This window comes from Streptomyces sp. NPDC004542, assembly GCF_040610035.1.
Classification (GTDB): domain Bacteria; phylum Actinomycetota; class Actinomycetes; order Streptomycetales; family Streptomycetaceae; genus Streptomyces.
This window is the reverse complement of sequence record NZ_JBEXLP010000012.1, coordinates 79,807-137,348: the sequence shown is the minus strand read 5'-3', so window position 1 is coordinate 137,348 and position 57,542 is coordinate 79,807. Positions and strand designations below refer to the sequence as shown.

The 57,542-nt window shown below is 72.5% G+C and carries 44 protein-coding genes, 1 tRNA gene and 2 pseudogenes; 15 read left to right on the top strand and 32 right to left on the bottom strand.

Features of this window, described 5'->3' with window-relative positions:
* Positions 1 to 79, bottom strand: a pseudogene (locus tag ABZX30_RS10385) (YbjN domain-containing protein); the annotation flags it as partial.
* Here ABZX30_RS10385 and ABZX30_RS10380 point away from each other — a divergent pair.
* Positions 51 to 2,867 carry an SbcC/MukB-like Walker B domain-containing protein gene (locus ABZX30_RS10380; RefSeq protein ID WP_355931303.1) on the top strand — a complete coding sequence of 939 codons (2,817 nt, stop codon included), beginning with the start codon at positions 51 to 53 and terminating at the stop codon, positions 2,865 to 2,867. The pseudogene ABZX30_RS10385 and the gene ABZX30_RS10380 sit on opposite strands and share 29 nt — an antisense overlap.
* The gene (locus ABZX30_RS10375; RefSeq protein WP_355931300.1) at positions 2,857 to 4,143 is read left to right on the top strand and encodes a TIGR02679 family protein; all 1,287 of its coding nucleotides are present in this window, start codon (positions 2,857 to 2,859) and stop codon (positions 4,141 to 4,143) included. The genes ABZX30_RS10380 and ABZX30_RS10375 overlap by 11 nt, the downstream gene beginning before the upstream one ends.
* A 219-nt stretch (positions 4,144 to 4,362) precedes the next feature.
* On the opposite strand, the gene ABZX30_RS10370 is transcribed toward ABZX30_RS10375, so the two are convergent.
* The 5 genes from ABZX30_RS10370 to ABZX30_RS10350 all read right to left on the bottom strand — a co-directional run bounded on the left by ABZX30_RS10370 (position 4,363) and on the right by ABZX30_RS10350 (position 8,995).
* The gene (locus ABZX30_RS10370) at positions 4,363 to 5,706 is read right to left on the bottom strand and encodes an endonuclease domain-containing protein (RefSeq protein ID WP_355931298.1); all 1,344 of its coding nucleotides are present in this window, start codon (positions 5,704 to 5,706) and stop codon (positions 4,363 to 4,365) included.
* Between the two features lie 344 nt (positions 5,707 to 6,050).
* Positions 6,051 to 6,123, bottom strand: a tRNA-His gene (locus ABZX30_RS10365).
* A 117-nt stretch (positions 6,124 to 6,240) separates the two neighbouring features.
* Complete coding sequence (orn, locus tag ABZX30_RS10360; protein WP_132851455.1) at positions 6,241 to 6,843, bottom strand: oligoribonuclease; 603 nt, start codon at positions 6,841 to 6,843, stop codon at positions 6,241 to 6,243.
* Positions 6,844 to 7,177: 334 nt separating this feature from the next.
* Entirely contained in the window at positions 7,178 to 8,347 is a 1,170-nt protein-coding gene (locus tag ABZX30_RS10355) for a helix-turn-helix domain-containing protein (protein ID WP_355931295.1), read from the bottom strand.
* Between the two features lie 378 nt (positions 8,348 to 8,725).
* A complete protein-coding gene (locus ABZX30_RS10350; RefSeq protein ID WP_355931293.1) occupies positions 8,726 to 8,995 on the bottom strand; it encodes a hypothetical protein in 270 nt (89 codons plus the stop codon).
* 363 nt (positions 8,996 to 9,358) lie between these two features.
* Between ABZX30_RS10350 and ABZX30_RS10345 the strand changes: the two genes are divergently transcribed.
* Both ABZX30_RS10345 and ABZX30_RS10340 read left to right on the top strand, forming a co-directional pair.
* Positions 9,359 to 9,886, top strand: coding sequence for a universal stress protein (locus tag ABZX30_RS10345; protein ID WP_355931291.1), 528 nt, complete (start codon positions 9,359 to 9,361; stop codon positions 9,884 to 9,886).
* A gap of 127 nt (positions 9,887 to 10,013) precedes the next feature.
* Entirely contained in the window at positions 10,014 to 10,580 is a 567-nt protein-coding gene (locus tag ABZX30_RS10340) for a GPR1/FUN34/YaaH family transporter (RefSeq protein WP_355931289.1), read from the top strand.
* 109 nt (positions 10,581 to 10,689) lie between these two features.
* Here the strand turns inward: ABZX30_RS10340 and glmS are convergent, their stop codons facing one another.
* The 12 genes from glmS to ABZX30_RS10280 form a co-directional block, all read right to left on the bottom strand.
* Positions 10,690 to 12,507, bottom strand: a complete 1,818-nt coding sequence (gene glmS / locus ABZX30_RS10335) for a glutamine--fructose-6-phosphate transaminase (isomerizing) (RefSeq protein WP_355931288.1) — start codon at positions 12,505 to 12,507, stop codon at positions 10,690 to 10,692.
* Positions 12,508 to 12,531: 24 nt separating this feature from the next.
* Positions 12,532 to 12,789, bottom strand: coding sequence for a hypothetical protein (locus ABZX30_RS10330; RefSeq protein WP_355931321.1), 258 nt, complete (start codon positions 12,787 to 12,789; stop codon positions 12,532 to 12,534).
* A gap of 113 nt (positions 12,790 to 12,902) precedes the next feature.
* Positions 12,903 to 14,672, bottom strand: coding sequence for an IucA/IucC family siderophore biosynthesis protein (locus ABZX30_RS10325; RefSeq protein WP_355931285.1), 1,770 nt, complete (start codon positions 14,670 to 14,672; stop codon positions 12,903 to 12,905).
* Positions 14,669 to 15,202: a GNAT family N-acetyltransferase gene (locus ABZX30_RS10320; RefSeq protein WP_355931282.1), complete on the bottom strand. Its 534-nt coding sequence runs from the start codon at positions 15,200 to 15,202 to the stop codon at positions 14,669 to 14,671. Before ABZX30_RS10320 ends, ABZX30_RS10325 begins: the two co-directional genes overlap by 4 nt.
* A complete protein-coding gene (locus ABZX30_RS10315; protein ID WP_355931279.1) occupies positions 15,199 to 16,476 on the bottom strand; it encodes a lysine N(6)-hydroxylase/L-ornithine N(5)-oxygenase family protein in 1,278 nt (425 codons plus the stop codon). The genes ABZX30_RS10320 and ABZX30_RS10315 overlap by 4 nt, the downstream gene beginning before the upstream one ends.
* Positions 16,460 to 17,902, bottom strand: a complete 1,443-nt coding sequence (desA, locus tag ABZX30_RS10310) for a lysine decarboxylase DesA (protein ID WP_355931276.1) — start codon at positions 17,900 to 17,902, stop codon at positions 16,460 to 16,462. The genes ABZX30_RS10315 and desA overlap by 17 nt, the downstream gene beginning before the upstream one ends.
* 139 nt (positions 17,903 to 18,041) lie before the next feature.
* Entirely contained in the window at positions 18,042 to 18,875 is an 834-nt protein-coding gene (locus tag ABZX30_RS10305) for a siderophore-interacting protein (RefSeq protein ID WP_355931274.1), read from the bottom strand.
* Between the two features lie 35 nt (positions 18,876 to 18,910).
* Positions 18,911 to 19,960, bottom strand: coding sequence for an ABC transporter substrate-binding protein (locus ABZX30_RS10300; RefSeq protein WP_355931271.1), 1,050 nt, complete (start codon positions 19,958 to 19,960; stop codon positions 18,911 to 18,913).
* Positions 19,961 to 20,101: 141 nt separating this feature from the next.
* Positions 20,102 to 21,262, bottom strand: coding sequence for an acyl-CoA dehydrogenase family protein (locus tag ABZX30_RS10295; protein WP_355931269.1), 1,161 nt, complete (start codon positions 21,260 to 21,262; stop codon positions 20,102 to 20,104).
* 5 nt (positions 21,263 to 21,267) lie between these two features.
* Entirely contained in the window at positions 21,268 to 22,209 is a 942-nt protein-coding gene (locus ABZX30_RS10290) for a hydroxymethylglutaryl-CoA lyase (RefSeq protein WP_355931267.1), read from the bottom strand.
* Positions 22,206 to 24,179, bottom strand: a complete 1,974-nt coding sequence (locus tag ABZX30_RS10285; protein ID WP_355931265.1) for a biotin carboxylase N-terminal domain-containing protein — start codon at positions 24,177 to 24,179, stop codon at positions 22,206 to 22,208. Before ABZX30_RS10285 ends, ABZX30_RS10290 begins: the two co-directional genes overlap by 4 nt.
* A 17-nt stretch (positions 24,180 to 24,196) precedes the next feature.
* On the bottom strand, positions 24,197 to 25,813 hold the full coding sequence (locus tag ABZX30_RS10280) for a carboxyl transferase domain-containing protein (protein ID WP_355931262.1): 1,617 nt from the start codon (positions 25,811 to 25,813) through the stop codon (positions 24,197 to 24,199).
* A gap of 95 nt (positions 25,814 to 25,908) precedes the next feature.
* On the opposite strand from ABZX30_RS10280, the gene ABZX30_RS10275 reads away from it, so the two are divergent.
* From ABZX30_RS10275 to ABZX30_RS10260, 4 genes are all read left to right on the top strand, one after another.
* Positions 25,909 to 26,523: a TetR/AcrR family transcriptional regulator gene (locus ABZX30_RS10275; protein WP_355931260.1), complete on the top strand. Its 615-nt coding sequence runs from the start codon at positions 25,909 to 25,911 to the stop codon at positions 26,521 to 26,523.
* A gap of 94 nt (positions 26,524 to 26,617) precedes the next feature.
* Positions 26,618 to 27,775 carry an acyl-CoA dehydrogenase family protein gene (locus tag ABZX30_RS10270; RefSeq protein WP_355931257.1) on the top strand — a complete coding sequence of 386 codons (1,158 nt, stop codon included), beginning with the start codon at positions 26,618 to 26,620 and terminating at the stop codon, positions 27,773 to 27,775.
* Between the two features lie 35 nt (positions 27,776 to 27,810).
* Positions 27,811 to 28,692: an acyl-CoA thioesterase II gene (locus tag ABZX30_RS10265; RefSeq protein WP_355931255.1), complete on the top strand. Its 882-nt coding sequence runs from the start codon at positions 27,811 to 27,813 to the stop codon at positions 28,690 to 28,692.
* A 306-nt stretch (positions 28,693 to 28,998) separates the two neighbouring features.
* Positions 28,999 to 29,415: a hypothetical protein gene (locus tag ABZX30_RS10260; protein ID WP_355931253.1), complete on the top strand. Its 417-nt coding sequence runs from the start codon at positions 28,999 to 29,001 to the stop codon at positions 29,413 to 29,415.
* 74 nt (positions 29,416 to 29,489) lie between these two features.
* Here ABZX30_RS10260 and ABZX30_RS10255 read toward each other — a convergent pair whose 3' ends face one another.
* Positions 29,490 to 30,278 (bottom strand): phosphatase, encoded by a 789-nt coding sequence (locus tag ABZX30_RS10255; RefSeq protein WP_355931251.1) that lies wholly within the window; start codon positions 30,276 to 30,278, stop codon positions 29,490 to 29,492.
* An 88-nt stretch (positions 30,279 to 30,366) separates the two neighbouring features.
* Positions 30,367 to 31,869 carry a helix-turn-helix domain-containing protein gene (locus ABZX30_RS10250; protein ID WP_355931248.1) on the bottom strand — a complete coding sequence of 501 codons (1,503 nt, stop codon included), beginning with the start codon at positions 31,867 to 31,869 and terminating at the stop codon, positions 30,367 to 30,369.
* Between the two features lie 141 nt (positions 31,870 to 32,010).
* Between ABZX30_RS10250 and speB the strand changes: the two genes are divergently transcribed.
* On the top strand, positions 32,011 to 32,991 hold the full coding sequence (speB, locus tag ABZX30_RS10245; RefSeq protein WP_355931246.1) for an agmatinase: 981 nt from the start codon (positions 32,011 to 32,013) through the stop codon (positions 32,989 to 32,991).
* A 403-nt stretch (positions 32,992 to 33,394) separates the two neighbouring features.
* Here the strand turns inward: speB and ABZX30_RS10240 are convergent, their stop codons facing one another.
* A complete protein-coding gene (locus tag ABZX30_RS10240) occupies positions 33,395 to 34,198 on the bottom strand; it encodes an endonuclease (RefSeq protein ID WP_355931244.1) in 804 nt (267 codons plus the stop codon).
* Between the two features lie 207 nt (positions 34,199 to 34,405).
* On the bottom strand, positions 34,406 to 36,664 hold the full coding sequence (locus ABZX30_RS10235; protein ID WP_355931242.1) for a glycosyltransferase family 39 protein: 2,259 nt from the start codon (positions 36,662 to 36,664) through the stop codon (positions 34,406 to 34,408).
* Between the two features lie 356 nt (positions 36,665 to 37,020).
* Here ABZX30_RS10235 and ABZX30_RS10230 point away from each other — a divergent pair, with 356 nt between their 5' ends.
* Positions 37,021 to 40,758: an ABC transporter ATP-binding protein gene (locus ABZX30_RS10230; RefSeq protein ID WP_355931239.1), complete on the top strand. Its 3,738-nt coding sequence runs from the start codon at positions 37,021 to 37,023 to the stop codon at positions 40,756 to 40,758.
* A 189-nt stretch (positions 40,759 to 40,947) separates the two neighbouring features.
* Positions 40,948 to 41,340: a hypothetical protein gene (locus tag ABZX30_RS10225; protein ID WP_355931236.1), complete on the top strand. Its 393-nt coding sequence runs from the start codon at positions 40,948 to 40,950 to the stop codon at positions 41,338 to 41,340.
* 37 nt (positions 41,341 to 41,377) lie between these two features.
* Here the strand turns inward: ABZX30_RS10225 and ABZX30_RS10220 are convergent.
* Positions 41,378 to 41,997 (bottom strand): annotated as a pseudogene (locus ABZX30_RS10220) (hypothetical protein).
* 89 nt (positions 41,998 to 42,086) lie between these two features.
* Positions 42,087 to 43,970, bottom strand: a complete 1,884-nt coding sequence (locus tag ABZX30_RS10215; protein WP_355931234.1) for a glycoside hydrolase family 3 protein — start codon at positions 43,968 to 43,970, stop codon at positions 42,087 to 42,089.
* 195 nt (positions 43,971 to 44,165) lie between these two features.
* Between ABZX30_RS10215 and ABZX30_RS10210 the strand changes: the two genes are divergently transcribed.
* Entirely contained in the window at positions 44,166 to 44,315 is a 150-nt protein-coding gene (locus ABZX30_RS10210; RefSeq protein ID WP_355931232.1) for a hypothetical protein, read from the top strand.
* A gap of 29 nt (positions 44,316 to 44,344) precedes the next feature.
* Here the strand turns inward: ABZX30_RS10210 and ABZX30_RS10205 are convergent, their stop codons facing one another.
* From ABZX30_RS10205 to ABZX30_RS10195, 3 genes are all read right to left on the bottom strand, one after another.
* Positions 44,345 to 45,145, bottom strand: a complete 801-nt coding sequence (locus tag ABZX30_RS10205; protein WP_355931229.1) for a sugar phosphate isomerase/epimerase family protein — start codon at positions 45,143 to 45,145, stop codon at positions 44,345 to 44,347.
* Positions 45,146 to 45,218: 73 nt separating this feature from the next.
* On the bottom strand, positions 45,219 to 45,812 hold the full coding sequence (locus ABZX30_RS10200; RefSeq protein WP_355931228.1) for a dihydrofolate reductase family protein: 594 nt from the start codon (positions 45,810 to 45,812) through the stop codon (positions 45,219 to 45,221).
* Positions 45,813 to 46,231: 419 nt separating this feature from the next.
* On the bottom strand, positions 46,232 to 47,278 hold the full coding sequence (locus ABZX30_RS10195; RefSeq protein WP_355931225.1) for a LacI family DNA-binding transcriptional regulator: 1,047 nt from the start codon (positions 47,276 to 47,278) through the stop codon (positions 46,232 to 46,234).
* Positions 47,279 to 47,532: 254 nt separating this feature from the next.
* On the opposite strand from ABZX30_RS10195, the gene ABZX30_RS10190 reads away from it, so the two are divergent.
* Genes ABZX30_RS10190 through ABZX30_RS10180 form a run of 3 tightly spaced genes read left to right on the top strand, consistent with a single transcriptional unit; the run spans position 47,533 to position 50,671 of the window.
* The gene (locus ABZX30_RS10190) at positions 47,533 to 48,684 is read left to right on the top strand and encodes a Gfo/Idh/MocA family oxidoreductase (RefSeq protein WP_355931222.1); all 1,152 of its coding nucleotides are present in this window, start codon (positions 47,533 to 47,535) and stop codon (positions 48,682 to 48,684) included.
* Positions 48,681 to 49,832, top strand: coding sequence for a dihydrodipicolinate synthase family protein (locus ABZX30_RS10185; RefSeq protein WP_355931219.1), 1,152 nt, complete (start codon positions 48,681 to 48,683; stop codon positions 49,830 to 49,832). Before ABZX30_RS10190 ends, ABZX30_RS10185 begins: the two co-directional genes overlap by 4 nt.
* 38 nt (positions 49,833 to 49,870) lie before the next feature.
* A complete protein-coding gene (locus ABZX30_RS10180) occupies positions 49,871 to 50,671 on the top strand; it encodes a sugar phosphate isomerase/epimerase family protein (protein WP_355931320.1) in 801 nt (266 codons plus the stop codon).
* A gap of 175 nt (positions 50,672 to 50,846) precedes the next feature.
* On the opposite strand, the gene rbsD is transcribed toward ABZX30_RS10180, so the two are convergent.
* The 5 genes from rbsD to ABZX30_RS10155 are packed head-to-tail and all read right to left on the bottom strand — an operon-like array spanning position 50,847 to position 56,864.
* Positions 50,847 to 51,236 (bottom strand): D-ribose pyranase, encoded by a 390-nt coding sequence (rbsD, locus tag ABZX30_RS10175; protein WP_355931216.1) that lies wholly within the window; start codon positions 51,234 to 51,236, stop codon positions 50,847 to 50,849.
* A complete protein-coding gene (locus ABZX30_RS10170) occupies positions 51,233 to 52,222 on the bottom strand; it encodes a ribokinase (RefSeq protein ID WP_355931213.1) in 990 nt (329 codons plus the stop codon). Before ABZX30_RS10170 ends, rbsD begins: the two co-directional genes overlap by 4 nt.
* 46 nt (positions 52,223 to 52,268) lie before the next feature.
* Positions 52,269 to 54,218 (bottom strand): substrate-binding domain-containing protein, encoded by a 1,950-nt coding sequence (locus ABZX30_RS10165; RefSeq protein WP_355931211.1) that lies wholly within the window; start codon positions 54,216 to 54,218, stop codon positions 52,269 to 52,271.
* The gene (locus ABZX30_RS10160) at positions 54,208 to 55,830 is read right to left on the bottom strand and encodes a sugar ABC transporter ATP-binding protein (protein WP_355931209.1); all 1,623 of its coding nucleotides are present in this window, start codon (positions 55,828 to 55,830) and stop codon (positions 54,208 to 54,210) included. Before ABZX30_RS10160 ends, ABZX30_RS10165 begins: the two co-directional genes overlap by 11 nt.
* Positions 55,827 to 56,864, bottom strand: a complete 1,038-nt coding sequence (locus ABZX30_RS10155; RefSeq protein WP_355931206.1) for a LacI family DNA-binding transcriptional regulator — start codon at positions 56,862 to 56,864, stop codon at positions 55,827 to 55,829. Before ABZX30_RS10155 ends, ABZX30_RS10160 begins: the two co-directional genes overlap by 4 nt.
* Positions 56,865 to 57,542: the final 678 nt, after the last annotated feature.

The following is a 57,542-nucleotide window of genomic DNA, read 5'->3' as shown; positions in this document are numbered from 1 at the left end:
GGGAGACGGTGGTCGACAGCTTGCGGGTGCCGGGGAGCCGCACGACGTAGTTGCCGGGCTCCGGACTCTCCCATTCCAGCTCGGACCTCGCCCGGGTATCCCTCGACCGCGCGCAGGAGGCCGTCACCGCGGCGGAGAGCGCGGAGACCGCCGCCGAGTCGGCCCTCGAATCCGCCCGCGAGCAGGCCCGTACGGCACTCGGCCAGTGGACGCAGGCGCACGGCGCGTTGCTGACCGAGGAGGGGTCCGGCCGACTCGCCGGAGCCCTCGAACGCACCGGCGAGGCCGAGGCGGTCACGCTCGCCGACGCCTTCACCGAGGCCACCGCCCCCGCCGTGCAGGAACTGCGCGACACCCTCGCCTCCCTGCGCGCCCGGCGTACCGACGTCGAGCGCCGCCGCGCCGAGACGGAGGCCGAACGCGACCGGATCGCCGCCGAACACGACGACGCCCCGCCCCCGGCCCGTGGCCGTGGCGCCGACCGGGCGGCTGGGGGCGGCGTCCCGTTGTGGCAACTCGTCGACTTCGAAGAGCATCTGACGGAACGTCAACGAGCCGGCCTGGAAGCGGCCCTGGAGGCGTCGGGCCTCCTCGACGCACTCGTCACCGCAGAGGACACCCCCGTGGCGGCCGGGCGCAGCGAAGGCCACCTGCAGGCCGGCGCGCCGGTGAACGGACCGAGCCTCGCCGATCTGCTGCGCCCCCAGAGCCCCGAGAGCCCCCAGAGCCCCGAGAGCCCTGGGGTCGGCATCGCGATCCCGACCGCCGCCCGGATCACCGCCGTGCTGCGCTCCGTCGCCGTCGCCGGCGACCTCGACACCGGCATCCCGCACATCGGCCCCGACGGCCGGTACGCGGCCGGTGTCCTGGTCGGCGCCCACACCAAGGAGCACGCCGAGTACGTCGGCGCGCCCGCCCGCGCCCGCCGGCGCGCCGCCCGGATCGCCGCCTGCGAGGCGCTGCTGGCCGAGCTCTCCGCCCAGCTCGACGCGTTGGCGCGCCTCGGGGCCCGTACGGACGCCGCCCTGGAGGCGTACGCCGCCGCCCGCGCCGCCCTGCCCCGCACCACCGGCATCACGCAGGCGCTGCGCGAACTCGACCGGGCCGCGGCGCGGCTGCGCGCCACCCGGGACGCCGCCGAGGCCGCCCAGGGCTCGTACGACGAGTCGGTGGCCGCCTGCTCGGTCGCCGAACGCGCTCTGCGCCGCACCGCGGCCGAGCACGCCATCGAGATCGAACGCGTCGACGCCGTCGAGACCGCCACCCGCGCCTTCGAGACGGCGGTCCGCGAACTCGCCGCCCGCCGCCGCGAACACGCCCGCCAGCGCGAGGCGGCCGAGGCCGCCGCCGACCGGCTCGGCGCCGCCGCCGAGGACGAGGAGGCCGCGGCGGACACCGAGCGCGCGGCGCGCCGCCGGCACACCGAGGAGGCCGCGGGACTCGAAGCCCTCCAGACGGCCGTCGGGGCCGAGGCGCAGGAGGTGATGCGCCAGGTGCAGGAGACCGAGGACGGGATCGACGCCCTGGTGGGGGAGTCCGAGGCGGCTCGTACGGCCCAGCACGCCGCCATCGCCGGCACCGCGGCGGCCGAGGCCCGCCGTACGGCCGCCGCCGAGGCCGGGGCGGTCGCCGCGGCGGAGGAGAAGGACACCGCCCGCGGGCTGCGCCCGTACGCCGCCCGTGAACTCCTCGACATCCTGCGCTGCCCGCCCGGCCTCGCCTGGCCCGCCCAGGAGGCCGACTGGACCGGAGAGACACTCCCGCCGGCCGTGGTCGCCGTGCACGAGTCGATCCTGTCCGCCACCCGCGACCTCACCCCCACCGAGACCAGCCTCAAGCAGTCCGTCACCCGTCTCACCAAGGCGTTGGACGACCTGCAGGCCCAGCTCGCCGCCGCGGGACAGGACTACCGGCCCGAATGGGACGGCTCCGACGGCGTCATCCTCGTCCGTGTGGCCGACGAGGAGGGCCCGCTGCCCGTGGCGGCATTCGCCGAGAAGATCGCTTCCCACCGCCGTGACCAGGCCGAACTGCTCTCCGAGTCCGAGCAGCGCATCCTGGAGGACGCCCTGCTGACCCGGCTCGCTCAGCAGATCCACGACCGCACGGTCGACGCCCGCGACCTGATCAGGCGGATGAACACCGACATGCGTCGGCGCACCATGTCCTCGGGGACCACGGTCGGGGTGAGCTGGCTGCTCGCCGATCACCTCGACGACGAGCAGCGCGCCGTCTGCGCCCTCCTCGACGCCGACGCGGCCCGCCTCGGCCCCGGCGGCCTCGCTCGGGTGCGCACCCACTTCGCCGCCCAGATCAAGACCGCCCGTGCCCGCCACCGCGACCAGCCCTACCGCGAACTGCTCGGCGAGGTCCTCGACTACCGGAGCTGGCGGCAGTTCGCGTTCCAGCTGGTACGCCCCGACAAGACGGAGGAGCGGCTCACCCGCGCCCGGCACAGCCGCCTGTCGGGCGGTGAGCAGTCCGTGTCGCTGCACCTGCCGCTGTTCGCCGCCGCGCACGCCATGCTCAACTCCGCCGCCCCGCACGCCCCGCGCCTGCTCGCCCTCGACGAGGCCTTCGCCGGCGTGGACGACACCGGGCGCGGCGAACTCATGTCGTTGGCCGCCCAGTTCGACCTCGACCTGTTCATGACCGGCTACGACCTGTGGGCCGCCCACGCCTCCGTGTCCGCCGCCGCCCACTACGACCTCGCCCACACCGCCGTCGACCACACCGTCTCCGCGCTGCTGCTCGTCTGGGACGGCGACCGGCTCCTCGCCGACGACACCGGCGACCTCACCACCGCCCTCGGCTCGCCCGGCACCCGGCGCGTCCCGACGCCCGAGGAGCCCGCGGTTGTCGGCTGAGCAGCATGAAAGCCATGGGTACAACGAGCTGCGGGGCGAGGGATGGACCCGCCTGCTCGCCGCTGCCCGCCGCAGACTGGAGCGCACCGGCGGCGCGCTCGACGGCGACATCGGGCTCACGGGGCCCAGCGAGGCCGAGCGCCGCACCGTCATCGGCATCACCGGCCGCTACCGGCCCGAGACCGTCAAGCGCCTTGCCGTACCCCTGCATGACCTGGACGGGTATCTGTACGACCGTTATGGCACCGGTCTCCTCCAGACCCTCGGCCGGCTCCACGGTCCGCTGCGCGACCGGCCGGCCGAACGGGCCGACGAACAGGCCCGCCGGGAGCAGGCCCTGAGGTCGGCCCACTCCAGTCGGCTCGCCGGGCAGGGATGGTTCGCCGCCTGGCTCGACCGCATTGCCGCCGACGGCACTCTCACCCGTCTCGTACGCCGGGGGGACGCGCCGCTCCTCGACGCGGCGGTACGCGTGGTGGAAAGACTGCTCGGTGACGGGGAACCCGGTACGGGCTCCCCGTACCGGGTCCCCGCTGTCCTGCCGCTTCCGGTGCTCGCCGAGTGGGCCACCGGAGACACCAAGGCCCTCGTGCCGGGCGCCCCGCTCGAACAGCTCGTCCTGCGGGCTCTCGCCCAGCGCGCCGGCGACGGCCACGTCGTCCCGCGTGAGCGGGCCGGGCGACGAGCTCTGTGGGAGAGCGCCGGGGCCATCGCAGACGACCTCGCCAGCCAGGTACTCGTCCTCAACATCGGGGCCGAGGGCGACACCGTGGTCTGCGACTGGCTGCGCGATGCCGCCGACTTCGGCATCCCCTTCCGGCTCACCCTCCACCAACTCGCCACCGACCCCGTCGTCCCCGCCGCCCGCACCATCTACGTCTGCGAGAATCCGGCCGTACTGCGCGCCGCCGCCGGCGAACTCCAGGACGCCGGTGCCGCCCTCGTGTGCACCGAGGGCGTCCCGTCCGCCGCCTGCCACAAACTGCTCGGCGACGCCGTGCGAGCGGGAGCCCGGCTGCACTGGCGCGCCGACTTCGACCGGGCCGGACTGCGCATCACCGCGGACGCCGTGGCCCGCCACGGTGCCCGCCCCTGGCGGATGACCGCCGCCGACTACACGGCGGCCCTCGGCGAAGGCGGGTCCACCCCGCTCGCGGGACCGCCCGCGGCCAGCCCCTGGGACCCCGGACTGGCCCTCGCGATGGAGGAATCGGGCTGTGCGGTCATGGAGGAACGCCTCCTGCCCGCGCTCCTGTCCGACCTCACCCGCGCCTGAACCGGTGTCCGGTGCCGGCCGGACCGATCCGGCCACCACGGTGTGCCGGCCGGACCGATCCGGCCACCGCGGTGTGCCGGCCGGCATCCACCGGCCAGTCGGCGTCAGTGTCCGAGCCCCCTGGGGCCGACTGGAACGGTGCTGTCATCTCAGGGAACGGGCGACGGCGACGTCTCCCGCTGCGCCGCCCCGTAGATCCTCGACGGCTCCAGCACCCGGTCAGAACAGTTCCAGGTCCTCGCCGCTGGTGTCCGCGATGACCGGCCGAGGCTGGGCGGGGAGGCCGTCCAGGCGGTCGGGGCCGGCCGCGGCGGCCACGGCGGGCGCCGTCTCGGCCAGCCAGACGCGAAACCGCTCGGCGGCTTCGCGGTAGGGGACGCGTGCCAGGACGCGGTGCTCGCCGGAAGGGCAGAAGTCCACGGTGACAGTGAGCAGGCAGGACCGGGGGGTGTTCTGACTGCCCGTCCAGGACACGCGCAGGACACCGCAGGGTGTGCGCCCGCGGGGGGCGCGGTGGGTCGGGCGCAGCGGTCGGCAGGCTGTGTGGGCGGTCCATGCGGCGAGGTGCGGCAGGGGAAGGGTGGTGCGTGCGCGGCAGCCGGGGCAGCGGTGCCAGTGGCGGAGCCAGTCGTCGGCGTCGGTGTGGAACAGGCGTGTGTAGCGGTTCGCCACGCGGATGTCGTTGCGGTACAGGTGGTCGGGGCGTTCCAGTGTGTTGCAGGACTGGCAGACGGGGGCGCGGACGTAGCCGTGTTCGTGGCAGTGGTCGAGCACGGTGGCGGGCGCGGTGCGGCAGACGGCGCACGCCCACCCGGCCACCCTGCGAGGGGTACCGGGCTTCCTGCTGAGTACCGAGTACAGCTGGCCTTCCAGCTCCTTGGTGTACGGGCGCGGTGAGGCGGGCGGGCCCTCGGGGCTCGTCGTCCGCCGACCGTCGGCGTCCCGGGCCCGCCGGGGGCGGGAGGACGGCTCGGTGGCGGCTGCGCTTGCCCGGCGGGTCCGCGCGGCGTGCACCCACCGCCTTTCGGCGTGCTCGGCCGCGTCGAGCAGCCTGACCACGGCGCGCGGCAGCCACCACGTGCGCTGCGCCCCGTCGCGGGTCCGCTCCACGAGTATCTGCCGCCAGTCGATCCCCGCCAGGTGGTGCGGCCGGCCGTCCTCACGTCGTGCTGCCCGCTCGGGGCAGCCCGGCTCCCGCAGTTCCCCGGTGATGCGCCGGCGCCAGCGCAGCGGCGCTTCCTCGTCGTGCTCCTGCCGCGGCGCCCAGCGAAACGGGCCGATGTGGACCAGGTCCTGCCGGTCCACCTCCACCGCGTTCAGTTCCGCGGCTGCCCGGCGCACCTCAGCCTCCGGGACACTCCACCGACCGCCGCTCGCCCGCACCGTCGCCACCACATGGCCGCCGAGCAGGACGTACCCCACCCCGGCACGGGCAGGAGAACAGGTGAATGCCCCGGGACCCGTCGGCACAGCACTGTCGGCCGTCAGATCGACCCACAGAGCGTCCGCGGTGCCCAAGGTGATCAGACCGTCCGTGCGACCGGGCGTGACACGCGCTGGCATACCGACAGGCTAACGGCCTGCGACGAGCCGACGGGCCTGTGTGCGGGGAGTTCCTCGCGTTCGGGCGCCGGCGCGTCACGGCGGCACTTCTCAACTGTGCGCGGACGCGCACGGACCCGAACTGACGGGGGCACAGACGAGCATCGCCTGGCGCGGTCACCTGTTGACGGACAGACCCATGGCTCTGATCAGGACCCGTCGCCCAGCGGCGGACCGATCCACGAGAACTGCACAGCGTGCGACGGGGCGCACACTGTGAGCGATAATCCCTCCGGCTCGGCCACGGCCAAACGACAGATAGGCCCGTGACCTGCGTTTCCGCAGGTCACGGGCCTATCTCGTCGGGTGAGTGACGGGACTCGAACCCGCGGCATCCTGGACCACAACCAGGTGCTCTACCAGCTGAGCTACACCCACCATGACCGGCTTCTCGAGAAGCGTTCTCCCCGACCGGCCGAGAAAAAGTGTACAGGGTCCGAAGGGGTGCTCGCGCCAGGGTTTCGCGCGGTCCCCCGCGTGCCGCCGGCCGGTCGCCTACTGGGCGGGCAGTACGTGCTTCGCGGCGATCGCCTTCGCCGTGTCGGAGTCCGGGCCGGGCTGCGGCACGAAGACGGCCTCGCGGTAGTAGCGCAGCTCGGCGATCGACTCGCGGATGTCGGCGAGGGCGCGGTGGTTGCCGTTCTTCTCCGGGCTGTTGAAGTAGGCGCGCGGATACCAGCGGCGGGCGAGCTCCTTGATGCTCGACACGTCGACGATGCGGTAGTGGAGGTAGTCCTCCAGGGTCGGCATGTCCCGGAGCAGGAAGCCGCGGTCGGTGCCGACGGAGTTCCCGCACAGGGGGGCCTTGCCGGGCTCCTTCACGTGCTCCCGCACATAGGCCAGCACCTGCTCCTCGGCGTCCGCGAGGGTGGTCCCGCCGGGAAGCTCCGCGAGCAGCCCGGACGCGGTGTGCATCCGACGCACCACCTCCGGCATCGTCTCCAGCGCCTGGTCCGGCGGACGGATGACGATGTCGACTCCCTCGCCGAGTACGTTCAGCTCGGAGTCGGTGACGAGGGCGGCAACCTCGATGAGCGCGTCGTCGGACAGCGAGAGGCCGGTCATCTCGCAGTCGATCCACACCATGCGGTCGTTCATGTGTCTAACCTTACGGTGCGTTGCCGCTCCGCGGGTCGGGCGTGCGTGGGGTGATCGTGCCCCGTCCGCTGGGGGCTGCCGCCCCCGGACCCCCGCGTCGGCCCTGAACGGGCCTCGTCCTCAAACGCCGGACGGGCTGAATGATGCCGGCCGGGGCTGGGAGGGGAGGGGAGGGGAGCGCCGGTGTACGGGCCCCTGGAGAGCGCACGAGCAAGCGCAGGGCGCGGGGGACGCAGTCCCCGCCGGGGTCTGGGGCGGGGCCCCAGGGGCGTGGCCGTCACGGGTGGGGGCCCTGGGCGAAGGGGCCCGGGGTGGATACCCCGGGCCCTTCCTGTCACACGCCGCTGCGCGGCCCCGGCACGCTGACCGACAGGCTGCGGCGGGCCTGGATCGGGACTCCGGCCTCGGGGTGGAGGACGGGTACCGGGCCCACCGGGCCGGCCGGCGCGGACATGGCGGGCTCGGTGTCGGCGGGCTTGTCACCCTGGGGGCGACGGGCGCGGTACGCGGCCCGGTAGGCGGCCGGCGAGGAGCCCAGCTGGCGCCGGAAGTGCCCGCGCAGGGCCACGGGCGACCGGAACCCGCAGCGGCCCGCGACCTCGTCCACGGAGTAGTCCGACGTCTCCAGCAGCCGCTGCGCCTGCAGCACGCGCTGGGTGATCAGCCACTGGAGCGGCGCGCTGCCGGTCAGCGACCGGAAGCGGCGGTCGAAGGTGCGCCGGCTCATGTACGCCCTCGCCGCCAGCGTCTCCACGTCGAACTGCTCGTGGAGGTGCTCCAGCGCCCAGGCGACGACCTCCGCGAGCGGGTCGGCGCCGATCTCCTCGGGTAAAGAACGGTCGAGGTAGCGCTCCTGGCCGCCCGACCGGCGCGGCGGCACCACCAGGCGCCGGGCCAGCGCGCCCGCCGCCTCGTTGCCGTGGTCCGTCCGCACGATGTGCAGGCACAGGTCGATTCCGGCCGCCGTACCCGCCGACGTCAGGACGTCGCCGTCGTCGACGAACAGTTCGCGCGGGTCGACGTGCACGGACGGATAGCGCTTCGCCAGCGTCGGCGCGTACATCCAGTGCGTGGTGGCCGGGCGGCCGTCCAGCAGGCCCGCCGCCGCCAGCACGAACGCGCCGGTGCACAGGCCCACGATGCGCGCGCCTTCCTCGTGCGCGCGGCGCAGTGCGTCGAGCGCTTCCTCGGGTGGTGGTGACGTGATCGAGCGCCAGGCCGGCACGACGACCGTGCCCGCGCGCGAGATGGCTTCCAAGCCATGTGGTGCGGTGAGTTCCAGGCCCCCTGTGGTCCGCAGTGGGCCTTCCTCGCCGCCGCACACCAGCAGTCGGTAGCGCGGCACGCCGGCGTCCTGGCGGTCGATACCGAACACCGACAGTGGTATGGAACTCTCGAAGATGGGCCCGCCGCTGAACAGCAGTACGGCGACGATCTCCTTGCGACGTCGCCCGGACAGCTTCCGGGCCGCGGCTTCCGGCGCGGCAGTGGAGTCGTGGCTCATCCTGCTAAGCCCCCCTCGGTGGTCGCGGCTCCTCGGTTGTGTCGCTCCTGCACGTTTCCCCTCGGTCCTGCACGAGTCCCCCGCCGTAAGACAGTCAAGATCGAATCTACTGCGTCCCACGCCACCGCGGTGACCAGATCGCCCCTCGGCGCATTGTCGACATGACAACTTGGCGTGAAGCATTCGATCACGAAGCGTTGCACTCGCGGGCCGCGTAGGGAAGTGCGCCTCGTCGTAGTGGCCAATCCGCGTAGGGTGCGCAGCGCCTCCGGGACCCTTTCCGTGCAGGTGGAACGGGGGTTGGGGGGTGTCCGGGGCTGGTCCTGCGGGGTGTCCAGAAGTTGGCTGAAAAGCTACGGCCCCGTGCGCGGAAACCGGTCAGTCGACCGGTGTGCCGCCCTTGGTGTGACGTCCGCCTCCCCGGGACGTCCGGCGGTCCGCCCCGCGCTCCGAGCGGCGCAGCAGGATCCGGCACGCGCCGGTGACGGCGGCCAGGCCCAGGGCGGTGCCGGCGGCGCCGGCCAGCGAGGTGCCGTACCAGAGGAGTACCACGGGCACGAGAACGCAGCTGAACGCCGCCCAGCGCACCACGTCACCGGCGGTGTCCTGGGTGGAGCGGCGCTCACGGGTGGGGCGTGGTCCGGGCATCTCGTGCTCCCTGGTCGAACGGGGTCGTACTCGGTCGTGCTCCTCGCGGCGGTGGCTCACGGGGGTTCAACGCCTGTTCGATCACTCGGTCACTGCGGGTGCCGACCGGATGGGGGCCCGGCTCAGGGAATCCTGCGCGAACCGACTGTACGGGGCAGCAACCATTGCGTTACGGGCGTCGCTCGTGCATGCTCCGGTGAACCCCTGCGGTCTCCTGGGACGCCTTACGGAGTCCGTGCGGGAACTGGGCTGAGGAAGCTTGCCGCCGTACCCTTGGGGGTATGGGGTGGGGAAGATGTTTCCCGGACACAGCTCCGCCGCACACTGTCGCCACCCAAAAAGGATCACAACGCCGAGACAGCCATGGCCGGTCACGAATTCTTCGAACCCGCGGACCGCAAGCGGCCGGTCGCCGATCCCACGGCGGCCGAGCCCCTGGCGGCGGAAGAGGCGCGTCCTTCCTGCGACCCCGCCTTCAAGCACGGAGTCGTCGTCGGTTTCGACGGCTCCACGTCCAGTGAGCGCGCCCTCGCCTACGCGATCGGCATGGCCCACCGGTCCCGCTCGGGCCTGATCATCGTCCATGTCGCGAACCGGCTGCCCACCACCGTGTGGGCGGGGTGCGAACCGCCCGTCTTCGTCGACATGCCCGATCACCGCACCGAGGTGCTGGGTCTCGAGCTGGCCTGCGCGGACTACCTGGCCGAGGTGCCCTGGATCCTGGTCGAGCGCGGCGGCGACATCTGCCACGAGCTCGAAGAGGTGGGCCGGGAGTACGAGGCCGACGCGATCGTGGTGGGCTCCACGCACGGGATCGTCGGGCGGATCTTCGGCTCCGTCGCGGGACGGCTCGCCAAGCGGGCGAAGCGGCCCGTGGTGGTCATCCCGTAGGCCTCTCCAGCCCCTCCCAACTCCCTTCTGTGCAGCGTGAATCTACTCGCGCGTAGAGGTGTTCGTGCCCTTGTGAAGGGCATATACCGGTCACCGCACAGCCGCACCTGCATGAAGGGAGCCCGCCGTGGACGAAGACGTCTCCGCGGGAAGCGGAAGCACCATCGTGGCCGGCCGACTCGCCCTGGGCGTCACCCTGTTGGCGTTCGGGCTCGGTACCACCCGGGTGATCGACGGTTTGGCGGCGTCCGACGCCGTGTCACTCGCCCACTACGTGGGCGGCGTTGCGCTCTTCGTCGCCGGACTCCTCGCCTTCCGGGACGGCGACACGGCCACCGGTACGGCGTTCTCGGCGCTCGGCGCGCTGTGGTTCACCTGGGCCGTCTCGGCCGGGAGCCAGGCCTCGGCCGACGCCGCGGGGCTCTTCCTGCTCCTGTTCGCCCTCGTGGCGCTCTCGCTGACCCTCGCGGGCGGGGACACCCTCGGGCAGGCCGTGCACGGGCTGCTGTTCCTGGCGATGCTCGTGCTCGCCGTGGCGAGCTTCGCGGACAGTTCCGCTCTCGCGAAGGCCGGCGGCTGGATCGCCGTCGCCTCCGGTGCGGTGGCCTGGTACGCGGCGACGGCCGCGCTGGCGCACTGGCCCACGACTCTTCCGAGGCGCGCTGCCGGCCGGGGTGTGACGGCCACCGGCTGACGCGGCGACGGGCCGGAGCAGGGCAGCCCCGGCCCCTGAGGGAACGACCCCCTGTGCAGGTGGCACACAGGGGGTCGTTCACGTTCCCAGGGCGGGGTCCCGCGCGTCCCTACTCCACCGTCACCGACTTGGCCAGGTTCCGCGGCTTGTCGATGTCCCGGCCCAGGGCCAGGGCCGTGTGGTAGGCGAGGAGCTGGAGCGGGATGCCCATCAGGATCGGGTCCAGCTCGTCCTCGTTCTTCGGCACGACGATGGTCTGGTCTGCCTTCTCCTGCTCCTGGTGGGCGACGGCCAGGATCTTGCCGCTGCGGGCCTTGATCTCCTCCAGGGCGGCGCGGTTCTTCTCCAGCAGGTCGTCGTCCGGGACGATCGCGACCGTGGGCAGGGCCGGCTCGATCAGCGCGAGCGGGCCGTGCTTGAGCTCGGAGGCGGGGTAGGCCTCGGCGTGGATGTAGGAGACCTCCTTGAGCTTCAGGGAGGCCTCGCGGGCCACCGGGTAGCCCCGGACGCGGCCGATGAAGAGCATCGAGCGGGCGTCGGCGTACTGCTCGGCCAGCTTCTTGACCTCGTCCTCCTGCTCGAGGATCTCGGAGATCTGCGCGGGCAGCCTGCGCAGGCCCTCGATGATCCGCTTGCCGTCGCGCACGGAGAGGTCCCGGGTGCGGCCCAGGTGCAGGGCGAGGAGGGCGAAGGCGACGGTGGTGTTGGTGAAGCACTTGGTGGACACCACGCACACCTCGGGTCCGGCGTGCACGTAGATGCCGCCGTCGGCCTCGCGGGCGATCGCCGAGCCGACCACGTTGACCACGCCCAGCACCCGCGCGCCCTTGCGCTTCAGCTCCTGCACGGCGGCCAGCACGTCGTACGTCTCACCGGACTGCGAGACGGCGACGTACAGGGTGTCGGGGTCGACGACCGCGTTGCGGTAGCGGAACTCGGAGGCGGGCTCGGCGTCCGCGGGGATGCGGGCCAGCTCCTCGATCATCTGGGCGCCGATCATGCCCGCGTGGTAGGAGGTGCCGCAGCCGAGGATCTTCACCCGGCGGATCAGGCGTGCCTCGCGGGCGTCCAGGTTCAGGCCGCCGAGGTGCACGGTGGAGAAGCGGTCGTCGATGCGGCCGCGCAGCACGCGGTCCACGGCGTCGGCCTGCTCGTGGATCTCCTTGTGCATGTAGGTGTCGTGGCCGCCCATGTCGTACGACTCGGCCTCCCACTCCACGGTGGTCGGCTCGGCGGTCGTGCGGGTGCCCTCGGTGGTGTAGGTGCGGAAGTCGTCGGCCTTCAGGGTGGCCATCTCGCCGTCGTCCAGCGTCACTATCTGCCGGGTGTGGGCGACCAGCGCGGCCACGTCGGACGCGACGAACATCTCCTTCTCGCCGATGCCGAGGACGACCGGGGAGCCGTTGCGGGCCACCACGATGCGGTCGGGGAAGTCGGCGTGCAGGACGGCGATGCCGTAGGTGCCCTCGACGACCCGGAGGGTCTCGCGGACCTTGTCCTCCAGCTTCTCGGCCTGCGCGCGGGCGATCAGGTGGGTGAGGACCTCGGTGTCGGTCTCGGAGAGGAACTCGACGCCGTCCGCCTCCAGCTTGCGGCGCAGGTCGGAGGCGTTGTCGATGATGCCGTTGTGCACGACGGCGACCTTGTGGTCGGCCGACATGTGCGGGTGGGCGTTCACGTCGGAGGGGGCGCCGTGGGTGGCCCAGCGGGTGTGGGCGATGCCGGTGGTGCCCTTGAACCGCGCCGGGACCTTGGCCTCCAGGTCACGGACGCGGCCCTTGGCCTTGACCATCTTCAGGCCGGTGGCCTTCGGGGAGGTGACGACGATGCCCGCCGAGTCGTACCCGCGGTACTCCAGGCGCTGCAGGCCCTCCAGGAGCAGCGGGGCGACGTCGCGCTTGCCGATGTATCCGACGATTCCGCACATATACAGGTATCCCCAAGCTCAGGTTCAGCCGTAGACGATGCGGCGCAGTTGCCTGAGCGTGAGCTCGGGCGGGGCCACCGCACGGTATTTGAGGTCCGCCCCGATCCGTTCGAAGATCGCCGCGTTCACCAGGCCCTGGGCCTGGAGCTCGCGGTGGCGGCGACGGACGTAGTCCTCGGTCGTCTCGTCGAAATAGGCGAGCACGTCCTGGATCACCCGCAGCGCCTCGCCCCGGCTCAGGGGCGTGGACCGCGTCAGATGATCAACAAGTTCGTCGTGCACCCGGTAGATCCTGAGGTACCGGCGCCGGTTTCGCAAGAATCCTGCCCGATTTCGGGCAACCACCATGATCGGAGGTGGTGCCGCGGGTGGTCCTCACCCACCGGGTGCCCTGGTCAGAACCCCGCTATCGGGTTCCTCAGGCTGCCGACGAGCTGCAGCGCGCCCGAGGGATCCGCCAGGTCCACCATCTGCCGGTTGTCGCGCAGCTGGAGCCGGTTGAGGCAGGACAGCGCGAACTCGGGCGCGAACAGGTCGTACTGCCGGAACTTGTCGGCCAGTTCGGGCGTCGCCTGCTGGTACTCCCGGGTGACCTCGGCGACCGTGCGCCAGAAGTCGTCCTCCGCCAGGATTCCCCCGGTGGCCAGGACGGCGGCCAGGAAGCGGAAGAAGCAGTCGAAGACGTCCGTGAAGACCGACAGCAGCCGCTGGTCCTCGGGGACCTCGACGCGGATCCGCCGCACCTCGGGCGGCAGCACCGCGTCGGGGTCCATGACCGCGATCTCCTCGGCGATGTCCTTGTAGACCGCGCGCCGCACGACCCCGTCCTCGAGGACGAGGATCACGTTCTCGCCGTGCGGCATGAACACCAGGTCGTAGGCGTAGAAGCTGTGCAGGAGCGGGGTGTAGTACGCCCGCAGGTAGCGGCGCAGCCACTCGGCCGGGGCCAGGCCGGACCGCTCGATCAGGGCACCCGCGAAGGACGCGCCCTCGTGGTCCACGTGCAGCAGCGAGGCCATGGTGGCCAGGGACTCGCCCTCCGCGAGCGACGGCACGGGGCTCTCCCGCCACAGCGCGGCCAGCATCTTGCGGTACGGCGAGTACCGGTCGGTCGCCTGCTCGTACTCGAGGTGCCGGTAGCCGACGGCCGCCCGCTCCCGGATCACCGACAGACCGGTCGACTTCAGCACCGGGTCGTTCTCGACGAGCCGGGCGAGCCAGTCGTTGATCGCCGGGGTCGCCTCCATGTAGGCGGCCGAGAGCCCGCGCATGAAGCCCATGTTGAGCACGGACAGGGCGGTCTTCACATAGTGCTTCTCGGGGTGCGAGCCGTTGAAGAAGGTCCGCACGGACTGCTGGGCCAGGTACTCGTCGTCGCCCTCGCCCAGGCACACCAGGTGCCGGCGGGCGACCTCGGCGGCGAAGGTGACGGTGAGCTTGTTCCACCACTGCCAGGGGTGGACGGGGATGAACAGGTAGTCGGCGGGGTCGAGGCCCTGGCCGGTGAGCGTGGCGCGGAAGCGGTTCAGCGTGGCCTCGCCCAGCTCGTCCCGCAGGAACGCCTCGTACTCGATGCCCGCCCCGGCCGTGAAGGCGGCCCGTGACCGGTGCGCCGCCAGCCACACCAGCCGGACGGGGGCAGCCGCCTCGGGGGCGTACGCCAGGTAGTCGTGGACGCCGAAGCCCAGCCGCCCGTTGTTGGCGACGAAGCAGGGGTGGCCCTCGGTCATACCGGTCTCGATGGCCTGGAAGCCGCTCCCGGCCAGCTCGGCGGCCGGGATCCGCGGCTTGGCGAGCTTGTAGCAGGTGGAGGACAGGGTGGAGGAGATCTCCTCCAGGTAGACCGGGAGGATCTCGTCGCTCAGGCCGAGTGACTGCTTCAGCTCGATGACGAAGTCGAGCGCGGCGAGGGGAAGTTCGGTGCCGTCCCGGTGGCGGGTGATCGAGCCGGCGTCCACCTGCCAGTGGTCGAGGGCACGGCGGACGGCGGTGAAGCGGTAGCGGGTCAGACCGTCGTCGCTGCGGACGGCGTACGCGTCCCCGTCCGCCTCCGGCGTGATCAGCCGCTCGTGCGCGAACTCGGCGAGCGCCTTGCGCACCAGGAGGCGGTTGGCCTGCTCCCAGCGCTCGGGGGAGAGGTGGGCCACGGCATCGGCGGGGCTCATACGGCCACCCCCGTCGCGGCGGTGAACTGCTCACGTGTGCAGAAGCTCAGCAACGCCTTCTTCTCCGGCTTGTCGATCTCCCGTGCGGGCACGAACCCGACGGCTTCGTTGAGGGCGTGCACGGCCTTGTTGCGGACGTCCGGTTCGACGACCACCCGGGCGGTCGCCGGGTCCTCGAAGAGGTGCGCCAGCACGGCGGTGATCACGGCCCGCGTGAAGCCGTGCACGGGGGTGTCGGTCGCGGGGGTGAGAAAGTGCATGCCGACGTCGCCGGGCCGCGGCTCGTACAGGCCGACCAGCTCCCGGTGGGCGGGGTCGTACCTCTCCATCAGGAACGCCGGCACGCCGTCCTCGTCGAGGCCCAGCAGGGCGTCGTGGTGCTCGTCCGCGGCGATCTCCAGGTAGGCGCGCTCGACGTCCGCGGGCTTCGCGTCCTGCATCATCCAGAACGCGGCCTTCGGGTGGGTGACCCACCGGTGCAGCAACGCGGAGTCCCGCGGCGGGTCGAGGGGGCGGAAGGTGAAGGTCATACTGCGAACTCCTGGAAGGCGATCGTCTTCTCGACCGGGTAGTACTCCGTGCCGAGCAGCTCACGGATGATGCAGCTGTTGCGGTACGCGCCCATGCCCAGGTCGGGGCTGGTGATGCTGTGCGTGTGGACGCCGGCGTTCTGCAGGAAGACGCCTTTGCCCGTCACGTCGATCGCGTAGTTCCTCGCCACGTCGAAGTTGCCGTGGGAGTCACGGACCAGGCGGTCCGCGACCGGGCTCAGGAAGTCCGGCTCGGCGTACCTGTAGCCGGTGGCCAGGACCAGGCCCTGGGACTCGATCTCGAAGTCCTTCTCCTGCTCCTCCTGGCGGAAGGACAGGGTGTAGGTGCCGTTCTCGTACGTCGCGCCGCGCAGTGAGGAGTTGGTCAGCAGCCGGGTGGGGACCGGGCCGCCGAGGTTCTTCCGGTAGAGCAGGTCGAAGATCTCGTTGATGAGGTCTCCGTCGATGCCCTTGAACAGACCCTTCTGCTGGGCGGTGAGCCGGTAGCGGGTGGCCTCCGGCAGCCCGCGGTAGTAGTCGACGTACTCCGGCGAGGTCATCTCCAGCGTGAGCTTGGTGTATTCCAGCGGGAAGAAGCGCGGCGAGCGGGTGACCCAGTTCAACCGGTAGCCGTGGACGTCGATCTCACCGAGGAGGTCGTAGTAGATCTCGGCGGCGGACTGCCCGGAGCCGACGAGGGTGATCGAATCCTTCTTCACCAGCTCCGGACGGTGCCGCACATAGCGGGAGTTGTGGATGAAGTCGCCGCCGAGCCCCTGGCAGGCCTCGGGGAGGTACGGCGGGGTGCCGGTGCCGAGGACCAGGTGGCGGGCGCGGTACACCTCGCCGGCCGCGGTGCGTACGGCGTACACCTCGTCCTCGTACGTCACCTCGGTGACCGTCGTGCCGAACCGGACGCTGCTCAGTTTGCCCGCGGCCCAGCGGCAGTAGTCGTCGTACTCGACCCGCAGCGGGTAGAAGTTCTCGCGGATGTAGAACGAGTACAGTCTGCCCTTCTCCTTCAGGTAGTTGAGGAAGGAGTACGGGGAGGTGGGGTCGGCCAGGGTGACCAGGTCCGACATGAACGGGGTCTGCAGGTGGGCGCCGTCGAGGAACATGCCCGCGTGCCACTCGAAGTCGGGCTTGGACTCCAGGAAGACACCGCTCAGTTCGCCGATCGGCTCGGTGAGGCAGGCGAGCCCGAGGTTGAAGGGGCCGAGCCCGATCCCGACGAAGTCGTACGGGGCGGTCGGGGCTTCAGGACGCGCGGTCAAGGGACTCTCCCAGGTACTGCTCGGCGTGGCCGGCGATCAGGTCCAGGACGGCGGTGATGTCGGCCGCCGTCGTCTCGGGGTTGAGCAGGGTGAACTTCAGGTAGTGGCGGCCGCCCACCTTGGTGCCCGCGACGACGGCGTCACCGGAGGCGAACAGGGCCTTGCGGGCGTGGAGGTTGGCGCGGTCGGTCTCGGCCGGGTCGGTGACGGCGGCCGGGACGTAGCGGAAGACCAGCGTGGACAGCGTCGGCTCGACGACGACCTCGAAGCGGGGGTCGGCGGTGAGCAGCTCCCAGCCCTCGTGGGCCAGGTCGCACACCTCGTCGAAGAGTTCCCCGATGCCGTCGGCGCCCATGGTGCGCAGGGTCATCCACAGTTTGAGGGCGTCGAAGCGGCGGGTGGTCTGCAGGGACTTGTCGACCTGGTTGGGGATGCGTTCGCGCACCATACGGCGCGGGTTGAGGTACTCGGCGTGGTAGGTGGCGTGCCGCAGGGTGGCGGCGTCCCGCACCAGCACGGCCGACGAACTCACCGGCTGGAAGAAGGACTTGTGGTAGTCGACGGTGACCGAGTCGGCGCGCTCGATGCCGTCGAGGAGGCCGCGCCGCCGGCGCGAGGCCAGCAGTCCGCAGCCGTAGGCGGCGTCCACGTGCATCCACACCCCGTACTGGGCGCAGAGCTCGGCGATCTCGGGCAGCGGGTCGATGGAGCCGAAGTCGGTGGTGCCGGCCGTGGCCACGACGGCCATGGGGGTGAGGCCTTCCCGTGCGCAGCGCTCCAGTTCGCGGGCGAGTGCCACGGTCTGCATGCGCCTGTCGTGGTCGACGGGGATGCGGACCACGGAGTCCGGGCCCAGGCCGAGGAGGCGGGCGGACTTCTGCACGCTGAAGTGGCCGGCCTCGGAGGCGAGGATCCGCAGTCCGGACGTGGAGTCGCTCTTGGCCTCCTCCCGGGCCAGCAGCAGCGCCTGGAGGTTGGACTGGGTGCCGCCGGAGGTGAACACGCCGTCGGCGGACGGGCCGAGGCCGATGCGCGTGGCCGTCCAGTCGATGAGTCGGCGCTCGATCAGGGTGGCGCCGGCCGACTGGTCCCAGGTGTCCAGGGAGGAGTTGACGGCGCAGAGCACGGCCTCGCCGAGCACCGCGGGGATGACCACCGGGCAGTTGAGGTGGGCGAGGTAGCGGGGGTGGTGGAAGTAGACCGCGTCCCTCAGGTAGACCTCCTCCAGTTCGTCCAGCACCGCGGCGGTGTCGTGCAGCGGCCGGTCGAGGTCGATCCCGTCGATGCGGGGCGCGAGGGCGTCGGCCGTGACGCCGGTGAACGGGCTTTCGGTGGTGGCGAGTTTGGCCGCCACCCGCTCGACTCCTTCGGTCACGGAACGGCGGTAGTGCTCCGCGGTGAGGTGATTGAGCAGGTGCGAGCGCATGTGGGGGTCCTCCGAGGGGACGGTCCGTGCGGTGAGGATCGGGGATCGAGGGATCGGCGCGATCAACTTAGGGTAGCCTAACCTAAGTTGATCGTGCCGAAACCTGCCTCTGCCGTGACCGGCGTCACTTCGGGTGGGGTTACTCCGCCGTCCTGAGCTGCTCCTCGGTCATCCCCCGCCGCCAGTAGCCGACGAAGGTGACGCACCGGCGGTCGATGCCGCGCTCGCCGACGAGGTGCCGGCGCAGCGCCCTGACGCACCCGGACTCACCCGCGATCCAGGCGTAAGGGCGTTCGGCGGACGGGAGACGGGCCTCGCGCAGGGCGCCGAGGGCCAGGGGGGAGCCCTCGCCGCCGCCCTGGCCGCGCACGAGCCAGGTCACCTCGGCATCCGCCTGGGTCACGACGTCCTGGATGTCACCGGCGTGCCCCACCTCCAGCCAGGCGCGCGCCCGGGTGCCGGCCGGCAGGGACTCCAGGACGGCGCAGGCGGCGGGCACGGCGCTCTCGTCGCCCCAGACGACGACGAGGTCGGTGCCCTCGGGCGGGCGGAAGCGGATCGCGCGGTTGTCGGCGACGGCCGGGCCGAGGAGGAGGACGCGGTCACCCGCTGCGGCGCGGGCGGCCCAGCGGGAGGCGGGGCCCGACGGACTGTGCAGGGCGAAGTCGATGTCGATCTCGTCGGGGTCGCGGCGCAGGGCCCGGAGGGTGTACGAGCGCATCACCGCCCGCACGTCGTCCGGGAGTTCGCGCCAGCCCTGCCACCAGCCGTCGCCCAGCTCGAGGGGCACGACGGGCTCGGGCTGACCCGGGTGCGGCAGGAACAGGGACAGCGACTGGTCCCGCCCGTGCGAGTGGAAGGCGTGCAGGTCGGGCCCGCCGAAGGTGACACGGACCAGGGACGGGCCGAGCCGCCTCGTCCGTACGACCTGGAGGGAGAAGAAACGGAACGGGGCGGCCACGGCCGTCGTCATGGGGGCTCCTGACGGTCAGGAAGGGATACGGGCGGTCAGCTGACCTTCTTCGCCTTCTCGATGGCCTCGGCCAGTTCCTCGAGCAGCGGCGCGCACTTGTCGTACGACAGGATCGGCTCGGGGTTGCGTGCGATGACCTGTCCGGCCTTGACCGCCGGCAGCTTCTTCCACGTCCCCTCGGTGATGTCGGCGGGCTGGATCGCCGAGGTGCGGTTGTCCATCATGATGATGTCCGCGTCGTACTTGTCGACGTTCTCCCAGCTCAGCGACTCGTACCAGCCGCCGCCCTTGGCCTTGGCCTGCTCCGGGGGCTCGACGAAGTTCACGCCGAGGGCCTTGAAGTACTCCAGGTCGACCGAGAGGTCGGAGCCGGAGACGTAGAACAGGTCCTGGCTGGCGGAGCCGGCCATCACCTTGATGCCGGGCTTGGCCCTGGCGGCGGCGCGCAGCCGGGCGGCCGCGTCCTCGAAGCGCTTCTTGGCCTCGGTGACCTTGCTCGAGGAGGTGTCCGCGCCGAGGGACTTGGCGAGGGCCAGCATGCGCTGGAGCGGCTCGGTCAGCTGACGGTCGTAGACGGAGATGCCGACGCTCGGCGCGCCGACGGCCAGGATCTTCTTCTTCGACTCGTCGGGGACGTACCAGAGGGTGCCCGCGTCGTCGAACATCGTGGAGATCAGGACGTCGGGGGCGAGGGCCGCGTACTTCTCGATGTTGAACTGGCCCCACTCGTTGCCGAGCACCGTCACCTTGCTGACGTCCATGTCCCCGGCCTGCACGTCGGCCTTGCCGTCCTTGGTCGTCGTCGGGCCGAAGACGCCCTTGGCCTGGATGCCGTAGTCGTACAGCGCTGCGGCCACGCCGACGAAGGCGACGATGTCCGCCGGGACCTTTTCGGCCTTAGCGGTGGTGCCGCGGTCGTCCTTGAAGGACCAGGGGCCGGACGCGCCCTGCGCCGTCCCGCTGCCCGAGCCGCCGTTTTTCCCGTCGTCGTCCCCGCAGGCCGCGAGCGCGGCCCCGAGGCCGAGGGCGCCGCCCGCGGCGAGGATGCCGCGACGAGTGAGCTGGGTGGCACGGGCGTTGGGCATGGGTATGACTGCTTTCGAACGGGGCGGGGCGCCCGCCGGACAGGTTCTAAGGTAGGTTAGCCTAACCTCATCTGATGTCCAGTAGGCGGGGGCACCCCGCTCCCGCGCCGCGGCCGGCCTCCAGGGCCGAACCGGTGCGGGTCAGCCCGTGAGCCCCAACTCCCTCGCGATCAGCATCCGCTGGACCTCGCTCGTGCCCTCGCCGATCTCCAGGATCTTGGAGTCGCGCCACATACGGGCGACCGGGTACTCGTTCATGAAGCCGTAGCCGCCGTGGATCTGGGTGGCGTCACGGGCGTTGTCCACGGCGATCGTGGACGAGTACAGCTTGGCCAGCGCCGCCTCCTTCTTGAACGGCTCGCCCGCGAGCAGCCGGCTCGCCGCGTCGCGCCAGGCCAGGCGGGCCGTGTGGGCCTTCATCTCCATGTCGGCGATCCGGAACTGGATGGCCTGGTTGGCGCCGATCGGACGGCCGAAGGCGTGGCGCTCCTTCGCGTACTTCACCGACTCGTCCACACAGCCCTGGGCCAGACCGGTCGCGAGGGCGGCGATGGCGATGCGGCCCTCGTCGAGGATCCGCAGGAACTGGGCGTAGCCGCGGCCCTCCTCGCCGAGCAGGTTCGCGGCGGGCACGCGGACGTCGGTGAAGGACAGCTCACGGGTGTCGGAGGCGTTCCAGCCGACCTTCGAGTAGGGGGCGGCCACCGTGAAGCCCGGGGTGCCGGACGGGACGATGATCGAGGAGATCCGCGGCCTGCCGTCCGGCTTGCGGCCCGTCACCGCCGTGACCGTGACCAGTCCCGTGATGTCCGTGCCCGAGTTGGTGATGAAGCACTTCGAGCCGTTGATCACCCATTCGTCGGCGTCGGCGTCCAGGCGGGCCGTCGTACGCGTCGCCCCGGCGTCGCTGCCGCCGTCCGGTTCGGTGAGCCCGAACGCGCCCAGGATCTCGCCCGAGCACAGCCGGGGCAGCCACGCGCGCTTCTGCTCCTCGGTGCCGAACAGGTGGACCGGCATCGCGCCCAGGGAGACCCCTGCCTCCAGGGTGATGGCCACCGACGAGTCCACCCGGGCCAGCTCCTCCAGCGCGATGCCGAGGGCCAGGTAGTCGCCGCCCATGCCGCCGTACTCCTCCGGGAACGGCAGCCCGAACAGGCCCATGCGGCCCATCTCGCGGACGATCTCGTACGGGAACTCGTGCCGCTCGTAGAAGTCACCGATCTTCGGCGCCACGACGTCGTGCGCGAACTCCTCCACCGTACGGCGGAGTTCCTCCAGCTCGGGGGAGAGGCGGTGGTCCATGCTGATCACTGGTCCTTGTGGGAGAGGGCGCGGACGGTGCGGGACGGGCTGGGGCGGCCCAGCTGTTCGGCCATCCACACGCTGGTGGCGGTGAGCCGGCCGAGGTCGACCCCGGTGTCGATGCCGAGGCCGTGGAGCATCCACACGAGGTCTTCGGTGGCGAGGTTCCCGGTGGCGGACTTGGCGTAGGGGCAGCCGCCGAGGCCTCCGGCGGAGGCGTCGACCGTCGTCACGCCGTGTTCCAGGGCGGCGTAGGTGTTGGCGAGGGCCTGGCCGTAGGTGTCGTGGAAGTGCACGCCGATGACGTTCGTCGGCACGCGCGCCTCGTCGAGCGCGGCGAGGAGCGCGCGCACATGGCCGGGCGTGGCCACCCCGATGGTGTCGCCGAGGCTCAGCTCGTCGCAGCCCATGTCCCTGAGCGCCCCGCAGACGCGGACGACCTGGTGCAGCGGTACGGCACCCTCCCAGGGGTCGCCGAAACACATCGACACGTACCCCCGCACGTGCGCGCCCTCGTCCTTGGCGCGCCGCACCACCGGCTCGAACACGGCGAGGGACTCGTCGAGGGTGCGGTTGAGGTTGGCCTTCGCGAAGGACTCCGTGGCGCTGGCGAAGACGGCGATGCGGCGGGCGCCGAGGGCGAGCGCCCGGTCCAGGCCGCGCTGGTTGGGGACCAGGACGGGCAGGGCCGCGTCCAGGTCGCTGACGAGCGGGAGCAACTGCTCGGCGTCGGCCAGCTGGGGCACCCATCGGGGGTGCACGAAACTGGTCGCCTCGATCGTGGTCAGGCCGGCGTCGGCCAGGCGGCGGATGAACTCCGCCTTCACCGGCGTGGGCACGGACGCCTTCTCGTTCTGCAGCCCGTCGCGCGCGCCGACCTCGTGGATCCGCACCCGCGCGGGCAGGCCCTGGGCCGGTACGGTCATGGGCAGTCCGCCGGTGCTCACTCGACCGCCTCCTGAGCGGGCGCGATGACGGCCAGCACCTGGTCCATGGCGACCGTCGTGCCCGGCCGCACGTCCAGTTCGGTGACCGTGCCGGCGTGCGGGGCGGAGATGACGTGCTCCATCTTCATCGCCTCGACCACCAGCAGGCTCTGGCCCGCGGCCACCTCGTCGCCGACGGCCACCTTCACCACCGTCACCGTGCCCGGCATGGGCGCGGTCAGCGAGTCGGCGCCGGCGCGCGCGGACCGGGACAGGGACGCGGCCACCTGGTCGTGGTCGCGCACCTGCCAGGCGTCGCCGTCCCGGCCGAGCCAGTCGGCGGCGCGGTGGAAGGTGTGCCGGACACCGTCGAGGGTGACGGTGACCCGGTCGTCGGTGACGGTGTGAGCGCCCCGGGGGACGTACGTCACCGGGTCGTGCACCCGGAGGGAGAAGGCGGGCCGCTTCGGCCTGCCGCCCAGACGCCAGCCGCTCGGCACCGAGAAGGGATCGGTCCAGCCGTCCCCACGGGGCTCCAGCGCCTCCAGCCGTACGGCCGCCGCCGCCTCGTACACCTCCTCGGGCACGTCCGTGGGAACCAGCTCGTCCATCACCCGCTCCACCAGCCCGGTGTCCAGCTCGCCCGCGACGACCGCCGGGTGGGCCAGCAGCCTGCGCAGGAACCCGGTGTTGGTCTGCACGCCCAGGGTCACCGTCTGCGCGAGGGCGGCCCGGAGCTTGCGCAGCGCGGTCGCGCGGTCCGGCCCGTACGCGATCACCTTGGACAGCATCGGGTCGTAGAGACTGCCGACCTCCGTGCCCTCGCTGAGCCCCGAGTCGGTGCGGACGCCGTCGCCCTGGGGCTCGTGCAGCAGGAGCACCGTGCCGCCGGACGGCAGGAAGCCGCGCGCGCCCTCCTTGACCGACACGGTCTCGGCGCAGACCCGCGCCTCGACCGCGTGCCCGGTGAGCCGTACGTCCCGCTGCCCGAAGGACAGGGCTTCCCCGGCGGCCACCCGCAGCTGCCACTCCACCAGGTCGAGGCCGCCCCCGGCGCCGGCCGGACCGATGGACACCGTGAGTTCGGTGACCGGGTGCTCCACCTGGAGGCGGGTGTTCATCTCCATGAAGTAGTACGACGCGGGGTCGCCGCCGGGCACGATGAACTCCACCGTGCCCGCGCCGCGGTACCCGCACGAGCGCGCCGCCTGCACGGCCGCCTCGCCCATCGAGGCCCGGGTCGCCTCGTCGAGGAGCACGCTCGGCGCCTCCTCGACGACCTTCTGGTGCCTGCGCTGGAGCGAGCACTCGCGCTCGCCCAGGTGGACGACGTTGCCGTGCCCGTCGGCCAGGACCTGGATCTCGATGTGCCGGGGCCGGTCCACCCACCGCTCGACGAGCAGCGTGTCGTCGCCGAAGGAGGCGCGGGCCTCGCGGCGGGCGGCGGCGATCTCCTCCTCCAGCGCGGTCACGTCCCGCACCAGGCGCATGCCCTTGCCGCCGCCGCCCGCGGAGGGCTTCAGCAGGACGGGCACGCCGATCTCCCTGGCCGCCCCGGCCAGCTGCTCGTCGCTCAGTGCGCTGCCGCTCGAGCCGGGTACCACCGGCACCCCGGCGGCCCGCACCGTCTCCTTGGCCCGGATCTTGTCGCCCATGAGCGCGATCGCGTCCGCCGGCGGGCCGATGAAGACCAGCCCGGCCTCCTGGCACGCGCGCGCGAAGCCCGCGTTCTCGGCGAGGAAGCCGTACCCGGGGTGGACGGCCTGGGCGCCGGTGCGGGCGGCGGCCTGAAGGAGCCGCTCCACCGACAGATAGCTCTCGGCCGCCGGGGCCGGGCCGATCCGTACCGCCGTGTCGGCCTCCCGGACGTGCCGGGCGTCGGCGTCCGCGTCGGAGAAGACGGCGACGGAGCGCACGCCCATCGACCGCAGCGTACGGATGACGCGTACGGCGATCTCGCCCCGGTTGGCCACCAGCACTGTGTCGAACATGGTCGTGAAGCCCCCCTCTACATCCGGAAGACGCCGAACTGGGGGTCCCCCAGGGGCGCGTTGGCACAGGCGGTCAGGGCCAGCCCCAGCACCTGACGGGTCTCCATCGGGTCGATGACCCCGTCGTCCCAGAGCCGGGCGGTGGCGTAGTAGGCGTTGCCCTGGCGCTCGTACTGCGCGCGGACGGGTGCCTTGAAGGCCTCCTCGTCCTCGGCCGGCCACTCCTCGCCCCGGGCCTGGAGCTGGTCCCGCTTGACGGTGGCGAGGACGGAGGCGGCCTGCTCGCCGCCCATCACGGAGATCTTGGCGTTCGGCCACATCCACAGGAAGCGGGGGGAGTAGGCCCGTCCGCACATGGAGTAGTTCCCCGCCCCGTACGACCCGCCGACCACGACGGTCAGCTTGGGCACGCGGGTGCAGGCGACCGCGGTCACCATCTTGGCGCCGTGCTTGGCGATGCCGCCGGCCTCGTAGTCCTTGCCGACCATGAAGCCGGAGATGTTCTGCAGGAACACCAGCGGGATCCCGCGCTGGTCGCACAGCTCGATGAAGTGGGCGCCCTTCTGGGCGGACTCGGAGAACAGGATGCCGTTGTTGGCGACGATCCCCACCGGGTGGCCGTGGATCCGGGCGAAGCCGGTGACCAGGGTCTGCCCGAACTCCGCCTTGAACTCGGCGAACCGGGAGCCGTCGACCACGCGTGCGATGATCTCGCGCACGTCGTAGGGGGTGCGGGAGTCGACCGGGACCGCGCCGTAGAGCCCGTACGGGTCGGTCTTCGGCTCGACGGCGGGCACCACGTCCCAGGGCAGGGCCCCGCGCGCGGGGAGGGTCGCGACGATGTTCCGCACGATCCGCAGGGCGTGGGCGTCGTCCTCGGCGAGGTGGTCGGTGACGCCGGAGACCCGCGAGTGCACCTCGCCGCCGCCGAGCTCCTCGGCGGTGACGACCTCGCCGGTGGCGGCCTTCACCAGCGGGGGGCCGCCGAGGAAGATCGTGCCCTGGTCGCGGACGATCACGGCCTCGTCGCTCATCGCGGGCACGTAGGCCCCGCCGGCGGTGCAGGAGCCGAGGACCGCGGCGATCTGCGGGATGCCCGCGCCGGACATCCGGGCCTGGTTGTAGAAGATCCGCCCGAAGTGGTCGCGGTCCGGGAAGACCTCGTCCTGCAGGGGCAGGAAGGCGCCGCCGGAGTCGACGAGGTAGAGGCAGGGCAGCCGGTTCTCGAGGGCCACCTCCTGCGCGCGCAGGTGCTTCTTCACCGTCATCGGGTAGTACGTCCCGCCCTTGACGGTGGCGTCGTTGGCGACGATCACGCACTCGCGCCCGCTGACCCGCCCGATCCCCGCGATGACCCCGGCGGCCGGGGCCTGTCCCTCGTACATCCCGTCGGCGGCCAGCGGGGCCAGCTCCAGGAAGGGCGAACCGGGGTCGAGCAGGGTGTCCACCCGGTCCCTGGGCAGCAGCTTGCCGCGCGCGGTGTGGCGGGCGCGGGCCTTCTCGCCGCCGCCGAGCGCCGCCGCGGCGAGCTTGCCGCGCAGCTCCTCGACGAGCTCGCGGTGCGCTTCCTCGTTGGCCCGCCAGGCCTCCGACGCGGGGTCTGCCGCGCTCGTCAGCTCCGGTGCCTCGTGCATCCTGCGGTCCCCTCACCCAGTGATCGACTGTTAATGAGCGTTAACCATTTCCCTTAGGTTAACGAGCGCTAACCTCGCTGTCTAGAATTGATTTCATGGCCACGAGAACCGACGCCCCCACCCGACGCGAGCAGATCCTCAAGGAGGCCGCCCGGCTCTTCGCCGAACGGGGCTTCCACGGGGTCGGTGTCGACGAGATAGGCGCGGCGGTGGGCATCAGCGGGCCCGGCCTCTACCGCCACTTCGCGGGCAAGGACGCGATGCTCGCCGAGCTGCTGGTCGGCATCAGCGGCCAGCTGCTGACCGGGGCCAAGCGGCGCCTGGCGGAGGCCGACGGCGCGGCTGCCCCGGAGGCGGTCCTGGACTCGCTCATCGAAGGGCACATCGACTTCGCGCTCGACGACCGTCCCCTCATCACCCTGCACGACCGCGAGCTGGACCGCCTGCGCGACAGCGACCGGAAGCTGGTCCGCCAGCTCCAGCGGCAGTACGTCGAACTGTGGGTGGAGGTCGTCCGCGAGGTCTATCCGGACCTGGCCGAACCGGCGGCCCGCTCGGCCGTGCACTCGGTCTTCGGCCTGCTGAACTCGACGCCGCACCTGGGCCGCGCCGGCTCCCTGCCGGGCCGGGGGGCCACCTCGCAGCTGCTGCACCGGATGGCGCGGGGCGCGTTCGCGGCGGCGTCGGGGACCGGCTCCGCTCCGGCGTGACGAGCGTTACCCCGACCCCTCTGGACCGCTTCCGTACTCGCCGGTACCTTTGATCTGAGCAAGCGCTTAGACATGCCGACGTGGAGGTGGCGGAGTGCGCCGCACGCTGTTCAACGAGGATCACGAGGCGTTCCGGGAGACCATCCGCGCCTTCATCGAGGCCGAGGTCGTGCCGGTCTACGACGAGTGGTTCGCCGCCGGCCAGGCGCCGCGCGAGTTCTACTACAAGCTCGCCGAGCTGGGCGTCTTCGGCATCCGCGTCGACGAGGAGTACGGCGGCGCGGGCATCGACTCCTACAAGTTCGAGGCCGTCCTCTACGAGGAGACCGCCCGCGCGGGCGTCTCCTTCGGCGGCTCCGGCGTCCACGTGCTGCTCGGCCTGCCCTACATCAAGCTGCTCGCCACCGACGAGCAGAAGAAGCGCTACCTGCCGAAGTTCGTCTCCGGCGAGGAGATGTGGGCCATCGCGATGACCGAGCCGGGCACCGGCTCCGACCTCGCGGGCATGAAGACCACCGCCAAGCTCTCCGAGGACGGCACACACTACGTCCTCAACGGCGCCAAGACCTTCATCACCGGCGGCGTGCACGCCGACCGCATGATCGTCTGCGCCCGCACCTCCGCGCCCACCGCCGAGGACCGCCGCCACGGCATCTCCCTCTTCGTCGTGGACACCAAGGCCCAGGGCTACTCCGTCGGCCGCAAGCTCGACAAGCTCGGCCTGAAGACCTCCGACACCGCCGAGCTGGCCTTCGTCGACGTCAAGGTCCCGGCCGAGGACCTCCTGGGCGAGGAGAACAAGGGCTTCTCCTACCTGGGCCACAACCTCGCCTCCGAGCGCTGGGGCATCGCCTACGGCGCCTACGCGCAGGCCAAGGCCGCCGTCCGGTTCGCCAAGCAGTACGTCCAGGACCGCGTCGTCTTCGGCAAGCCCGTCGCCGCCTTCCAGAACACCAAGTTCGAACTGGCCGCCTGCCAGGCCGAGGTGGACGCCGCCGAGGCCGTCGCCGACCGCGCCACCGAGGCCCTCGACGCCGGCGAGCTGACCCCTGCCGAGGCCGCCTCCGCCAAGCTCTTCTGCACCGAGGTCGCCCACCGCGTGATCGACCGCTGCCTCCAGCTGCACGGCGGCTACGGCTTCATGAACGAGTACCCGATCGCCCGTCTGTACGCCGACAACCGCGTCAACCGCATCTACGGCGGCACCAGCGAGATCATGAAGACGATCATCGCCAAGGACATGGGTCTGTAAGCGGCGCGCAACCACCGGCGGATACAACCGACTCCATGAGCAAGGCACTCAAGGATCTCCTCGATCTGCTCGACCTCGAGCAGATCGAGGAGAACATCTTCCGCGGCCAGTCCCGATCCGTGTCCGCCGCCGTCCCGCGGGTCTTCGGCGGGCAGGTGGCGGCCCAGGCGCTGGTCGCCGCCGGGCGCACGGTCCCCGCGGACCGGCACGCCCACTCCCTGCACGCCTACTTCCTCCGCCTCGGGGACCCCGGCGCGCCCATCGTCTACGACGTCGAACGCATCCGCGACGGCCGTTCCTTCACCACCCGCCGGGTCGTGGCGATCCAGCACGGCAGGCCGATCTTCACCCTGTCGGCGTCCTTCCAGACCCACGAGGACGGCCTCGACCACCAGGCCCCCATGCCCCCCGCGCCCGACCCGGCCACCGTGCCCACCTCCCAGGAGCGCCTGCGCGGCTACGGCCACCTCGACCCGCAGATCATCGAGCGGTTCCTCGAGGCCCGCGAGGCGGTCGACCTGCGCTACGTGGACGAGCCGCCGTACGGGAGGTTCGGCGGGCCGCGCGAGCCGCACTCCCAGGTGTGGTTCCGCGCCAACGGCAAGCTCGAGGGCGCCATCGACGTACCCCTGCTGCACGTCGTCCTGGCCACCTACGTCTCCGACATGACCCTCCTCGACTCCGTGCTGCTCGCGCACGGCCGCGGCGGCTGGGCCGTCGGCGACGTCGTCGGGGCCTCGCTCGACCACGCGATGTGGTTCCACCGGCCGTTCCGGGCCGACGAATGGCTGCTGTACGACCAGGAGTCGCCGTCGGCGTACGGCGGCCGCGGTCTCGGCCAGGCCCGCATCTACACCCAGGACGGGCGGCTGGCCGTCTCGGTGATCCAGGAGGGCGTCGTCCGCGTCCCGAGGTGAGACGCGTGGGTCGGATGAGAGAGGTTGCCCGGGGTGCCGAATGCCGAGCGCGGTACTAGGCTTGCTGAGTGAAAGCCGCAGCGCGCGGCATGTCCGGCCGGCGAGGTTCCCGAACAGCGGAATCTCAGCCGCGGGACCCGCTCGGGCCAAGGCGTGAGTGTCCCGCAGGCGCCGGTGGAGTGATCGCGCTTCACACAACAAGCGGTGATCCCCGAGACCGCGCCGCGCTCTTCGCACCGCGGCGGCGGCCATCCCCCTCGCTTCCTCCGAGAAGCCATGGGCGACGATGGAACGGAAGGTTTTCCCATGCGAGTACAACGCGCGAGGCGCCTCCTCGCGGCGTCCGCCGCCGGCCTGCTGATGGCGGGCGGAGTCGCGATCGGCACAGCGGGTACCGCATCCGCATCGGAGTCGTACAACCACCACAACAGCTACAGCAGCGACTGTGGAAACTGGTGGAACAACGACGACTGCGGCTACGGCGACCACAACGGACGCGGCGACCACAACGGTAACGGCGACCACAACGGACGCGGCAACTACAACGGTTACGGCGACCACAACGGACGGGGCAATGGCCACGGCAACGGCCACGGCAATGGCCACGGCAATGGTCATGGCAACGGCAATGGCCACGGCAACGGCGGCCACGGCGGTGGCGGCGGTGGCGGCCACGGCGGTGGCGGCGGTGGCGGCCACGGCGGTGGCGGCGGTGGCCGCTGAGCCCACCCCATGAAGGCCCGATGTGCGACTCCGTCAAAGGAGCCGCACATCGCGGCTTCACGGGCCGGGCGCTCTCAGGAGAGGCCGGCCTCCGCCAGCAGATACGCCGTCAGCGGATCGTAGTGACGCGGGCTGACCACATGGTCGTCGAGAGGCACGGCCACCTGGAGGGTGCCCTCCGACTCGGCGAGGAACAGGGCCGGGTCGTTGCAGTCCGCGAAGCCCACCGAGTCGACGCCGTGCCGGCCGGCGTACCCCGCCCAGCCGTGGTCGGCGACGACCAGGTCGGGCAGCGGGCGGCCCTCGCGCTCCAGGCCGGTCAGAACGGCCCGCATCGGCGCACCGGAGTGCGTGTGCCACAGCGTGGCGCCGTGCTCGAGCACCGCCACGTCCGCGAACTGCATCACGTACCCCTCCTCCGTCTGCAGACCGTCGGGGATGACGACGATCTCGCAGCCGGCGGCGCGCAACGCGACGGCCGTGGCCCGGTGCACGTCCAGCAGACCGCCGGGGTGGCCGGTGGCGAACAGCACCCGCTGCCGCCCGTCGGCCGCCTTGCGCAGCCGCTGCGCCATGCGCTCCAGGGCGTCGACGGTCAGTTCGGGGTCGATGGTGTCCCGCCCGTACCGGTACTCCGGATCGTCGTTGACACCGACCCGCTCCGCCATCACCGCGAGCACGTCCTGCTCGTCCCGCCAGCGGTCGCCGAACTCCAGGCCGAACCAGAAATGGCGGTCGCCGTTGGCCAGCTTGCGGTAGTGGGAGAGGTTGTTCTCGCGGGGCGTCGCGACGTCGCCCGCGATACGGGTCTGCACAAGGTGGTCGACGAGCTCGGCGCGGCTGGGTGTCCCGGGTATCGGCATGCCCCCCATTGTGAGGCAGGTCTCTGTGCGCGTCCCCGGGACAGCGGCCGCTGCGACGTGGGTCACGTCGCAGGTCAGCCGTGGTCCCTCACCGGTTCCGCAACGCGAACCACAACTCCATGCGTACGTCCGGATCGTCCAGATCGGCGTCGAGGAGCGTCGCGCACCGGGCGATCCGCTGCCGGACGGTGTTGCGGTGCACCGACAGGGCCACCGCCGTGCGGTCCCAACTGCCGTGCAGGGACAGCCAGGTGCGCAGCGTCTCGGTGAGCGCGGGATGGGCCCCGACGGGCCCGAGGAGCGCGCGGGCGTGGCTCTCGGCCTCGCCGGGCGGCACCAGGTCGGCCAGGCCCGGGCGGCCGCCGTGCCGGACCAGCGCCGTGCGGGTGGCGCGGGCGCGGGTCAGGGCGCGGGCCGCCTGGGTGTCGGCGGCGGGCCAGTCGTCCGGCGTCACGGGGGCGCTGACCCCGAGGGTCCAGCCGGACCGCGCGGCCGGCTCCCGGTCGGCGGGCACCAGGATCCGGACCACGCCGTCCGCGAGGTCGACCAGGGCGGACCCGAGCGCGGCGCCCAGCGCCGAGGCGGCCACCGCGTCCGGGGCCCGGCCCTCCGGCCGCGCGTGTACGACGACCCACCGGTCCGCGCCGAGCAGCGGGGCCACGTCCTCGGGCGGGGCGCCCAGCAGCAGCCGTACCAGGGCCGACGAACGGGCCGCTCCCGCGTCGCTGAGGTGCTCGCCGGTGAGGAGGGAGAGGAGGACGGCGGCGACGGAGGCGATGGTGTGGTCCCCGGGCTCGCGCCGCTCGGTGGCGACCCCGAGCACGAAGCCCTGACCGGCGCCGAGGGCGTAGACGGCGAGGTGGGTGCCGCGGACGCTGTCCGTGGCGGAGGACGGGGCCTGCGCCACGGTGGGCCGTACCACCCCCGCCAGCGCGGCCAGCGCCGTCCGTACCTCCTGCGGTGCCTCCCGGCCCGCCGCCGCGACCTGTGCGCCGTCCGGGCCGTACAGCGCCGCCCGCCCGCCCAGGCGCTGGGCCAGCCGGCGCAGCACCGCGGGCACCGGGTCGGGGCGGGAGGCGGCGGAGGCGAGGCTCTGCTGCGCCTCGGTGACCCGGCGCAGCTCGGCCAGCCGGGCCTGCGCCATCAGCTGCCAGACCGCGCGGGCCACACCGGAGAACGTGGTCCGCGGCGGCACCTCCAGCAGGGGGAGCGCGCGGGCGTCACAGGCGGCCGCCAGGGCCCGCGGCACCGTGTCGTGCACGGGCGCCAGCCCGAAGCCGAGCGCCGCCCCGCCCGCCGCGACGATCCGGGACACGTAGCCGTCGAAGTAGTCGTCGGGACCGGTCCCGGAGCCCGCCGCCCCCGGGACGTGCGCCCCCGCCGTCAGCAGCAGCTCGCCGCCCAGCAGGTACGGGTAGGGGTCGGCCATCTCCGAGGCGTGCGCCCAGTGGATCACGATGCCGGGGTCGTCCGGGCCCGCGATCTGCCTCAGGCCCAGGTCCTCCCGGGCCAGCAGCGCGGCCAGGGGGACCTGCGGGGTCGGCGGGACCGCTGGTGCCAAGGCGTCCAGAACGGTGTGCGTTTCCTTCATCGCACCCCCTCTCCATGGATGAAACGTACACTTCCGTGGTTCTGATCGGCGGCCTAGGCTCGGTGAAGGCGTCAGAGCAAGACGTACCAACACGTGCAAGACCTGCATACGCGACGAAGCGTCGGAAAGAAGGCAGTTCCCATGAGCGGCAACGAGACGCCCCGCGGCCCCGTCGACTCCTCCCGCGTCCCGCGGTACGCCGGCCCCGCGACCTTCGCGCGGCTGCCCCGCCTCGACCAGGTGGGCACCGCCGACGTCGCGGTGGTGGGCGTGCCGTTCGACTCCGGTGTCTCGTACCGGCCGGGTGCCCGCTTCGGCGGCAACGCCATCCGCGAGGCGTCCCGCCTGCTGCGCCCCTACAACCCGGCGCAGGACGCCTCCCCCTTCGCCCTCGCGCAGGTCGCCGACGGCGGCGACATCGCGGTGAACCCGTTCGACATCAACGAGGCCGTGGAGACCGTCGAGGCCGCCGCCGACGAACTGCTCGGCACCGGCGCCCGCCTGATGACCCTCGGCGGCGACCACACCATCGCCCTGCCCCTGCTGCGCTCGGTCGCGAAGAAGCACGGCCCGGTCGCCCTGCTCCACTTCGACGCCCACCTCGACACCTGGGACACCTACTTCGGCGCCGAGTACACGCACGGCACCCCGTTCCGCCGCGCGGTCGAGGAGGGCATCCTCGACACCTCCGCCCTCTCCCACGTCGGCACCCGCGGCCCGCTGTACGGCAAGCAGGACCTCACCGACGACGAGAAGATGGGCTTCGGCATCGTCACCTCGGCCGACGTCTACCGGCGGGGCGCCGACGAGGTCGCCGACCAGCTGCGCCGGCGCATCGGCGACCGCCCGCTGTACATCTCCGTCGACATCGACTGCCTCGACCCGGCGCACGCGCCCGGCACCGGCACCCCCGAGGCGGGCGGCATGACCTCCCGCGAGCTGCTGGAGATCCTGCGCGGGCTGGCATCCTGCAACCTGGTGTCGGCGGACGTCGTCGAGGTGGCCCCCGCGTACGACCACGCGGAGATCACGTCGGTGGCCGCGTCCCACACGGCGTACGAACTGACCACGATCATGGCCCGGCAGATCGCGCGGGCCCGCGAGGAGAACGAGGGCAACTGACCCACGACCACGCCCTGGTACTCCACCCGGCCCTCGCCCGCCCAACCACCTGGGCTGGGACCGATCCCCCGATCGGCTGTGCGCGCTGACCTTCACGGGACAGGTTCCGTGAGGTCGCCGGCGTCGCGGCCGGGCCGATGCCGGATGCGGCCGTTACCCTGGGCCCGGATCCGTCTCCGTCTTCCCGCTGATCGGCGTCCTCGGGGCCGACGCCTCCGGCAGGCCGAACGCGCTGACCGCGATGACGGACATGCGCACCGCGGTCCCTCGGGCGGATCGCGCTCCCCGAGTACGAAGAGCGGCGGGCGGACCTCGACGAGCTGGGGCGGCGAATGCGGATGGGCGATCTCCGGTGAGCCGGGCTGAACTCCCCTGAAGAAGGGGAGTTCAGCCACGGTCAGGTCTACCAGATCGCCTCGACCCACTCCGGGTGGTCGATGAACGGGTTGCGGTTGTGCTGGTAGGTGTCGTAGATGACCTGGTTGCGGCGCTCCTCGAAGGCGCTCGGCGGGTCCGCCTCGTTCCACGCCTTGAGGACGGAGAGCTTGCCGATGTACGGGTTGCTGCCGTTGTTGACCTTGTCGTTGGGCTCCAGGTCGGCGAAGCCGTCATCGCCCTCGTAGCGCACGGCCATGTAGAGGATCATGCGGGCCACGTCGCCCCTGTCCGCGGCGCGTGGCTGGAAGGAGTCGGAGTCGACGAGGCTGCCGCCGCCGTTGGTGACCGTGCTGCCGCCGTTGTCGAAGTCCAGGTTGCCGCGGATGCTGTTGACCTGCACGTCCGCGGGGCGCAGGTGGTGCAGGTCGGTGCCGGGGCCGGTGACCTCGCCGAAGTCGCCGTGGGACTTGGCCCACACGTGCTCGCGGTTCCAGTCGCCGACGTCGCCGCCGTTGAGGGACTTGCTGCGCGAGACACCGCTGTACAGCAGGATCACGTTGCTGCTGTTGTTCGGGTCCTGGTCGGTGTCCTTCAGGGCGTTCCAGACCGCGGAGTAAGAGATCTTCGTCTGGCTGCTGATGATCGTGTGCAGGGAGGACTTCAGGCTCGTGCCCGTCTTGCCGATCGCGTTCTTGTAGTACGTCGAGTCGTACGCCGTCGTGGTCGCCGCGGCGGGGGTCGCGGTCAGGGCGGGAACGGTGAGGCCGACCAGGACGGCGGCCGTGGTCAGGGCCACCGGCTTCCATCGGCGTATGCGTGTCGCCAGCATGTGGGGTTCCGATCTACGCGGGTTGACTGGAGGCGGCAATCGGGAGAATGACATGAACATGCGGCCCTGTAAATGGACGACGCGTGTCCATCGGGTGACGGGAAACGGCAAATTGGGCTTTGTCCAGACGAGTTGACGAGCCGCCATGGCCGAAGCGGCCCCCGACCGATGGTCGGGGGCCGCTTCGGCCGTACGGGCGCGTCCGCGTCAGCCGACGTCCGACGGGTCCAGACGGTAGACCGTCGACGTCGAGCCGCTGCTCTGCGACGACGCGTCAGCGCCGGAAGAGGCCGCGTCCGAGGACGGGTCCGCCGAGCCGGAAGCCGACGAGCTCTTGCCGTACGCGCTCTCCTTCACCGCCGTCCCGTGCTTCTGCACCCACGAGGTCACCGCGGAGCTGAGGTTGTTGCCGCCGCCGGGGCCGCCGCCCATGCCGCCGCCGCCCATGCCGCCGCCGACCTGGACGTAGTGCAGTTCGCCCTTCTTCACCAGTTCCTCGAGCCGGGCGACGGTCATCGCGTTGTCGGTGCCGGTGAAGCCCCACATGGAGATGACGGGCTGCCCGGAGCTGAGCTCGATCTGCGCCGCGCCCTGTGAGGTGGACACGGCCAGGAGCCACTTGGCGCCGTCCTGGTGCTTCTTCAGGTAGGCGATGAGCTCGCTGCTCGCGCCACCCATGCCGCCGCCACCGCCGGGGCCGCCCATGCCGCCGCGCCGGCCGGCCGTACCGCCCGGCTCACCGGTGCCACCGGGGGGCGTACCGCCGCCGGAGCCGGTGGGCGGGCCGCCCGCCTCCGCGTCGCCGCCGCCCTGCTGACCGCCGGGGAAGCCCCCGCCCTGCGGGAGTTCGCCGTTGCCGCCGCCGGGTGCCGTCCGGCCGCCCTGCTGCGGCATCTCCCCGCCGCCCGGGAACCCGCCCCGGCCGCCGCCTGCGCCGGGCCCGCCGCCGAAGCCGCTGCCCGTGGACGGGCCGGCCGTCGGGTTCACACCGCCCATGCCGCCACCGCCCGACTCCGCGGGCACCGACCAGGCGTACGCCGCCGGGCCCGCGACCGCCGCGACGACCGCCGCCGCCACCGAGGCCGCCAGCAGCCGCACCCGGCCGCCCGAGCGGAAGACCAGCAGGCCCGTGATCGCCGCCGCCATGACCACGCCGACCACCGGCCACAGCCAGGTGTTCCAGCCGGCGGCCCGGCGCAGCAGCACGATCGCCCAGACGCCGGTGACACCCAGGGCTGCGGGCAGCACCCACACCCACCGCCGGTCGGCCCGGAAGGCGCGCAGCAGCATCAGGCCGCCGCCCCCGCACAGCGCGGCGATGCCGGGCGCGAGCGCGGTCGTGTAGTACGGGTGCATGGTGCCCTCGGCCATGGCGAACGTCAGGTAGTGCAGGGCCGTCCAGCCGCCCCACAGCACCAGCGCGGCACGCGTGGGGTCGGTCCGCGGCGCCTTCCCGCACAGCACCAGGCCGCCGACGCAGGCGATCGCGGCGAAGGGGATCAGCCAGGAGATCTGGCCGCCGAGGATGTCGTTGAACAGGCGGCCGAGCCCGGCGGAACCGGAGAAGCCGCCGCCTCCGCCCCCGCCGCCCCCGCCGTTGCCCTCGCCGCCGAGGACCCGGCCGAGGCCGTTGTAGCCCATGATCAGGTCCCAGGCGGTGCCGTCCGTGGAGCCGCCGATGTACGGGCGGTCGGACGCGGGGACGAGGGACACCGCGGCCGCCCACCAGAAGCTGGAGACGGCGAGGACCACGGCCGCGAGCGCCAGGTTGGCGATCCGCTTCAGCAACGGCAGCCGGGTCGCGTACAGGGAGACCGCGAAGACGGCGGGCAGCGCGATGTAGCCCTGGAGCATCTTGGTGTTGAACGCCAGGCCGAAGCAGGCCGCGGAGCCCAGCAGCGGCAGCACCGTCCCGCTGCTCACCGCGCGCAGCGCCAGCGCGGCCCCGCCGACCATCAGCAGCACCAGCAGCGTGTCCGGATTGTTGTCCCGGTTGATGGCCACCGTGATCGGGGTCAGGGCGAGCACCAGCGCGGCGACCGCCGCCGCCGCGTGCCCCCACACCCGCTTCACGGAGGAGTGCAGGATCCAGATGGTGGCCAGCGCGGCCACGATCATCGGCGCCATCATCTGCCAGGTGCCGAACCCGAAGATCCGGCAGGACAGGCCCATGACCATCAGGGCGAGGGGCGGCTTGTCGACGGTGAGGAAGTTGCCCGCGTCCAGGGAGCCGAAGAACCAGGCCTTCCAGCTCTGCGTGCCGCTCAGGACGGCCGCGCTGTAGAAGCTGTTGAGGCTGTTCCCGGAGAGGTTCCAGGAGTAGAGCACCGCCGCCAGGACCAGGATCGCGATCAGCGCGGGGAGCGACCAGCGGGGCGCGGCGTCCGGGGCCGCCGCGGACGGGGCGGGCGGCGGCGGGTCGGTGGTCACGGCCGGGTGGGGGAGTGGATCGGTGGCAGATGTCACGGGTGCAGCCTGCCGGACCGGGGTGGGTGGGGGCTGTGCCGCACCTGGCACCTGGCTGTGAAGAGGCGAAGGGCCCGGACTGCCGGCGCCGGCGTCTCGCGGAGCCGAGCGCCTGTCCCACGAACAGCCGCTGGTGGCGCCCTGTCCGGGGCGGGCGACGGCGCGTGCGCACGAGGGTCTGGCGATCACGGGCGCGGCCTTCGACCGGGAGGTGGGACACCTGGGCGCCTCACTGGCTCAGGCCGGTGTCGACGAGGAGACGAATTGTTGCGGAGGGATGAAATCCGCTTCTGCATGCGTTGGAGCCTTCCGGCAGACCAGGATGGAAGACCAGGGCGAAAACGGAGGGCACCCGCGTGACACCGCAACGGGGATGGGCACGTCGACTGGCCGGATACGCGTGGCGGTATCCGAAGAACGTCGTCCTCGCGCTGGGCTCCTCGCTCGCCGGCATGGCCGTCATGGCGCTCGTCCCGCTGGTCACCAAGGTGATCATCGACGACGTGATCGGCGACCACAGCCGGCGCATGGCCCCCTGGGCGGGCGTCCTGGTGGCGGCCGCGGTCCTCGTCTACGCCCTGACCTACGTCCGCCGCTACTACGGCGGCCGGCTCGCCCTCGACGTCCAGCACGACCTGCGGACCGAGATGTACGGGACGATCACCCGCCTCGACGGCCGCCGCCAGGACGAGCTGTCCACCGGGCAGGTGGTCGGCCGGGCCACCAGCGACCTCCAGCTGGTCCAGGGCCTGCTCTTCATGCTGCCGATGACCATCGGCAACCTCCTGCTCTTCCTGATCTCCCTGGTGATCATGGCCTGGCTGTCGCTGCCGCTGACCCTGGTCGCCCTCGCGGTCGCCCCCGCGCTCGGCTGGATCGCCCGGCGCAGCCGCTCCCGGCTGCACCCCGCCACCTGGTACGCCCAGGCCCAGGCGGCGGCCGTCGCGGGCGTGGTCGACGGCTCGGTCAGCGGCGTGCGCGTGGTCAAGGGCTTCGGGCAGGAGGAGCAGGAGACCGGAAAGATCCGCGAGGTCAGCCGCCGCCTCTTCGCCGGACGGCTGCGCACCATCCGGCTGAACAGCAGGTACACCCCGGCCCTCCAGGCCGTCCCCGCGCTCGGCCAGGTCGCCATGCTGGCGCTGGGCGGCTGGCTGGCCGTGCGCGGCCACATCACGCTCGGCACCTTCGTCGCCTTCTCCACCTACCTCGCGCAGCTCGTCGGTCCGGTCCGGATGCTCGCCATGGTCCTCACCGTCGGCCAGCAGGCCCGCGCCGGCACCGAGCGGGTGCTGGAGCTGATCGACACCGAGCCGTCGTTCGAGGAAGGCACCAAGACCCTCCCCGCCGACGCCCCAGCGACCGTCGAGTTCGACGACGTGTCCTTCGGCTACGACCACGCCTCCGGCGGGACCAGCCCGGTGCTCCAGGGCCTGAGCTTCGAGATCCGCCCCGGCGAGACCCTCGCCGTCGTCGGCTCCTCAGGCTCCGGCAAGTCCACGGTCTCCCTCCTGCTGCCGCGGTTCTACGACGTCACCCACGGCGCCGTCCTGATCGGCGGCCACGACGTGCGCGAGCTGACCCTCGACTCGCTGCGGGCCGCCATCGGCCTGGTCCCCGAGGACTCCTTCCTGTTCTCCGACAGCGTCCGCGACAACATCGCCTACGGCCGCCCCGACGCCACCCAGGACGAGATCGAGGCCGCCGCCCGCGCCGCCCAGGCCCACCGGTTCATCACCGCACTGCCCGACGGCTACGACACCAGGGTCGGCGAGCACGGCCTCACCCTCTCCGGCGGCCAGCGCCAGCGCGTCGCGCTCGCCCGCGCCATCCTCACCGACCCCCGGCTGCTCGTCCTCGACGACGCCACCTCCGCCGTGGACGCCCGCGTCGAACACGAGATCCACGAGGCACTGAGGCAGGTGATGCGCGGCCGGACCACCCTGCTCATCGCGCACCGCCGCTCCACGCTCAACCTCGCCGACCGCATCGCCGTCCTCGACGCCGGCCGGCTCGCCGACATCGGCACCCACGAGGAACTGCAGGAACGGTCCGCCCTCTACCGCCGCCTGCTCACCGACCCCGACGAACTGGGCGGCGTCTCCCCGGGCCACGCCCAGCCCGCCGCGCCCGAGGAGGACACCTCCGTCCGCGCGGAGCTGGACGCCGAGTTCGACGCCGAGCGCGGTGTCACCCCCCGCCTGTGGACCGGCGACCGCGAGCCCAAGGACACCGCCCTCGCCGGAACCCCGGCCACCCCGCGACTCCTCGCCCAGGTCGAGGCGCTGCCCCCGGCCACCGACACCCCCGACATCGACGAGGCGCGGGCGGTCCGCCCGGAGGACTCCTACGGCCTCCGGCGCCTGCTGCACGGCTTCGGTCTGCCCCTCCTCGTCAGCCTGCTGCTGGTCGCCGCGGACGCCGGCATGGGCCTGCTGCTGCCGATCCTGATCCGGCACGGCATCGACCAGGGCGTCACCCGGGCCGCCCTGGGCGCGGTCTGGTCGGCCTCGCTGCTCGCCCTGCTCGCCGTGACTCTGCAGTGGGCCGCGCAGATCGCCGAGACCCGGATGACCGGCCGCACCGGCGAACGCGTCCTGTACGCGCTGCGCCTGAAGATCTTCGCCCAGCTCCAGCGCCTCGGCCTCGACTACTACGAGCGGGAGCTGACCGGCCGGATCATGACCCGGATGACGACGGACGTCGACGCCCTGTCCACCTTCCTCCAGACCGGCCTGGTCACGGCGTTCGTCTCGGTCGTCACCTTCTTCGGCATCATGGTCGCCCTGCTGGTCCTCGACGTACAGCTGGCGCTGGTCGTCTTCGCGACCCTGCCCCCGCTGATCGTCGCCACGTACTTCTTCCGCCGGGCGAGCGTGAAGGCCTACGAACTCGCCCGTGAGCGGGTGTCGGTGGTCAACGCCGACCTCCAGGAGTCGGTGTCCGGACTGCGGATCGTGCAGGCCTTCCGGCGCGAGCGGGACGGCGGCCGGCGGTTCGCCGAACGCAGTGACAGCTACCGTCGCGCCCGCACCCGCGGCCAGTGGCTGATATCCGTCTACTTCCCCTTCGTCCAGCTGCTGTCCTCGGTCGCCGCGGCCTGCGTACTGATCGCGGGCGCGCACCGGATCGAGGCGGCCACGCTGACGACCGGCGCGCTCGTCGCCTACCTGCTCTACATCGACCTGTTCTTCGCCCCCGTCCAGCAGCTCTCCCAGGTCTTCGACGGTTACCAGCAGGCGACCGTCTCGCTGGGCCGCATCCAGGAGCTGCTCCGCGAGCCCACGTCCACCGAGTCGGCCGAGGAGCCGCTGCGGGTGCGCTCGCTCCGCGGCGACATCGCCTTCGAGAACGTGCACTTCGCCTACGGCGCCGCCGAGGGCGAGGCGGCGCTGACCGGCATCGACCTCACCATCCCGGCCGGCCAGACGGTCGCCTTCGTCGGCGAGACCGGGGCGGGCAAGTCGACGCTGGTGAAGCTGGTGGCGCGGTTCTACGACCCCACCGGGGGCCGGGTGACGGTCGACGGCACCGACCTGCGCGCCCTCGACCTCACCTCCTACCGCCACCGCCTCGGGGTGGTCCCCCAGGAGGCGTACCTCTTCCAGGGCACCGTCCGCGACGCCATCGCCTACGGCCGCCCGGCCGCCACCGACGCCGAGGTGGAGGCCGCGGCCCGGGCGGTCGGCGCGCACGACATGATCGCCACCCTCGACGGCGGCTACCTGCACGAGGTCGCCGAACGCGGCCGCAACCTCTCGGCCGGCCAGCGCCAGCTCATCGCTCTCGCCCGCGCCGAGCTGGTCGACCCCGACGTCCTGCTCCTCGACGAGGCCACGGCGGCCCTCGACCTCGCCACCGAGGCCCAGGTCAACCAGGCGACGGACCGCCTGGCGGGCCGCCGCACCACCCTCGTCGTGGCCCACCGCCTGACCACCGCCGCCCGTGCCGACCGGGTCGTGGTGATGGACCACGGCCGCGTCGCCGAGGACGGCTCCCACGAGGAACTGCTGGCCCGCGGCGGCCGGTACGCCGAACTGTGGCGGACCTTCGTCGGCCGCGCGGAACCGGAGGAGCCGGTGGGAGCACTCCGCTGACGGACCGGTGGGAGCGCTTCGCTGACGGACCGTTGGGAGTGTTCCGCTCAAGGGCCTGTGGAACTTGTTCTGCTGACGGGCCGTGGGGCGCGTGCCGCCGACGGTCGTGCAACCATCCGGCATACGTCGCGCGTCCGTACATCAGTACGTTCATGGCTGGTGCATGGCCGATGTACGGGAGGGACCACAGTGGACAGCGGTGCGATACGTCGGCGTCTGGCGCTCGGCGCGGCCGTACTGGCCGCCTCGGGGGTGCTCGCGCTCGCGGCGCCGGGCAGCGCCCGGGCGGCGACCGCGACGTCCTGCGCCGGGCGCGAGGTGAGGACCCTGCCCTTCTCCACCGGCACCGTGCATGTCTACAGGCGCAACGGCTACGTCTGCGCGCTCACCGTCCCCAAGAAGGCCGGCGGCAAGCGCACGATGTCGGTCGGCGTGCAGGCCCGCGGCAACCGCCCCGTCGTCGACAAGGGGCGGTACGCCCACCTCGCGGGCCCGGTGACGGTGCACGCCGGCCACCGCCGCGTGTGGGTCAAGGGCTCGGTGAGCCGCGGCTCGGTGAGTTCGGGCTGGATCCTGTGCTGACCCGCTCCGGCTGACCCCGGTCCGGTCACTCCGCCGGTCACACCCGCCGGGCGCACCCCACCGGGTCCCGTCCGCCGAGCTGCACGTACAGGGCGGTCGACGCGGGGCACCGGCCGCGGGACGGCACCGCCTCGGTGACCTTGTACGGGGGTTTCCGCCGGCCCGAGCCGTCGCAGGCCGTCTCGCGGACCCGGCTGCCGCCGGAGCCGTAGCCGCAGTCCCCGGGGATGGTGCGGGGCCCGCCCCCGCCGCCCGGATCGCCGGGGTGCGGGGGCTGGAGGTCGCGCATGCAGGCATAGCCCTGGGGGATCCCGCCCTGGCCGTCCGCGGCCGGGCTCTGGGCGCTGATGCGCAGCACGAAGTCGGTGGTCGGCGGGCACCGCGGGTCGTCGCCCGCGGTGCCGTCGTGCCGGGCGACGACCCGGGCCGCCGCCCGTTCGCCGGCGCACGGCACCTCGGTGAAGCGGGAGGCCCCGAAGGAACCGCACTCGCCGACCCCGAGGAACCGGGCGCCGTAGCCGGTGGCCGGGGTGGGCGTGGCCGCCCGGCCGACGTGCCCTTCGCGGCGGGTCCGGGCACCTCCTGGCAGCCCGTCAGCAGGGCTGCGGGCAGGGCGAACAGCCCGCACACCAGCCCCGCCAGACGTCTCACGTACATCGCCATCCCCCCGGACACCTCCCGTCCAGCGTGACCCGTGGCGGCGGGCCACGCCAGACGTATCGGAGGCTTTCCGCCCTGTGCGGGCGTTACGCGCCGTGCGTGACGTACGTCTGGTACGTCAGCCCGTGACCGATGGGATACAGCACCTGCGTCGGGTCGTCCGCCCGCTGCACCGGCACCGGCAGCTTCCCGCGCGGCCGGACCCGTCCGGCGATCACCCGGGCGGCGGCGCGCAGTTCGACGTCGGTCCAGCAGTAGGTCGCCAGGTACGCCTTCACGGAGGGGAGGAAGGCGACGTCGTACGGGTTGCGCACGGCGACCGCCACCACCGGCCGGCCCGTCCCGACGAGCCGGTCCACCAGCGTCTTCTGGCCGCCGGCCGCCGTGACGTTGTACGTCGCCACGACCACCGCGTCCACGTCCCGCGCGGCGGTGACCGCCTCGGTGACGGTCGCCTCGGAGGGGGCCGTGCCCGTGGGCAGGGCGGTGGCCGTGAAGCCCAGCTCGGTCAGGGCGGCGGCCAGGACGCCGGTGGGCGGGCCCGTGGTGCCGGACGGGGAGGCAGGGTCGGCGCCGGCCACCAGCAGCCGGGGGTGGGTGCGGGGGGACAGCGGGAGCAGCCCGCCCGCGTCGACCAGGAGCGTGGTGGTGCGTTCGGCGATGCGGGCGGCCTCCGCCAGGTGCCCCGGGGTGCCGACCGTGCGGTCCACGCCGGCCGCGCCGACGTACGGGCGGTCCAGCAGGCCCAGCTTCGCCTTCAGCCGCAGGATCCGCAGGATCGATTCGTCCAGCCGTGCCTCCGTCAGCTCGCCCGCCCGGACCGCCTCGAGCACGGCGTGCCACGCCACGTCCAGGGACGGCGGGTTGAGCAACTGGTCGACGCCCGCCTTCAGCGCGAGCACCGGCACCCGGTCGTCCCCGTACTTCGTGCGGACGCCCTCCATGCCGAGGGAGTCGGTGACCACGACCCCGTCGTAGCCGAGTTCGCCGCGCAGGATGCCGGTGAGGACGGGGTGGGACAGGGTGGCCGGGTCGCCGGAGTCGTCGAGGGCCGGGAACTGGATGTGCGCGGTCATCACCGAGTCGATGCCCGCCTCGATCGCCGCCCGGAACGGCACCGCGTCCAGCTTCTCCCACAGCTCACGGCTGTGCGTGATGACCGGGAAGCCGGAGTGGCTGTCGACGGCGGTGTCCCCGTGCCCCGGGAAGTGCTTCGCGGTCGCCGCCACCCCGGCCGCCTGGTACCCCTCCACCTCGGCCGCCACCAGCCCGGCCACGGCCTCGGGATCGGCGCCGAAGGAACGTACGCCGATGACCGGGTTGGCCGGGTCGACGTTCACGTCGGCGTCGGGTGAGTAGTCCTGCCGGATGCCCATCGCGCGCAGCTCCGCCCCGGAGATCCGGCCGAGCGTGCGGGCGTCGCCGCGGGAGCCGCCGGCGCCGATCGCCATCGCACCCGGGAACAGTGTCGCGGGCTTGCCGACGCGGCAGACGGCGCCGTGCTCCTGATCGGTGGCGATGAGGACCGGCAGGCCGCGGGGCAGGCCGAGCGAGGCCCGCTGGATGCCGTCGGACAACTCCGCGATCTGGTGCGGGTCGCGGGTGTTGTGCGCCCAGGTGAAGTAGATGATGCCGCCGACCCGGTACCTGGCGATCAGCTCGGCGGCCGTCCGCACGCCGATCTCCTCGAGGTTGGCGTCGATGTCGGCCTGGTCCGGGTCGGTGGCCGAGTGGCCGTACACCCGCATCACGAAGAGCTGGCCGACCTTCTCCTCGAGCGTCATGCGGGAGACGAGCGCGCGGAGCCTCTTGTCGTCGGGCTTCATGGGGCCGGGCTTCCTGTCCTCGGGTGCGGCGTGTGCGGTGCCGCCGACGGCCGCGGCGGCGGTGAGGCCGGCCGTCGCGGCGAGGACGGTACGTCTGGAGGGGCGTGCGGTGCTTCCCGTGCTTCCTGTGCCGGTCTGGTGCACGTGCACTCCTTACGGAAAGGACTGGCTGGAGGGTCCGCTGGACGTCGCTGAAGGAAACTTCCGAGGAGTCACCCATATCCGGGAAGTTTCTGCCAGTCAAGGGAAGCCGCAGCGCAAGGCCCCGGAAGGGGACCGCCATCGGCGCGGTCGGAGGAGGGCGCACGCCGATGCCGGGCCGGGCTCATGGAGGTGGAGATGCCGGTCGAGACCCGCGCCGTAGCCGTCACCGACCTGCTACGACCAGGCGCGCAGGCGGAGGTGCTGGGCCCGCCCGCACTGCGGCAGGCGCTCATGGAGACGGTGGCAGCACTGGCCCACCGCTACGGCCCGGCGGCGCGTGGGTGAGCCGCGTCCGGCGGCGTGCGCCGCCTCCCTCACGCCGAGTCGTTCAGCAGGCGTACGAGGTGCTCGCGGCCCGCGTCCAGCAGTCCGGGGAGCGGGGCGGCGGACTCGTACCAGCGCTTCTCGTACTCCCAGCACAGCCAGCCGTCCCAGCCGTGCCGGGAGAGCACCTCCACGCACTCGGCGAGCGGCAGGATGCCGGCGCCGAGCGCCAGCGGGGTGGTGTCCTCGGCCGAGGCGATGTCCTTGACCTGGACGTATCCGAGGTGCGGGGAGAGCGCCGCGTACGTGTCGGCGGGCTGTTCGCCGCCCAGCCAGGTGTGCATCACGTCCCACAGCGCGCCGACCTGGCGGTGGCCGACCGGGCCGAGGACGCGGATCGCGTCGGCGCCGGTGCGGTGCGAGTCGTGGGTCTCCAGCAGGACCCGGACGCCGAGGGCGGCGGCGTCCTCGGCGGCGGTGCCCAGCCGCCGGGCGGCCGTGGCGTCCGCGTCGGCCAGGGGCTGGTCGGGGTCGGCGCCCGGGAAGACCCGTACGAAGGGCGCCCCGAGGTCGTGGGCGAGTTCGAGGAGTTGCCGGATCTCGCCGAGCACGGGTTCGTCCGGCCCGGCCGCGGCGACGCGCGCGTACCCGGCCAGGCCCAGGATCTCGACCCCGGACGACTTGAACGCGGCGGCCACGTCGGCCCGTTCGGCGGGACCGAGGCCCGGGTGCACCGGCTCCTCCGGGTGGGCACGCAGTTCGACGCCGTGGTAGCCGTGTGCGGACGCGAGGGCCAGTACCTCCGGTACGGGCAGGCCCGGGACGCCGAGGGTGGAGAACGCCAGCTTCATGGCGGGGACACTACCCGGCATCGCCCGTCGCTCACCCGATCCGCGCAGATCGGCGATCCCCTCCCCTCCCCGGCTACCCGGCGGCGGCCCGGTAGACGTTCACCAGCGCTCCGGTCTTGGCGGTGGTCGTGGAGACCAGTTCCAGCGTCCGCTTCCCGCCGTCCGCCGGGAAGACCGACTTGCCGCCGCCGAGGAGCACCGGCATGACGACGAGTTGGAGTTCGTCGACCAGCCCTTCCTGGAGCAGGGCGCGGACCAGTGTGGGGCTGCCCATGATCGCCAGGTCGCCGCCCTCGGCGGCCCGCAGCTCACGGACCCGGCCGAGGGCCTCGGCGACGGGGATCCGGACGGTGTTCTCCCAGGTCAGCTCGGAGTCCCCGAGGGTGTCGGAGACGACGTACTTGCGCATCGCGTTCAGCCGGTCCGCGAACGGGTCCCCGGCCCGCTCCGGCCAGGCCGCCGCCATCGTCTGCCAGGTGCGCCGCCCGTACAGCAGCGCCTCCGCCCGCTCCAGCCCCGCGGCGAAGGCCCCGCCGACCACCTCCGGGTCGAAGAACGGGTGCGACCAGCCCCCGTGCGTGAACCCGCCGTCGGTGTCCTCCTCGGGCCCGCCGGGCGCCTGCACGACGCCGTCCAGACTGATGAACTCGGTCGCTGTGACGCGCATGAGAACCACTCCTCCTGGTCTGTTCCCTCACCCTGCCGGGCGGTTACGGCAGGGAAGACCCCGGCGGCGGCGAAAACTCATCGCCGCGCCGGCCACCGGCATCACAGGCTCGCACGACCCCTCCGGCCGCGCCCGCCCGCACCCCCCGCGCGAGCCCCCGGCACCGTCCGTCCGCACTCGTCGAGCACGCACTCCGGCAGTTCCGGCCCACCACCTCGGTGTCCCATGGTGAACAGTCGCCCACCACCACTTGGACGCCGTGCCACACGCCCTCGCAGCCCTCACAGTCCCCGCAGCTCTCGCAGTCCCCACGGTCCCTGCGGTCCTCGCAGTCTCCGCAGCCCCCGCAGGGGACGTCCGTACCCGCGCCGCCCGCCGTCCTCCGGGCGCGCCGGCACCCGGAACACGCCCCCGCCGCGTCAGTCCCGCGGTACCGCCGTGGACCCCCGGACCATCAGCTCGCCGCGCACCGTCGCGATCCCCCCGGGCGGCGGCTCCTCGCGCCCCATGGCGATGCGTCCGGCCCGCGCCCCCGCCTCCGCCAGCGGCAGCCGCACCGTCGTGAGGGCGGGTACCGCGTCGATGCTGAACGGCAGGTCGTCGAAGCCGGCCACCGACACCTCGGCGGGGATCCGCAGCCCGGAGTCGCGCAGGGCCGCGCAGGCGCCGAGGGCGACGGAGTCGTTGGCGGCGACGACGGCGGTGAGGGAGGGATCGCGGCGCAGCAGTTCGAGCGTCGCCTCGTAGCCGGAGCGCCGGTCGTAGCGGCCGTGCACGGTCCAGCGCGGGTCGTCCTCGATGCCGGCCGCGGCCAGTGCCTCGCGGTGGCCCTCGAGCCGGTGCCGGGTGGTGGTGCGTGTCTCGGGACCGGCGATGTAGCCGAGCCGCCGGTGGCCGAGGCCGATGAGGTGCTCGGTCAGCTGCCGGGCGCCCCCGTGGTTGTCGAAGGTGAGCGCGATGGTCTCGGTGCCGGCCGCCGGCGGGCGTCCGCACAGCACGACCCGCGTCCCGGCCTCCGTGAGCTTGCGCAGCTTCGCCGCCATCGCCGCCGCGTGCGGCGCCTCCTCCACCGCGCCGCCGGTGAGCACCACGGCCGCGGCGCGCTGCCGCTGCAGCAGGGTCAGGTAGGTCAGTTCGCGCTCGGGCGAGCCGCCGGTGTTGCAGACGACGGCCAGCCGTTCCCCGCCGGCCCGCCCGCCGGGGCCGCCGATCTCCCCCTGGACGGCGCCGGCCATGATGCCGAAGAAGGGGTCCGCTATGTCGTTGACGAGGATGCCGACGAGGTCGGAGGTGGCCGCGGCCAGGGCGCTGGCGGGGCCGTTGAGGACGTAGTCCAGCTCGTCCACGGCCCGCAGTACGCGCTCCCGCGTGGAGGCGGCGACGGGGTAGTTCCCGTTCAGCACGCGCGACACCGTCGCGGGCGAGACCTGGGCGCGGGCCGCCACGTCCGCCAGGGTCACCGTCATCTCGTCGTCCTCCGGTCGCGCATGTCGTCGTACGTCCTCGTAGACAGGCCGTCCCCCGGCCACGGTTCCGTCACGTGCCGAGCAGACCATAAGGCCAACGGGCTCGTTTGTTCGCATCCCCGAACAAGTCGGACGGGATCAGGCCTTGTCCGGACCCCGGATCAGAGGCTAGCTTCTCATGGGATAGAAAGCGCTTGCTGTACTCGCTTGCTGTACTGCATACCGGGCGCCCGGCGCCCATGAAGGGAACTGACGTGACACGCAAGACGGTGCGTATCGCCATGAACGGCGTCACCGGGCGCATGGGCTACCGCCAGCATCTGGTCCGGTCGATCCTCGCCCTGCGCGAACAGGGCGGCCTCGACCTCGGCGACGGCACCGTGCTGTGGCCGGAGCCGGTCCTGGTCGGCCGCCGGGAACACGTTCTGCGGGAGATCGCCGAGCGGCACGGCCTGGAACACGTCGCCACGGACGTGGACGCCGTCCTCGCCGACCCGGACGTGGACCTCTACTTCGACTCCCAGGTCACCTCCGCCCGCGAGGAGTCGATCAAGAAGGCGATCGCCGCGGGCAAGCACGTCTACACCGAGAAGCCCACCGCCACCGGCCTCGACGGCGCCCTCGAACTCGCCCGCCTCGCGAACGCCGCCGGCATCAAGCACGGCGTCGTGCAGGACAAGATCTTCCTGCCGGGCCTGCTGAAGCTGAAGCGGCTCATCGACGGCGGCTTCTTCGGCCGGATCCTCTCCATCCGCGGTGAGTTCGGCTACTGGGTGTTCGAGGGCGACTGGCAGCCCGCCCAGCGCCCCTCCTGGAACTACCGCGCCGAGGACGGCGGCGGCATCGTCGTGGACATGTTCCCGCACTGGGAGTACGTGCTCCACGAGCTGTTCGGCCGCGTGAAGTCCGTCCAGGCCCTCGCCGCCACCCACGTCCCGCAGCGCTGGGACGAGAACGGCAAGCCCTACGACGCCACCGCCGACGACGCCGCCTACGGCATCTTCGAGCTCGAGGGCGGCGCCATCGCCCAGATCAACTCCTCCTGGACGGTCCGCGTCAACCGCGACGAGCTGGTGGAGTTCCAGGTGGACGGCACGGAGGGCTCCGCCGTCGCGGGCCTGCGCAACTGCCGCGTCCAGCACCGCAGCGCCACCCCCAAGCCCGTCTGGAACCCGGACATCCCCGCCACCGAGGTCTTCCGCGATCAGTGGCAGGAGGTCCCGGACAACGCCGAGTTCGACAACGGCTTCAAGGCCCAGTGGGAGCTGTTCCTCAAGCACGTCTACGCCGACGCCCCCTACCACTGGGACCTCCTCGCCGGCGCCCGCGGCGTCCAGCTCGCCGAACTGGGCCTGAAGTCGTCGGCCGAGGGCCGCCGCATCGAGGTACCGGAGATCGCGCTGTGACCATCCAGCTGCCCGACGGCCACGGCGGCCTGCGCACGTACGAGCCGCGCACCGAGCCGCTCGCCCTCACCACCGGCACCCCCTTCACCTCCCGTACGGTCTTCTCGGCGGCGCACGTCGTCGCCGACCCCTACGCCGACGTGTCCCCCGACTCGCCCGCCGCCGTCGACTGGGACGCCACCCTCGCCTTCCGCCGCCACCTGTGGTCGCACGGGCTCGGCGTCGCCGAGGCGATGGACACCGCCCAGCGCGGGATGGGCCTCGACTGGGCGGGCGCGGCCGAGCTGATCCGGCGGTCGGCCGCGGAGGCGCGCAGCGTCGGCGGCCGCATCGCCTGCGGGGTCGGCACCGACCAGATCACCGGCGGCTCCCTCGCCGAGATCCGCGTGGCCTACGAGGAGCAGCTGGCCCTCGTCGAGGAGTCCGGCGCCCAGGCGATCCTGATGGCCTCCCGCGCCCTCGCCGCCGCCGCCCAGGGCCCCGAGGACTACCTGGAGGTCTACGGCCACCTCCTGCGCCAGTCCGCCGAACCGGTCGTCCTGCACTGGCTCGGCCCGATGTTCGACCCGGCGCTGGAGGGCTACTGGGGCTCGTCCGACCTGGACGCGGCCACCGACACCTTCCTGGAGGTCATCGCCGCCCACCCGGACAAGGTCGACGGCATCAAGGTCTCCCTCCTGGACGCCCAGCGCGAGATCGACCTGCGCCGCCGCCTCCCGCAGGGCGTGCGCTGCTACACCGGCGACGACTTCAACTACCCCGAGCTGATCGCGGGCGACGCGCAGGGCTTCAGCCACGCCCTGCTCGGCATCTTCGACCCGCTGGGCCCGCTGGCGGCCGAGGCGGTACGGGTGCTGGACACCGGGGACACCGACGGCTTCCGGGCCCTCCTCGACCCCACGGTGGAGCTGTCCCGCCACCTCTTCCAGGCGCCCACCCGCTTCTACAAGACCGGTGTCGTCTTCCTGGCCTGGCTCGCCGGCCACCAGAAGCACTTCACGATGGTCGGCGGCCTCCAGTCGGCCCGCTCCCTCCCGCACTTCGCCCGCGCCTACGAACTCGCCGACGGACTGGGCCTGTTCCCGGACCCGAAGCTGGCCGAGGAGCGGATGAAGAACCTGCTGTCGCTGTACGGGGTGAACCAGTGAGCACGACCACCGGCCTCGAGCGCTTCTCCGTCAACCAGATGACCGTGAAGCAGCTGTCGCTGCCCGAACTCGCCGACGCCTGCCGCGACCTGGGCGTGACCAACGTCGGCCTGTGGCGCGAGCCGGTCCAGGCGTACGGCCTTCAGGCGACGGCGAAACTGGTCCGCGACGCGGGCCTCACCGTCACCACCCTGTGCCGGGGCGGCTTCCTCACCGCGACCGACCCCACCGAGCGGGCGGCGGCCCTGGCCGACAACCGCCGCGCCGTCGACGAGGCCGCGGCCCTCGGCACCGAGGTACTGGTCCTGGTCTCCGGGGGCCTGCCCGCCGGCGCGAAGGACCTGCACGGCGCCCGCGAGCGCATCGCGGACGCCCTCGCCGAGCTGGGGCCGTACGCCGAGGACCACGGGGTGAAGCTGGCCATCGAGCCCCTCCACCCCATGTACGCCGCCGACCGCTGCGTGGTCTCCACCCTCGCCCAGGCCCTCGACCTGGCGGAACGCTTCCCCGCCCACCAGGTCGGCGTGACCGTCGACACGTACCACATCTGGTGGGACGACACCGCCCCCGCCCAGATCGCCCGGGCGGGCGCCGGCGGCCGCATCCACACCTTCCAGCTCGCCGACTGGACCACCCCCCTGCCCGAGGGCGTGCTCAACGGGCGCGGCCAGATCGGCGACGGCGCGATCGACATGCGGGAGTGGAAGGGCTACGTGGAGGCGGCCGGCTACGCCGGACCCATCGAGGTCGAGCTGTTCAACGACGGGCTGTGGGCCCGGGACGGCCGGGAGGTACTGGCCGAGACCGCGGCGCGGTTCGTGGAACACGTGATCGCCTGAAAAAAAACCGGAATCCCGTGCAACCCTTCCGCCACCCAGCGGGTCGTACATGACGTCAGGGCTTCTGGTGGGGGATCCGGGGGGATCGCGGGGGTTCTGACACGGAGGGGAAACGCCGAGGGGCCCGGTCCACGCGACCGGGCCCCTCGAAGCTTCTCACCGTCTTGTCGGGGTCTCAGAAGAACACCCCGCACCGCAGCAGCACGTTCGCGTACGGCCGGGCCTCACCCGTGCGGACGACCAGACGCGCCCCCGCCGACAGTTCCTTCAGCCGCTCGTGCGGGACGAGGGCCAGGCCGGGGAAGTGCCCCTCCAGCAGGGACGCGGCCGCCGGATTGGCCTCCCGGACCTCCGTGGCGGCCGTGGCGCCCTCCACCACCAGCTCGGCCAGCAGGCCGTCCAGCACCTCGGCGAAGGACGGCACACCGGCGCGGAAGGCCAGGTCCACGACCCGGGGGCCGTCGGGTATCGGCATGCCCGCGTCGCACACGAGCACCCCGTGCCCGTGGCCCAGCTCGGCGAGCGCCCCGGCGAGGTGACGATTGAGGATGCCCGCCCTCTTCACCGTGACCCACCTCGCACGGCCGCTCCGGAGGAGCTGTCCGGCCCGCGGCCGGGGGTCCGGGGGTCGCCCCCCGGGTCGGCACAGCACAGGGCGTCGACCTCCTCCGCCGTCGGGAACGAGTCCTGCGCGCCCCGCTTCGTCACCGCGGCCGCCCCTACCCGGGCCGCGTACCCCGCCGCCTCGGCCGGCGAGGCCCCCGAGCCCAGCCGCCAGGCCAGCGCCGCCGTGAACGCGTCGCCGGCGCCGGTGGTGTCCACGGCGTCCACCCGCACCGACGGGACCGGCGTGACGCCGTCCGCCGAAGCGACCAGCGCGCCCTCAGCGCCCAGCGTGATCACCACCGAGCGCGGGCCCTCGGCGAGCAGGGCCCGTGCCCAGTCCTCCGGACGGTCCCCCGCGGAGGTGTCGCCGAGGATCACCTTCGCCTCGTGCTCGTTGACGATCAGCGGGTCGCAGGCCGCCAGCACCTCGGGCGGGAGCGGGCGCGGCGGGGAGGGGTTGAGGACGAAGCGGCTGCCCGCGGGCAGGTTCCGTACGACCTCCACGACCGTCTCCAGCGGGATCTCCAGCTGCGCCGAGACCACCCGGGACGCCGCCAGGAGAGGGCCGGCCGCCCGTACGTCCGCCGGCGTCAGACGGCCGTTGGCGCCCGGCGAGACCACGATGCTGTTGTCCCCGGACGGGTCCACCGTGATCAGCGCGACCCCGGTCGGCGCGCCGCCCACCAGCACGCCCTGCGGGTCGACCCCGGCCGCCCGCTGCGAGTCGAGCAGCAGCCGGCCGTGCGCGTCGTCGCCGACCCGGGCCAGCAGGGCCGTGCGGGCCCCGAGCCGGGCGGCCGCGACCGCCTGGTTGGCGCCCTTGCCGCCCGGGTGGACGGCCAGGTCGCCGCCGAGCACCGTCTCACCGGCGCCGGGGCGCCGCTCGACGTCGATCACCAGGTCGGCGTTGGCCGATCCCACGACCAGGAGGTCGTAGTCATACATGGAATGAGCTCCCTGAGAGATGACTTGGGGCGGGCGGTCGCCGGTCTCAGCCGCTGAACCCGGCCACGTTCTCCTTCGTGACCACCTTCACCGGCACCTTCACCGTCTCCTCGACCTTCTTGCCCTGGACCGCCTTGAGCGCGTTGTCCACCGCGATCTTCCCCAGCTGGCTGGGCTGCTGCGCGACGGACGCGTACAGCGTGCCGTTCTTCACCGCGGTCAGGCCGTCCGGCGTGCCGTCGAAGCCGACGACCTGGACCGACCTGCCGGCCTTGGAACCCAGCGCCTTCACGGCACCGAGGGCCATCTCGTCGTTGGCGGCGATGACGCCCTGCACGTCCGGGTGGGCCTGGAGCAGGTTGGACATCACGTCGAGCCCCTTGGTGCGGTCGAAGTCGGCGGGCTGCTGGGCCACCACCTGGATGCCCGGGTACGCCTTCAGTCCCTTGGCGAACCCTTCCGCCCGCTCCCGGGCGGCGGAGGTGCCCGCCTGGCCCTGAAGGATCACGATCTTGCCCTTGCCGCCGAGCTTCTCGCCGATCGTCCTGGCGGCGAGCTCACCGCCGGCGACGTTGTCGGAGGCCACCAGGGCGTCGACCGAGGCCTTGTTGACGCCCCGGTCGACCGCGATGACCGGGATACCCGCCTTGTCGGCGGCCTGCACGGAGTTGCTCGCGGCGTCCGAGTCCACCGGGTTGACGATGACCGCGCCAAGGCTCGAACTGGTGAAGTTCTGCACCTGGTTGGCCTGCTGGGAGGCGTCGTTCTGGGCGTCCGTGACGGTCAGGTCCACGCCCAGCTTCTTCGCCTCGGCCTGCGCGCCCGCCCGGATCTGCACGAAGAAGGGGTTGTTGAGGGTGGACAGGGACAGACCCATCTTCGGGGTGGCCGTCGCCGAGGAGCCGTTGTGCAGGAAGGAGGTCGCGCCGACCAGCGCCACGGTGACCACCGCCGCGAGCGCGTACGTCCCCGCCTGCTTGCCCTTGCCGCCGCCCGTGCCGGCGGCCACCGGGGTCGCCCCGGCCTTGCGCCGCAGCGTGTCGAGGAGCACCGCGAGCGCGATGACGACACCGATGACGACCTGCTGCCAGAAGGCGGAGACGTTCAGCAGGTTCAGGCCGTTGCGCAGCACCGCCAGGATCAGCGCGCCGATCAGGGTCCCGGACGCCTTGCCGGTGCCGCCGGCCAGGGACGCCCCGCCGATCACGACCGCGGCGATCGCGTCCAGTTCGTAACCGTCAGCCGCCTGCGGCTGCGCCGAGGAGAGCCGGGCGGCGAGCACGATGCCGGCGACCGCCGCGAACAGGCCGGACAGGGCGTAGATCGCGAGCTTCTGCTTCTTGACGCGCAGGCCGGAGAGCCGGGCGGCCTCCTCGTTGCCGCCGATCGCGTACATGGAACGGCCGATGTACGTCCGGCCCAGCACGAAGGCCGCGATCAGACCCATGACCACCATGACCAGCACCGGCACGGGCAGCCGGCCGCCGAGCGTGTCACCGAGGTGGGAGACCGAGTCCGGGAAGGGGATCGGGGACCCGTCGGAGATCACCAGCGACAGACCGCGGGCCACCGACAGCATGGCGAGCGTCGCGATGAACGGCGGCAGCTTCCCGTACGCGATCAGGAAGCCGTTGACCAGACCGGCGGCGATGCCGGTGACGAGGGCCAGCACGACGGCCAGGAAGACCGGTATGCCGTGGGACACGGCCGTCCACGCCAGCACGGTGGCCGACAGCGCCGCGACCGACCCGACCGACAGGTCGATCCCCGCCGAGACGATCACGAAGGTCACGCCGAAGGCGAGGACGGCGGTCACGGCCGCCTGCACGCCCACGTTCAGCAGGTTGTCCGTGGTCAGGAAGTCCCCGGAGAGCGCCGACAGGGCGATGACGAGGACGATCAGCGCGGTGAGGGCGCCGTTGTCGAGCAGCAGGCGGCGCAGGCCGCTCGTGGCGCCACCGGCGCCCGCCCGGCTCTTGAGCGTGTCAGTGGCCACGGCTGGCCTCCGTTCCCGTGGTGGAGTTGCTGGTGGTGGTGTCGCCGGCGGTGTCAGCGGTGTCAGCGGTGTCAGCGGTGTCGGCGGTGTCGGCGGTGTCAGCGGTGTCGGCAGCGTCGGCGGTGGGGGTGCTGACGGCGAGTGCCATCACGGTGTCCTGGGTGGCCTCCGCGGCCGCGAGTTCGCCCGCGATCCGGCCCTGGGCCATCACCAGCACCCGGTCGCTCATGCCGAGGACCTCGGGCAAGTCGCTGGAGATCATCAGGACGGCGGCACCGGCGGCCGTCAGCTCGTTGACGAGCTGGTAGATCTCGACCTTGGCGCCGACGTCGATGCCGCGCGTCGGCTCGTCGAGGATCAGCACCCTGGTGTCGGCGAGCAGCCACTTGCCGATGACGACCTTCTGCTGGTTGCCGCCCGACAGGGTGCGCACGTGCTGCTCCAGCCCCGCCATGCGCACCCCCAGCTGCCCCGCGATCCGCTCGGCCGCCGCGCGCTGCGCCCTGCGGTCGACCAGCCCGGCCCGGGTGGCGGCCCGCATGGTGACCAGGCCGAGGTTCTCCGCCACGGAGGCGTCGAGCACCAGCCCCTGGCCCTTGCGGTCCTCGGGCACGAGACCGATCCCGGCGGCCATGGCGGCGCCCACGTCGTGGCGGCGCAGTCCGGTCCCCGCGACCTTCACCGAGCCCCGGTCATACGGGTCCGCGCCGAACACGGCCCGTACGACCTCGGTACGGCCCGCGCCGACCAGGCCCGCGATGCCGACGACCTCTCCGGCGTGCACCTCGAAGCTCACGTCGTGGAAGACACCGTCCCGGGTCAGCCCCTCGACGGTGAGCAGCGCGGCACCGGCGTCGGCGCGTTCCCGCGGGTACTGCTGCTCGATGGACCGCCCCACCATGAGCCGTACGAGCTCGTCCTCGGGCGTGCCGGCCGGGACCTGCCCGACGGACCTGCCGTCACGGATGACCGTGACCCGGTCGCCGAGCGCGGCGATCTCCTCCAGGTGGTGGGTGATGAAGACGACGCCGACCCCGTCCTCGCGCAGCCTGCGCACGATGGCGAAGAGCTTCTCGACCTCCTCGGAGGTGAGCACGGCGGTCGGCTCGTCCATGATGAGCACGCGCGCGTCCAGGCTGAGGGCCTTGGCGATCTCGACCATCTGGAGCCGGGCGATGCCGAGTTCACGTACCCGCGCGCGCGGCGACACGTTCACGCCCACGCGCGCGAGCAGGACCTCGGCGTCGGCCTCCATCTTCTTCCGGTCGATCACCCCGAAGCGGCGCGGCTGCCGCCCCAGGAAGATGTTCTCCGCGACCGTCAGATCCGGTACGAGGTTGAACTCCTGGTAGATGGTGGCGATCCCGAGGCGCTCGGAGTCCTGCGCACCGTGGATGCGCACCTCCTCGCCGCCGACCAGGATCCGCCCGGCGTCGGGCGTGTAGGCACCGGAGAGCATCTTGATGAGGGTGCTCTTGCCCGCGCCGTTCTCACCGAGCAGCACGTGCACCTCGCCCCGGCGCAGGTCGAAGTCGACGCCGTCCAGCGCGACCACGCCCGGGAAGGTCTTCCGTATGCCCTCGATGCGCAGCAACTCGTCCGGGTTGCTCACGTCGTGCTCCTTTGCACTGGGGAGGGGGACTCGAGTGGGGAGGGGGACTCGCCGCACGAGCGGCGTACGACGAGACGGGCCGGGAGGGTGACGGACGTGGGGGGACGTCCCTCGATGCGGTCGACCAGGGCCCGTACGGCGGCCCGGCCCAGCTCGCCCGTCGGCTGGGCGATCGCCGTGACCGGAGGATCGGTGTGCACGAACCACGGGATGTCGTCGAACGCGGCCAGCGCGATGTCGTCCGGCACGCGCAGCCCGCGCGCGCGGATCGCGTCCAGCGCGCCGAGGGCCATCAGGTTGTCCGCGGCGAACACGACCTCGGGCGGCTCGGGCAGGTCGAGGAATCCCTCGGTGACCCGCCGCCCGCTCTCGGCCTGGAAGTCGCCCTGGCCTGTGCAGGCGTCCGGGAGGGGAAGCCCGTACTCGGCCAGGGCGGCCCTGAAGGCCTCGACGCGCTCGCTGCCGGTGGTGGTGGCGGCGGGGCCCGCGATGATCGCCAGCCGCCGATGCCCCAGCCCGTACAGATGAGCGACGAGGTCCCGGACGGCCGCCTGCCCGTCGGCCCGTACGACGGGCACGTCCACGCCCGGGATCCACCGGTCCACGAAGACCATCGGCGTCCCCGCGCGCGCGGCGTCCAGCATCAGCGGGGAGCCGCCGTCGGTGGGGGAGACGAGCAGGCCGTCTATCCGCCGGTCGAGGAGCGTCCGTACGTGGTGGTCCTGCAGATCCGGCCGCTCGTCGGCGTTGCCGATGATGACGCTGTAGCCGAGCGCGCGGGCCTCCTCCTCGACGGAGCGGGCCAGCTCGGTGAAGTAGGGGTTCATCACGTCGCTGATGACCAGACCGAGGGTGCGGGTCTGGTCGGTACGCAGGGAACGGGCGACGGCGTTCGGGCGGTAGCCCAGCGTCTCGACGGCGGCCAGCACGCGCGTGCGTGCGTCGGCGCTGACCGAGGGGTGGTCGTTCAGCACCCGCGACACCGTGGCGACGGAAACCCCCGCCTCGGCGGCGACGTCCTTGATGCTCGCCATCGCCGGTCCCACCTCCTTGTGGAATCGTTTACATCCGTGTGTACGGAGGATTGGAATCGATTACACGGTCGGGAAGCAAGAGCCGGGCGATGGCCGAAATCAGATCGTGACCGGGGTGATTGCGGGGCGAGGGTGGGGGCGGAGTGGGGCTGAGGGGGGGCGGACGAGGTGAACGCCGGTGTGAAGTGACCGTAGGGACCGCTCGCTTCTTGCCAGTGTCGTGCTTCCGCGCCCCGAGTAAAGGGCGCTGCGTTCCGCTGCGCTGCACTCCGCGTCGCCTGCGGCGATCGGCCTGGCGGCCGACCCTTGACTCGGGTCGCTCCAGCACGGGGAAGAAGCGAGCGAGCGGCCCGGAAAGGCGGTGGCCCGGGTGGGCGGCCCTGCGGTCGGCTGGGCCGCGGGGCGGGGTCGGGGGGGCGTGTGCCCTTGGGCGGGTCGGAGTGAGCCGCCGGGTCGGGGGGCGTGTGCCCTTGGGTGGGTCGGAGTGAGCCGCCGGGTTGGGGGGCGTGTGCCCTTGGGTGGGTCGGAGTGAGCCGCCGGGTTGGGGGGTGCGGTCGCGCCTCGCCTGCACGCCGGGTGGACGGGCGGCGAGCGGTGAGTGGGGGGGCGAGCGGTGAGTGGGTGAGTGGGGGGCTAGCGGTGAGTGGGGGGCTGGGCGGGCGATCACCTGTGTGGGCC

Bases quoted from the DNA above. Each gene is read 5' to 3' on its own strand.
- ABZX30_RS10325 (WP_355931285.1), bottom strand. From the start codon at position 14,672: ATGAGCCCCGCCGATGCCGTGGCCCACCTCTCCCCCGAGCGCTGGGAG.
- ABZX30_RS10285 (WP_355931265.1), bottom strand. From the start codon at position 24,179: ATGTTCGACACAGTGCTGGTGGCCAACCGGGGCGAGATCGCCGTACGC.
- ABZX30_RS10355 (WP_355931295.1), bottom strand. From the start codon at position 8,347: ATGAGCCACGACTCCACTGCCGCGCCGGAAGCCGCGGCCCGGAAGCTG.
- ABZX30_RS10295 (WP_355931269.1), bottom strand. From the start codon at position 21,262: ATGGACCACCGCCTCTCCCCCGAGCTGGAGGAACTCCGCCGTACGGTG.
- ABZX30_RS10280 (WP_355931262.1), bottom strand. From the start codon at position 25,813: ATGCACGAGGCACCGGAGCTGACGAGCGCGGCAGACCCCGCGTCGGAG.
- ABZX30_RS10275 (WP_355931260.1), top strand. From the start codon at position 25,909: ATGGCCACGAGAACCGACGCCCCCACCCGACGCGAGCAGATCCTCAAG.
- ABZX30_RS10350 (WP_355931293.1), bottom strand. From the start codon at position 8,995: ATGCCCGGACCACGCCCCACCCGTGAGCGCCGCTCCACCCAGGACACC.
- ABZX30_RS10200 (WP_355931228.1), bottom strand. From the start codon at position 45,812: ATGCGCGTCACAGCGACCGAGTTCATCAGTCTGGACGGCGTCGTGCAG.
- ABZX30_RS10255 (WP_355931251.1), bottom strand. From the start codon at position 30,278: ATGCCGATACCCGGGACACCCAGCCGCGCCGAGCTCGTCGACCACCTT.
- ABZX30_RS10260 (WP_355931253.1), top strand. From the start codon at position 28,999: ATGCGAGTACAACGCGCGAGGCGCCTCCTCGCGGCGTCCGCCGCCGGC.
- speB (WP_355931246.1), top strand. From the start codon at position 32,011: ATGAGCGGCAACGAGACGCCCCGCGGCCCCGTCGACTCCTCCCGCGTC.
- glmS (WP_355931288.1), bottom strand. From the start codon at position 12,507: ATGTGCGGAATCGTCGGATACATCGGCAAGCGCGACGTCGCCCCGCTG.
- ABZX30_RS10265 (WP_355931255.1), top strand. From the start codon at position 27,811: ATGAGCAAGGCACTCAAGGATCTCCTCGATCTGCTCGACCTCGAGCAG.
- ABZX30_RS10300 (WP_355931271.1), bottom strand. From the start codon at position 19,960: ATGCCCAACGCCCGTGCCACCCAGCTCACTCGTCGCGGCATCCTCGCC.
- ABZX30_RS10170 (WP_355931213.1), bottom strand. From the start codon at position 52,222: ATGTATGACTACGACCTCCTGGTCGTGGGATCGGCCAACGCCGACCTG.
- ABZX30_RS10210 (WP_355931232.1), top strand. From the start codon at position 44,166: ATGCCGGTCGAGACCCGCGCCGTAGCCGTCACCGACCTGCTACGACCA.
- orn (WP_132851455.1), bottom strand. From the start codon at position 6,843: ATGAACGACCGCATGGTGTGGATCGACTGCGAGATGACCGGCCTCTCG.
- ABZX30_RS10370 (WP_355931298.1), bottom strand. From the start codon at position 5,706: ATGCCAGCGCGTGTCACGCCCGGTCGCACGGACGGTCTGATCACCTTG.
- ABZX30_RS10240 (WP_355931244.1), bottom strand. From the start codon at position 34,198: ATGCTGGCGACACGCATACGCCGATGGAAGCCGGTGGCCCTGACCACG.
- ABZX30_RS10205 (WP_355931229.1), bottom strand. From the start codon at position 45,145: ATGAAGCTGGCGTTCTCCACCCTCGGCGTCCCGGGCCTGCCCGTACCG.
- desA (WP_355931276.1), bottom strand. From the start codon at position 17,902: ATGCGCTCGCACCTGCTCAATCACCTCACCGCGGAGCACTACCGCCGT.
- ABZX30_RS10320 (WP_355931282.1), bottom strand. From the start codon at position 15,202: ATGACCTTCACCTTCCGCCCCCTCGACCCGCCGCGGGACTCCGCGTTG.
- ABZX30_RS10345 (WP_355931291.1), top strand. From the start codon at position 9,359: ATGGCCGGTCACGAATTCTTCGAACCCGCGGACCGCAAGCGGCCGGTC.
- ABZX30_RS10195 (WP_355931225.1), bottom strand. From the start codon at position 47,278: ATGACGGTGACCCTGGCGGACGTGGCGGCCCGCGCCCAGGTCTCGCCC.
- ABZX30_RS10155 (WP_355931206.1), bottom strand. From the start codon at position 56,864: ATGGCGAGCATCAAGGACGTCGCCGCCGAGGCGGGGGTTTCCGTCGCC.
- ABZX30_RS10250 (WP_355931248.1), bottom strand. From the start codon at position 31,869: ATGAAGGAAACGCACACCGTTCTGGACGCCTTGGCACCAGCGGTCCCG.
- ABZX30_RS10180 (WP_355931320.1), top strand. From the start codon at position 49,871: ATGACCGTGAAGCAGCTGTCGCTGCCCGAACTCGCCGACGCCTGCCGC.
- ABZX30_RS10305 (WP_355931274.1), bottom strand. From the start codon at position 18,875: ATGACGACGGCCGTGGCCGCCCCGTTCCGTTTCTTCTCCCTCCAGGTC.